At 60.6% G+C, this 57,671-nt stretch carries 37 protein-coding genes (1 of these 37 cut by a window edge); 30 read left to right on the top strand and 7 right to left on the bottom strand.

Annotated features, from left to right (window positions below; genetic code table 11):
* Positions 1–60 precede the first annotated feature (60 nt).
* From HDF16_RS07750 to HDF16_RS07680, 15 genes are all read left to right on the top strand, one after another.
* Positions 61–255, top strand: coding sequence for a hypothetical protein (locus HDF16_RS07750; protein WP_184215194.1), 195 nt, complete (start codon positions 61–63; stop codon positions 253–255).
* Positions 256–533: 278 nt separating this feature from the next.
* Positions 534–1,793, top strand: a complete 1,260-nt coding sequence (locus tag HDF16_RS07745; protein ID WP_184215191.1) for an efflux RND transporter periplasmic adaptor subunit — start codon at positions 534–536, stop codon at positions 1,791–1,793.
* Positions 1,794–1,814: 21 nt separating this feature from the next.
* The gene (locus HDF16_RS07740; protein ID WP_221312592.1) at positions 1,815–2,081 is read left to right on the top strand and encodes a hypothetical protein; all 267 of its coding nucleotides are present in this window, start codon (positions 1,815–1,817) and stop codon (positions 2,079–2,081) included.
* Between the two features lie 63 nt (positions 2,082–2,144).
* Entirely contained in the window at positions 2,145–2,897 is a 753-nt protein-coding gene (locus HDF16_RS07735) for an ABC transporter ATP-binding protein (RefSeq protein ID WP_184215185.1), read from the top strand.
* A 165-nt stretch (positions 2,898–3,062) separates the two neighbouring features.
* Positions 3,063–5,522, top strand: a complete 2,460-nt coding sequence (locus HDF16_RS07730) for an ABC transporter permease (protein ID WP_184215182.1) — start codon at positions 3,063–3,065, stop codon at positions 5,520–5,522.
* Positions 5,523–5,607: 85 nt separating this feature from the next.
* Positions 5,608–8,157 carry an ABC transporter permease gene (locus tag HDF16_RS07725; RefSeq protein WP_184215179.1) on the top strand — a complete coding sequence of 850 codons (2,550 nt, stop codon included), beginning with the start codon at positions 5,608–5,610 and terminating at the stop codon, positions 8,155–8,157.
* Between the two features lie 174 nt (positions 8,158–8,331).
* Positions 8,332–10,761: an ABC transporter permease gene (locus HDF16_RS07720; protein ID WP_246408853.1), complete on the top strand. Its 2,430-nt coding sequence runs from the start codon at positions 8,332–8,334 to the stop codon at positions 10,759–10,761.
* Positions 10,762–10,771: 10 nt separating this feature from the next.
* Positions 10,772–13,255 (top strand): ABC transporter permease, encoded by a 2,484-nt coding sequence (locus tag HDF16_RS07715; protein ID WP_184215176.1) that lies wholly within the window; start codon positions 10,772–10,774, stop codon positions 13,253–13,255.
* 87 nt (positions 13,256–13,342) lie between these two features.
* Positions 13,343–15,874 (top strand): ABC transporter permease, encoded by a 2,532-nt coding sequence (locus tag HDF16_RS07710; protein WP_184215173.1) that lies wholly within the window; start codon positions 13,343–13,345, stop codon positions 15,872–15,874.
* Between the two features lie 71 nt (positions 15,875–15,945).
* Positions 15,946–18,432, top strand: a complete 2,487-nt coding sequence (locus HDF16_RS07705) for an ABC transporter permease (protein ID WP_184215170.1) — start codon at positions 15,946–15,948, stop codon at positions 18,430–18,432.
* A gap of 88 nt (positions 18,433–18,520) precedes the next feature.
* Positions 18,521–20,962, top strand: coding sequence for an ABC transporter permease (locus tag HDF16_RS07700; RefSeq protein ID WP_184215167.1), 2,442 nt, complete (start codon positions 18,521–18,523; stop codon positions 20,960–20,962).
* A 133-nt stretch (positions 20,963–21,095) separates the two neighbouring features.
* Positions 21,096–21,785, top strand: a complete 690-nt coding sequence (locus tag HDF16_RS07695) for an ABC transporter ATP-binding protein (RefSeq protein WP_184215164.1) — start codon at positions 21,096–21,098, stop codon at positions 21,783–21,785.
* A 14-nt stretch (positions 21,786–21,799) separates the two neighbouring features.
* A complete protein-coding gene (locus tag HDF16_RS07690) occupies positions 21,800–23,797 on the top strand; it encodes a TolC family protein (protein WP_246408851.1) in 1,998 nt (665 codons plus the stop codon).
* A 174-nt stretch (positions 23,798–23,971) separates the two neighbouring features.
* Positions 23,972–25,354, top strand: coding sequence for a sigma-54-dependent transcriptional regulator (locus HDF16_RS07685; RefSeq protein ID WP_184215160.1), 1,383 nt, complete (start codon positions 23,972–23,974; stop codon positions 25,352–25,354).
* Between the two features lie 220 nt (positions 25,355–25,574).
* Positions 25,575–26,963, top strand: a complete 1,389-nt coding sequence (locus HDF16_RS07680; protein WP_246408849.1) for a sensor histidine kinase — start codon at positions 25,575–25,577, stop codon at positions 26,961–26,963.
* A gap of 168 nt (positions 26,964–27,131) precedes the next feature.
* On the opposite strand, the gene HDF16_RS07675 is transcribed toward HDF16_RS07680, so the two are convergent.
* The 3 genes from HDF16_RS07675 to HDF16_RS07665 all read right to left on the bottom strand — a co-directional run bounded on the left by HDF16_RS07675 (position 27,132) and on the right by HDF16_RS07665 (position 30,211).
* Entirely contained in the window at positions 27,132–27,443 is a 312-nt protein-coding gene (locus HDF16_RS07675; RefSeq protein ID WP_184215157.1) for a hypothetical protein, read from the bottom strand.
* A 112-nt stretch (positions 27,444–27,555) separates the two neighbouring features.
* Entirely contained in the window at positions 27,556–28,983 is a 1,428-nt protein-coding gene (locus HDF16_RS07670; RefSeq protein WP_184215154.1) for a sodium:solute symporter family protein, read from the bottom strand.
* Between the two features lie 181 nt (positions 28,984–29,164).
* Positions 29,165–30,211, bottom strand: a complete 1,047-nt coding sequence (locus HDF16_RS07665; protein ID WP_184215151.1) for a YihY/virulence factor BrkB family protein — start codon at positions 30,209–30,211, stop codon at positions 29,165–29,167.
* A 128-nt stretch (positions 30,212–30,339) separates the two neighbouring features.
* Here HDF16_RS07665 and HDF16_RS07660 point away from each other — a divergent pair, with 128 nt between their 5' ends.
* Positions 30,340–31,335 carry an MBL fold metallo-hydrolase gene (locus HDF16_RS07660; RefSeq protein ID WP_348641269.1) on the top strand — a complete coding sequence of 332 codons (996 nt, stop codon included), beginning with the start codon at positions 30,340–30,342 and terminating at the stop codon, positions 31,333–31,335.
* Complete coding sequence (locus tag HDF16_RS07655) at positions 31,328–32,209, top strand: aldo/keto reductase (protein ID WP_184215146.1); 882 nt, start codon at positions 31,328–31,330, stop codon at positions 32,207–32,209. Before HDF16_RS07660 ends, HDF16_RS07655 begins: the two co-directional genes overlap by 8 nt.
* 294 nt (positions 32,210–32,503) lie before the next feature.
* On the opposite strand, the gene HDF16_RS07650 is transcribed toward HDF16_RS07655, so the two are convergent.
* Genes HDF16_RS07650 through HDF16_RS07640 form a run of 3 tightly spaced genes read right to left on the bottom strand, consistent with a single transcriptional unit; the run spans position 32,504 to position 35,919 of the window.
* Complete coding sequence (locus HDF16_RS07650) at positions 32,504–34,453, bottom strand: fibronectin type III domain-containing protein (RefSeq protein ID WP_184215144.1); 1,950 nt, start codon at positions 34,451–34,453, stop codon at positions 32,504–32,506.
* 51 nt (positions 34,454–34,504) lie between these two features.
* On the bottom strand, positions 34,505–35,170 hold the full coding sequence (locus HDF16_RS07645) for a helix-turn-helix domain-containing protein (RefSeq protein WP_184215142.1): 666 nt from the start codon (positions 35,168–35,170) through the stop codon (positions 34,505–34,507).
* Between the two features lie 47 nt (positions 35,171–35,217).
* Positions 35,218–35,919: a YggS family pyridoxal phosphate-dependent enzyme gene (locus HDF16_RS07640; protein ID WP_184215140.1), complete on the bottom strand. Its 702-nt coding sequence runs from the start codon at positions 35,917–35,919 to the stop codon at positions 35,218–35,220.
* Between the two features lie 234 nt (positions 35,920–36,153).
* Here HDF16_RS07640 and HDF16_RS07635 point away from each other — a divergent pair, with 234 nt between their 5' ends.
* Entirely contained in the window at positions 36,154–36,786 is a 633-nt protein-coding gene (locus HDF16_RS07635; RefSeq protein WP_184215138.1) for a peroxiredoxin, read from the top strand.
* A gap of 74 nt (positions 36,787–36,860) precedes the next feature.
* On the opposite strand, the gene HDF16_RS07630 is transcribed toward HDF16_RS07635, so the two are convergent.
* Positions 36,861–37,910 carry an aldo/keto reductase gene (locus tag HDF16_RS07630; RefSeq protein WP_184215136.1) on the bottom strand — a complete coding sequence of 350 codons (1,050 nt, stop codon included), beginning with the start codon at positions 37,908–37,910 and terminating at the stop codon, positions 36,861–36,863.
* A gap of 567 nt (positions 37,911–38,477) precedes the next feature.
* Here HDF16_RS07630 and HDF16_RS07625 point away from each other — a divergent pair.
* The 12 genes from HDF16_RS07625 to hutU all read left to right on the top strand — a co-directional run.
* Positions 38,478–42,122 carry a TonB-dependent receptor gene (locus tag HDF16_RS07625; RefSeq protein WP_221312591.1) on the top strand — a complete coding sequence of 1,215 codons (3,645 nt, stop codon included), beginning with the start codon at positions 38,478–38,480 and terminating at the stop codon, positions 42,120–42,122.
* A gap of 273 nt (positions 42,123–42,395) precedes the next feature.
* Positions 42,396–43,283, top strand: a complete 888-nt coding sequence (locus HDF16_RS07620) for a creatininase family protein (RefSeq protein WP_184215131.1) — start codon at positions 42,396–42,398, stop codon at positions 43,281–43,283.
* Positions 43,284–43,315: 32 nt separating this feature from the next.
* The gene (locus tag HDF16_RS07615; protein ID WP_184215128.1) at positions 43,316–45,784 is read left to right on the top strand and encodes a DUF1592 domain-containing protein; all 2,469 of its coding nucleotides are present in this window, start codon (positions 43,316–43,318) and stop codon (positions 45,782–45,784) included.
* A gap of 23 nt (positions 45,785–45,807) precedes the next feature.
* Positions 45,808–47,175 (top strand): DUF1552 domain-containing protein, encoded by a 1,368-nt coding sequence (locus HDF16_RS07610; RefSeq protein WP_184215125.1) that lies wholly within the window; start codon positions 45,808–45,810, stop codon positions 47,173–47,175.
* Between the two features lie 54 nt (positions 47,176–47,229).
* Positions 47,230–49,095 carry an ankyrin repeat domain-containing protein gene (locus HDF16_RS07605; protein ID WP_184215122.1) on the top strand — a complete coding sequence of 622 codons (1,866 nt, stop codon included), beginning with the start codon at positions 47,230–47,232 and terminating at the stop codon, positions 49,093–49,095.
* A 63-nt stretch (positions 49,096–49,158) separates the two neighbouring features.
* The gene (gene hutI / locus HDF16_RS07600; protein ID WP_184215119.1) at positions 49,159–50,439 is read left to right on the top strand and encodes an imidazolonepropionase; all 1,281 of its coding nucleotides are present in this window, start codon (positions 49,159–49,161) and stop codon (positions 50,437–50,439) included.
* A 2-nt stretch (positions 50,440–50,441) separates the two neighbouring features.
* Positions 50,442–51,575 carry an acetylornithine deacetylase gene (gene argE, locus HDF16_RS07595; protein ID WP_184215116.1) on the top strand — a complete coding sequence of 378 codons (1,134 nt, stop codon included), beginning with the start codon at positions 50,442–50,444 and terminating at the stop codon, positions 51,573–51,575.
* A gap of 45 nt (positions 51,576–51,620) precedes the next feature.
* A complete protein-coding gene (locus tag HDF16_RS07590) occupies positions 51,621–53,009 on the top strand; it encodes a formimidoylglutamate deiminase (protein WP_184215114.1) in 1,389 nt (462 codons plus the stop codon).
* 134 nt (positions 53,010–53,143) lie between these two features.
* Positions 53,144–54,661, top strand: a complete 1,518-nt coding sequence (hutH, locus tag HDF16_RS07585) for a histidine ammonia-lyase (RefSeq protein WP_184215111.1) — start codon at positions 53,144–53,146, stop codon at positions 54,659–54,661.
* Between the two features lie 132 nt (positions 54,662–54,793).
* Entirely contained in the window at positions 54,794–55,696 is a 903-nt protein-coding gene (locus HDF16_RS07580; protein WP_184215108.1) for a sulfite exporter TauE/SafE family protein, read from the top strand.
* Between the two features lie 43 nt (positions 55,697–55,739).
* Positions 55,740–56,873, top strand: a complete 1,134-nt coding sequence (hisC, locus tag HDF16_RS07575; RefSeq protein ID WP_221312590.1) for a histidinol-phosphate transaminase — start codon at positions 55,740–55,742, stop codon at positions 56,871–56,873.
* A gap of 57 nt (positions 56,874–56,930) precedes the next feature.
* Positions 56,931–57,671, top strand: partial view of a urocanate hydratase gene (gene hutU, locus HDF16_RS07570; RefSeq protein ID WP_184215105.1) — the 5' end (the start) only. 999 nt of this gene lie beyond the right edge of the window; 741 of the gene's 1,740 nt are visible here — the first part of the coding sequence; it begins with the start codon at positions 56,931–56,933; its stop codon lies beyond the right edge, outside the window.

The following is a 57,671-nucleotide window of genomic DNA, read 5'->3' as shown; positions in this document are numbered from 1 at the left end:
GGATTTGACAAGCAAAAGGCAGTAAACGGTATCAGAAGATACAAACTTGGAGCTATATCGATGCGTACGTATTTTGATGCCCCCTTTCAACGGATTGTGAGCGCTCCCACCTGGCGGGCGCGGTTCTTCGAAGCTGCCGCGAAGGCTTCTGGGTCGCTCGTAGACTATTCCCTTCGCCACCGAGACACGGTAAACGCCGCAGTGTGGATGGATCGCCTCCGGTTCTTCCGTGAGAAGGCCCGTCTCTGCAGCTAGCTGATCCCATCTCATTCGAAACAAATTAGTCAAAAGCGTCAGCGAACGCTTATCTAACCTATTCTCCGGATACTGGAACCCTGCGATTGCAATATGATCGCGGGGTTTGTTGCGTCTGGGGGGTCGGTGTGCCGGGAGACCCCCAGAGCGCACTGTCCGATTGTGGACACTGATTCCCAAAACCGGACAGGGACGAGTCCTAAAGCTAACCTAAGTCCTTTATTTGCATGTGCGTGGGCGGCTTTTGGACGGCTAGGCAGTTGCTTCTATCTCTGGCGATGGATATCTCTAGGCCAGACTTGAAAGTTCGGAGGCAACGTCGTACCTGGGCGTTTGCCGCAGTGGCGCTAGTCGCGGTGGCGGCAGTTGCGTTTTTCGTAGTGCGGTTGAAGCCGGCGGTTCCTTCCGTCGAGCGGAGCGCGATCTGGACGGACGTGGTCAAGCGCGGGCCGTTGGTGCGGCAGGTCCGGGGACCCGGTTCCCTCGTCCCGCGCGAGGACCGGCTGCGGCTGATCCCGGCGGAGACCGAGGCGACGGTGGTGCGTATCCGCGTGCTTCCCGGCACCAAGGTGACGTCTGACACGGTGTTGATGGACCTTGTCGATCCGACGCTGACGCAGCAGCTGCTGGACGCGCAGTTGCAGCTGAAGGCGGCGCTCGCGGACCTCGAAAATACACGCGCGAAGGTGAACAGCGACCTGATGACGCAGCGGGCGGGAGCGGCCACGGTGGGCGCGGACCAACAGCAGGCGGCGCTGCAGGCACAGACGGACAAGAGCCTGTACGACCTGGGCGTGATCAGCGGCCTGACCTATAGCGCTTCGAAGGGTAAGAGCGACGAACTGAAGCAGCGCGACGATCTGGAAAAGCAGCGGTTGACGCTGAACCAGGCGTCGATTTCTACGCAGCTTGCGGTCTCGCAGACGAAGGTGGATCAGGCCAAGGCGATTCTCTCGCTGAAGCAGCGACAGCTTGATGCGTTGAGCGTGAAGGCTGGGATCGACGGCGTTCTGGTCGACCTGCCACACCAAGTAGGTGAGCATGTTGCTCCGGGGATCACTCTCGCCAAAGTCGTGCAGCCGGACCAGTTGAAGGCGTCGCTCAAGATTGCGGAGACGCAGGCCCGTGACATCCAGATCGGCCAGCCGGCAGAGATAGACACGCATAACGGCGTGATCCCGGGCAAGGTGACAAGAATTGATGGCGCCGTACAGAACGGAACGGTCACGGTTGACGTAGAGCTAGCAGGAGCGTTGCCGCAGGGCGCGCGTCCTGATCTCTCAGTTGATGGAACGATCGACCTGGACCGGATGGCAGACGTGGTTTACGTTGGCCGGCCGGCTTTGGGCAATGAGAACAGCACGATCAGTCTGTTCCGCGTTTCGGCGGACGGAACGACGGCGGTGAAGGTGCCGGTGAAGGTTGGGCGGGCTTCGGTAAACAGCATCCAGGTGCTGGAAGGCCTGCAGCCGGGAGACACAGTGGTGCTGTCGGATATGTCGAGGTGGGATACGAATGACCGGTTGCGGATTGAGTAAAGAACGATGGCGGGAGGAAATATGACGGGATCTTTCCCTTTCGCTTCACTCAGGGTCGGGATGACGGATCTTGCGATGTTTGTGGTGACGGCGGTTGAGATGTTTAGGATGACGGATGTTTTGTTTGAGGAGGTCGGGTCCACGGCAGAGTTACTGGCTGACGAGGTGGCATCGATAGCGGATTTCCTGTTTGAGGAGGCCGTGTCTTTGACAGAGTTTCTGGATGAAACGACCGGGTCGATGGCGGAATTTTTGTTCAAGGCGACGGCGGCGGTTACTGAGTTTTAGCGGGTTTGACGGGCTTCTGGCTAGGTTGCACGCGGGACTTATTTGAAACGAGGAGAGGAAGCTATGGCGGATAATCTGATCGAGATTGAAAAGCTGACCAAGGTCTTTTACACGGACGAGATCGAGACACATGCGCTCTCGGGGGTCCATCTGAACATTGGGCGTGGGGAGTATGTGGCGATGTCGGGGCCTTCGGGCTGCGGGAAGTCGACGCTGCTGTCGATCATTGGCCTACTGGATACGCCGAGCGATGGCCGCTACACGCTGAACTCGAAGGAGGTCGCGAACCTGAAGTTCGGCGACCGGTCGCGGATTCGCAACCAGGAGATTGGGTTCATCTTCCAGAGCTTCAACCTGATTGGCGACCTGACCGTGTATGAGAACGTCGAGCTGCCGCTGACCTATCGCGCGGGGATGCCGGCTTCCGAGCGTAAAGATCGCGTACAGAATGCTCTGGAGCGCGTGAACATGGCGCACCGGATGCGGCACTATCCGGCACAGCTCTCAGGCGGTCAGCAGCAGCGTGTCGCCGTGGCCAGAGCGCTGGCGGGGACGCCTTCGATCCTGCTGGCGGACGAGCCGACGGGTAATCTCGACTCGAAGAACGGCGAGGCGGTGATGCATCTGCTGGCCGATCTGCACGCTGAGGGCGCGACGATCTGCATGGTGACCCACGATCCTCGGTTTGCGGCGCATGCGCAGCGGCAGGTACACCTGTTCGACGGCAAAGTGGTGGCTGAGGGTGAGCTGCAGCAGTTGCTGTCTGATCCGGAGCGCAACGCTTCGACTACGAGTGCCTCGGCTGCTTCGGCGTAACGAGGAGATTCGGAAGGTTTACGTCTCATTCCTCGCGTGAGGCAAGAGCGCGATGAATGGGGCACAGAGATGGATCTCCACCCCTATGGCGGTGGCAGGATACCTACATCTCAAAATCAAGATGTGGGGCGCCCATACCCGTATCCGAAGTAAAGGAGGCTGCTTATGTTCGCTACAGTTCGCCATGCACTTCGGAGCCTTCGCCGGTCGCCTGCGTTTACGTTGACGGTGATTGCGACGCTGGGGATTGGGATCGGGTTGAACGCGGCGATCTTCGCGGTGGTGGACTGCGTGTTGCTGCGGCCGCTGGGGTATCACGATGCGGACCGGATCGTGGCGTTGCGGACGCACTTTATCAACGAGAACAGATCGTTTGGTGGGCTAGGCGGGGGTGACTATGTCGATATCTCGAAGCAGGTACATGGTCTGGAGTCAACGGCTTTCTATCAAGAATGGCCCGATGGCCTGCTGCTGAATGGCAAGAGTATTTATATCTGGATGGCGGTAGTAAGCCCGCGCTTCGCTGAGGTGATGGGTGTTCAGCCGGTGGCGGGCAGGCTTTTCAATCCCGACGAGAAAGACGGCCGCGAGATCCTGGTCGGTGAAGGATTTGCGCGGGAGCACTTCGGATCGTCGCAGTCCGCGCTGGGGAAGTCGGCTTCCTATGGCACTCAGATTTACACCATCGTTGGGGTTCTGCCGGAGGGGTTCTCATTCCCCGACAAGACGCGTGTGTGGATCGAGCAGAAGCAGGCGCCGGAGAACCTGAACCGGACTGCGTACAACCAGAATGCGGTTGGCAAACGGAGAGCGGATGTATCGCCGGAACAGCTTGCGGCGGAGTTCGCTACCTTCTCGGCGCACCTGCAGAAGGCCTACGTGGAGGATGCGCATAAGGCCCTCGAGTCGGTTCCGTTACAAGAGCAGCTGGTGGGGTGGATGCGGTCGAGGCTGCGGTTGCTGATGGGATCTGTGGGGGTAATCCTGCTGATCATTTGCGCGAACATCACGCACCTGCAGCTGGTGCGCGCCACGCGGGAGCTTCGGGCTGTGACGATACGGACCGCGCTTGGAGCTTCGCGTTCGACACTGGCTGGGCGTGCCTTGCTGGAGGCGGCGGTCCTGTCGCTCGGGGGATCTTTGGCTGCGGTTCTGGTGGCGGCCCCTGCTTTGAAACTTCTGGTCCGCCTGGCACCGACGTCTATGCCTCGACTGGAAGAGATCCATTTGAATGCGGACGTGTTCGTGTTTTCCTTCCTGATATCGTTCGCGGTGATGGCCATTACGGCGTTGCTGCCTGTGTGGCGGTCGTGGCATATCGACCCATCGACGGCGATGCGGGCAGACGCTGCGCGAGGCACGGAGACACACGGGTCGCTCCGGTTGCGCGACGGTCTGATCGTTGCCGAGGTCGCGCTGACGCTGACGCTTTCGGTGGCTGCGATTCTGCTGGCGCAGAAGCTCATTGTGGATTCGAAGCAGGACCTTGGGTTCAATGCCCAATCGCTGGTGACGCTGGACATGCACGTTGTCGGTTCGCCGTTGCTGCCTGAGGCTGCGAAGAACAAGTCGCCGGCTGCGCTTGCGGAGTTTCAGGAGACGCGGCTTGCCGTGACACATGAGCGGATGAACCGGCTCGACGATGTCTTGCGGGTTATCTCTGGTACGCCGGGAGTGACCTCCGCCTCGGCGATGGACGGCGCTCCGATGCGCGGCGTCGGCAATGTGAGCTATGCGATCAAAGGGCGGCAGGTGTTCGCGCCGGGGGTGGAGAATCTGCCGGTAGCGAACCTAAGCCCTGTCACGCCGGCTACCTTCACGACGTTGGGGGTGCCGCTGCTGCGCGGACGATGGTTGAACGCAGAGGATCGGATTGAAGCGCCGAAGGTGCTGTTGATCGATAGCACGCTGGCGCAGGCGGTCTTTCACGACCAGGACCCGATTGGACAGCAGATCATGTGCGGGTATGACTCCGAAGGCGAGTGGTGGACGATCGTGGGCGTGGTCGGCGCGATTCGCAGCTCTGCGCCGGGTGTCCCGCCGATGCCGACGTTTTACGTTCCGGTCGCCCAGCATCCGTCGATCGCAACCGATATGCAGCTGGTGGTGCGGACGGTGCTCGATCCCGCTGCGATGGGGCGCACGTTGCAGGGAAAGCTCACGACCGCGCATCCGGAGCTTGCGATCAAGGTGAGCACGATGCAGGACGACCTCGGCGGGAGCCAGCAGGGAGAGAGGTTCGAGAGCCTTCTGTTTGGGAGCTTCGCGGGTGTGAGTGTGCTGCTGGCGGCGGTGGGGATGTACGGGGTGACGGCGTACACGGTTGCTCAAAGGAAGTTTGAGTTTGGTCTGCGGGTGGCTCTGGGAGCAGACCGCCCGCAGCTTTTTGCCATGGTGTTACGCAAGGCGCTGGTCTTTGCGGTGGCTGGAGTTGTGTTGGGCATAGGCCTGTCTCTGGGCCTGACGAGCGTGTTAGCGAGCGTGATTGGCAGGCTGCCCAGGTTTGATCCGGTGGCTTACGGGCTGGCTTCGGCAGGGGTGCTGGGGATCGCGGTGCTGGCGATGTTTCTGCCGGCGAGAGCGGCGGCGAATGTGGATCCGATGTCGGTATTGCGGAGTGAGTGACGCCGGGAGAAGCAGGTCCTCCGACTTCGTCGAAGGATGACAGGTTTGAGTTGGGTTTGAGTTTTGGCGGCGAGAGGAGAGCGATATGAATTCGATCTTGCAGGATGTCAGCTACGCGCTGAGGCAGTTGCGGAAGGCGCCGGGGTTCGCGATCACGGCGGTGTTGACGCTGGCGCTGGGCATAGGAGCGAATACGGCGATCTTCACGCTGGTGCATGCGGTGCTGCTGCGGAACCTGCCGGTGGCTGACCCAGCGACGCTGGTGCGCGTGGGCGACCGCGACGATTGCTGCGTGAATGGCGGGCTGCCGCGCGATGACGCCTATTCCATCTTCTCGTGGGAGCTGTATAAGCATCTGCAGGCGAGTACGCCAGAGTTCGAGCAGTTGGCTGCAATGCAGTCGTATCCGTGGCAGATGACGGTGCTGAGCAACAAGCCTGGATCACTGGCGAAGGGGGTTCCAGCGAGCTTTGTGTCGGGCAACTACTTTCAGACGTTCGGACTGCAACCGTTTGCGGGGCGGTTGCTGACTCCGGCGGATGATATGCCGGGAGCGACGCCGGTGGCGGTGATCAGCTACCAGGCCTGGCAGCGCGACTTCGGAGGGGACAATTCGATCATCGGGAGCACGTTTTTGTTCAAGACGTATCCAGCGACGATTGTGGGGGTTGCTCCCGCGGGCTTCTATGGCGAGCGGATGATCGATTCGCCGGCGAACTTCTACCTGCCGTTCGCGCTGGAGCCGATCATGTCGCAGTCTCCACTACTGCATGCGAAGCCGGCGAACTGGGTCTACGTGCTGGGGCGAGTGAAGCCGGGGACGGCGTTGGGGCCACTGCAGGACAAGGTCTCGGCGAACCTGCGGAACTGGCTGGGCGAGAACCTCGATCTCTACAAGAGAGCGGATGTGAAGAAGCACCTGGATGCGTCGCACGTGAAGTTGACGCCGGGCGGGGCGGGAATCGAAAACATGCAGCAGGAGTACAAGAGCGGACTGTATCTTCTGCTCACCATCTCCGGGCTGGTGCTGCTGATTGCTTGCGCGAACCTTGCGAACCTGGTGCTGGTGCGGGCCACCGGACGGTCTGCCGAGACGTCACTGCGAATGGCGCTGGGAGCGCAGCGGGCGCGAATACTTCGGCAGATGTTGACGGAGAGCCTGGTGCTATCGGCGATTGGCGGACTCGCGGGGCTGGGCGTGGCGTATGCGGGGACGAAGATGCTGCTGTCGCTGGCATTTCCGGCGTCTCCGAATTTGCCGATCCATGCGACACCGTCTCTGCCAGTGTTTGGATTTGCGTTCGCGTTGACGATGCTTACAGGGCTGGTCTTCGGGCTGGCACCGGCGTGGCTTACGGCGAAGGCGCAGCCGGCCGAAGCACTGCGGGGATCGGGTAAGGGAAACAGCGGCGCACGCGGCAATGCCTCTCTGCTGCAGCGGGGACTGGTGGTGCTGCAGGCTTCTCTGTCGCTGATCCTGCTGATTGCGGCGGGGTTGCTCTCAAAGAGCTTGAACAAGCTGGAGCACCAGGACTTCGGATTCAAGACCGAGGACCGGGTGGTGATCCATATGGACCCGGAGAACGCCGGGTACAAGCCGGAGCAGTTGTCGGGCCTGTATGACGAGATCGAGCAGAAGTTCCATGCGATACCGGGAGTGGAGCAGGTGGCTCTGGCGGGTTACTCGCCGCTCGAGGGCGATAGCTGGGGCGAGGGCGTGTTTCTGAACGGGAAGCCTGAGCCGGGGCCGGACCAGGACATCGGATCTCGCTGGCTGCGGGTGGGCCCGGAGATGCTGGACCTGGTGGGGGAGAACGTGGTGCTGGGTCGTGGTTTGTCGGCGCAGGACACGGCGGCTGCTCCGGGCGTGGCGGTGGTGAACCAGACGTTTGTGAAGAAGTTCTTTCACAACGGAGAAAACCCTATCGGCGCACGGTTTGGGACGAACGGCATGACGAGCACGAACGACTTCATGATTGTGGGTGTGGTGAAGGACGCGAAGTGGGCTCAGCCCCGCGAAGACGATCAGCCGCGTTACTTCCGGCCGCTGCTGCAACTGGCGGCGAGCGACCCCAAGGGCGAGGGCCGGTCGCTGCATACGAACACGATCATGCTGCATACGCATGGCGATGTTGCGGGGTTGGAAGCGCAGTCGCGAAGGATCCTGGCGAGCATCAATCCAAATCTGCCGGTGATGTACTACTCAACGTTTGCGGACCAGATCTCGCTGCAGTTCACGCAGGAGAGGCTGATCTCGCGGCTGACGCTGCTGTTCAGCGGGCTGGCGCTGCTGCTGGCGGCGATTGGGCTGTATGGCGTGACTGCGTATATGGTGGCTCGGCGGACTTCGGAGATTGGGATACGCATGGCTCTGGGAGCGAACCGGGGCAGCGTGGTCGCGATGGTGCTGCGGCAGGCGTTGGTGCAGGCGTTGGTGGGACTGGTGATCGGGTTGCCGGTGGCGCTGGCTTGCGTGCGGTTTATGAAGTCGCAGCTTTATCAGGTGGAAGGGGCCGATGCGGCGGTGCTGGGGTTTGCCGTCGTGGCACTGGTGGTGTCGGCCTGTGTGGCGGGAATTATTCCGGCGAGCAGGGCTGCGGGGATTGATCCGATGGTTGCTTTGAGGAACGAGTGAGGGTGTACTTCCCACTCATGCGATGAAGCCGCATGAACGGGGCACTAGGGGTTTTGTGGCGGGCAGTTGAAGAGCGCGACGGGAGTGCGCTACTGAGAAGCAGGTCCTCCGACTTCGTCGAAGGATGACAAGGGTTTTGGGCGTTGCTTGCGGGTGCCGTATGAGGAGAGCACGATGATGACGATACTTCGGAACCTGATGCAGGACGTTCGCTATGCGGTGCGACAGTTGCAGCGGGCGCCGGTGTTCGCGGCGACGGCAATTCTTACGCTGGGGCTGGCGATTGGGGTGTCGACGTCGGTGTTCAGCGTGCTGGATGCGACGATTGTGCGGCCGCTGCCGTATCACGACCCGGATGGGATCGTTTCGCTGCGGACGACTTCGGACGGCTATGGGCAGCCGGCTTCGTGGATGCAGTATCTCGATTGGCGGCGCAATAATGCGACGCTAAGCGCGCTGGCAGGGTGGGAAGTCGCTTCCGCAAATCTGGAGACAGCTGGCGGCGCGGACCCGGTGCATGCGGTGTATACGACGGACAACTTCTTCGACGTGTTCCAGGTGAAGCCGCTATTGGGGAGGACATTTGAGACCGGCGAAGAACAGGCTGGGCGCAATGATGTTGTGGTCCTGAGTTACGAGATATGGAAGCAGAGATTTGAAGGCAGGCAGGACGCGATCGGAAAGACGATTCGCGTCGATGGCAAGGTGAATACGATCGTCGGGGTGATGCCCGCGGGGTTCCGCTATCCGCTGCAGACAGTGAATGCGATCTACCGGCCGTTTCACTTGCCGACGACGCGGACTTCGGGACGCGGTGAGCATTTTCTGCCGACGGTTGGAAGATTGAAACGGGGAGTGAGTCTCGAGCAGGCGCAGGCAGATATGACGCGCGTGTTCAAGGACCTTGGCCGACAGTACCCGGATGAGTCTGCGAATACCGTGCAGGTGCGTTCTCTGGCGGAGGCGACGCTGGGCAAGACGGCGGCCCCGCTGCGGGTGTTGACGCTGGCGGTGCTGGGCGTGCTGCTGATTGGATGTGTGAACCTTGCGGGGCTGCTGCTGGCGCGCGGCGTGCGGCGGCAACGCGAGTTTGGCCTGAGGGCTGCGGTGGGTGCGGGGCGTGCGCGGCTGGCGCGGCAGTTGTTGACGGAGTCGGCCATTCTATCGCTGATCGGCGCGGGTGCCGGAGTGCTGGTGGCGGCGGCACTGCTGCAGGCGATGCGGCAGTTGCTGATCGTGTCGCTAGCGCGGGGCGCGGATGTTCAACTGAACCTGCCGGTGCTGGCGGCGACGATTGCGATTGCGCTGGTGACGGGGATTGCTGCGGGCGTGCTTCCGGCGCTGCGGTCATCGCGGGTTGCGCCGAGTCTTGCGCTGCGCTCGGGCGGAAGCGCAGGGACGAGCCGCGGACAGAATCGGCTGCGCAGCGGCATGATCACGTTGCAGGTCGCGGTGGCGCTGGGGCTGCTGGTGTGCTCGGGGTTGCTGCTGCGGAATCTGCAGGCTCTGCGGAGTGCGGAGCTGGGGTTCGATCCGGCGAAGCTCATGTCGGAGGAGCTTTTCGTCACGACCGCGAACTATCAGGGGCGGAACCTGCTGACGAGCTTTTACCAGCCCTTACTCGACAAGGTTCGCCAGATTCCAGGCGTCACGTCGGCAGGCCTGATCAACATACTTCCTATCCTTGAATCGGGTAACAACAGCGACATCACGATCGTGGGACATCCACCACCACCGCCGCACCAGGAGTTGCTGGCGGAGAACCGGATCGTGATGCCGGGCGCGCTGGCGGCGATTGGAGCGCACCTGGTGAAAGGGCGCTGGCTGGACACTTCGACCGATCGTCAGGGCGGAGCCCTGGCGGCAAACGTGAACGAGGCGTTTTTGCGGAAGTTCTTTGCTCCGGGAGAGGAGGCGGTGGGACGTCAGATCCAATGGGGGCCGATGAAGGTCAACATCGTAGGCGTGGCCAGCGACCTGCGCCAGAACCTGAGCGAGCCTCCGCTGGCGGAGATGGATATCCTGGCCGCTCAGGTGCCGCCCGAGTATGTGGAGCAGACGCTGGCGGACATGCAGCTGGTGATCCGGACATCGCTCGCTCCGGAGGCAATTGCCGGGCCGCTGCGCGACGCGCTGCGCTCGGTCGATGCTACGGTGCCGTTCCGCGAACCGCAGACGATGCACGAGGTGATCGCGGAGACACTGACGTTCGAGCGCCTGGAGAGCTGGCTGTTCGGCATCTTTGCGGCGCTGGCGCTGGTGCTTTCGCTGGTGGGCATCTATGGCATGGTGCATCACGAGGTGGAGGTGCGGACGCGGGAGATCGGCGTGCGGATGGCGCTGGGGTCTTCGCGAGGGCGAGTGGTGCGCAATATTCTTACGCGGGTTGCCGTGCTGATGTCTGCCGGTGTGGCTGTGGGCTGGGTGTTGACGCTGGCGCTGCGTGGCGTGATCGCTTCGGTGGTGGAGTTGAATGCGGCGCATGATGCGTTCCTGCTGGGAGCGCTGACATTGGGGCTGGTAGCGATTGGGATGCTTGCGTCTGTGGTGCCCGCGAGGAATGCGGCGAGCATCGATCCGATGGAAGCTCTGCGGAACGAATAGGAGGATGGCGATGCTGAACCAAGCTATGCACGACATGCGCTACGCTCTGCGGCAACTGCGGCGTAGCCCGGGGTTTACGGCCACCGCAGTGCTGACGCTCGGGCTAGGCATTGGAGTCACTACGGCGATGTACTCGATTGTGCGTGGCACGCTGCTGGCCCCGCTGCCCTATCCTCATGCGGAGGAACTTGTAGGGGTGGGTTGGCGGCATGCGGGAGAGCCGCCGAGCGCAGAGCAGACGGGTGAGACCGGCGACCTGCTGCTGGCGAATGCGAAGAGCTTTGCGAGTATCGGGCTGGCTGACGATGGGCCGCTGGGGCAGAACTTCTCAGATGGCAGGGGAAGCGCGACGACGATTCGGTCGATCCATGTGACCTCGGGTTACCTGCCGACGCTTGGCTTCGCTCCCTTGTTGGGCAGAACATTTACGCGTGAAGAGGACACCCCCGGAGCCGCGCCTACGGTGGTGTTGAGCGAGAAGCTGTGGCGCACGATGCTGAACGCGGACCACGGAATCGTTGGGCGGGTCATTCATATCAACGGCGATCCTTACACGGTGATTGGCGTGATGCCATCGGCGCTTGCCACAGTGGATACGCCTGATGCATGGCAGCCGATGCAACTCTCGGCGAAGACGGCCGGGTATGAAGGTGACAACTTTCAGATGATCGCGCGGTTGAGGCCAGAGGTCTCCATGGCCCAGGCTTCGGGCGAGCTTGCAGGTCTGACGAAGGCGATCTATCAGCAGTATCCGGGCTATGCGAAGCGTGGCGGGGCGGGCGCGGCTCCGCTTAGCGAGAGGGTATGGCCGCTGCGCGACGTTGTGGTGAGCGATGCGCGGCCGAGTTTGATCGCCTTATCGTTGGCGGTGCTGGCCGTGCTGTTGATGGCCTGCCTGAATCTTGCGGGTCTGATCACGGCGCGAGCGTCGAGCCGGAGGGCAGAGATTGCCCTGCGAACCGCGCTGGGTGCGGGACGGATTGCTGTGATGCGGCTGCTGCTTCTGGAGAGTCTTCTCCTCGCGCTTTGTGGATCGGTGCTGGGGATAGGGTTGGCGTACATGGTCGTGCCGATGCTGCTGGCTTCGTCGCCCATCGATCTGCCGCAGATGAACCGCGTAGTGATGGATCTGCCGGTGTCGGCGTTCGCGATCTTCGTTGGCATCGCTACGACGCTGATCTTCGGGTTGGTACCCGCGCTCGGAGTGTTCCGGCAATCTACTGAGACGCAGCTTGGAGCGTCCCGCACTGCCGGTGCGGGCGTATCGCAGCAGCGGATGGGCAGGGTTTTGATTGTGGCGCAGGTCGCGCTGGCGACGGTGTTGTTGTCGGTGGGGGCTCTGCTGACGAACGCGTTCCTGCGTATGCGGGCGATTCCGCCGGGTGTTGTGCCGGAACATCTGTACACGTTGCAGGTGAATCTGAAGGGAGCGCGCTATACGTCGAGCGCCCGGTCGCAGCAGTTTGTGCAGTCGGTGGAAGAGAAGCTGCGAGGGATTCCGGGTGTGGCAAAGGTGGCGACGGTGAATGGCCTGCCGCTGGACAGCGGTCTCAACGACGTGGGTTATCCGGCAGGGCACAAGGAGCTTGAGGGCACGGTTGAAGCGCGCTTCGTGACGCCGGGGTACTTTCAGGCAGTGGGGACGACCCTGCTGCAAGGGCGCGATCTTTCGAGCTCCGATACAGAGACCAGCCCAAGGGTGGTCCTGATCAATCAGCGTGCCGCGTCGCTTTGGTGGCCTGGACGATCGGCTATCGGCGAGTACGTCTTCGATCTCGATACGAACACACCGTCGCGGGTGGTTGGAGTGGTTGCAGACACGCATGTCCGCAGCATCGCCGACAAGGTGAACCCTGCGTCCTACCACGCTTACGCGCAGGTTCCCGACGATGTGATGAAGCCGATCAACGGGTGGTTCGCCACAACCTTCGTCATGCGGACGTTCGAGAGCGCGGGCAATCTGCCGATCGCCGAAGCGGCGGAGGCGTCGATTGCCGAGGTCGATGCGGAGGTGCCTACCGCGAAGTTCGCGGCCATGCAGAGCTACATCGACAAGGGCGTTGCCGCGCCACGATTTTTCACATGGCTGGCGGGAGGGTTTGCCGGATTCTCGCTGCTGCTGACGGTGGTTGGTCTCTTCGGTCTGCTGAGCTATCAAGTCGGCTCACGAACGCGCGAGCTTGGCGTGCGTATAGCGCTTGGGGCACAACGAGGGCAGGTACTTGGACTGGTGTTAGGGAGCGGGCTTGCGTTGACGGCGATTGGATTGGCTGCCGGAGCGATGGGAGGATTTGCGGTGCGGGGAGTGGTCGCTTCGCTGCTGTCGAGCACGATTTATGTCAATGCTTCGGAAGCAGCTTCGCTGCTGGGCAACGAGGGGTTGGCGATTGCGATTGCCGCCTTTGCGATGCTCGTGTCGGCGATGGCCGCGAGCCTGATTCCGGCGCGGCGTGCTGCGAGTATCGAACCAATGGAAGCGCTAAGGAACGAGTGAGATTTTACGTCCCACCCATGGCCAAATGCGAGCCATAGATGGGCACCCAGATAAGCAGGGGAGAAGGGCCGAGGGAGAAGCATGATCATGCAGAATCTGCGACAGGATTTGACGTATGCGCTGCGGCAGTTGCGGCGGAGCCCGGGGTTTGCGGCGGTGGCAGTGATGACACTGGCGCTGGGCATTGGGGCGAACACGGCGATCTTCTCGCTGCTGGATCAGGCTCTGCTGCGGGCTTTGCCGGTGGAGCATCCGGAGCAACTGGTGGTGCTTGAAGGGACAGGGAAGGCGTGGGAGGGGCACTCGAGCAGCCACGGCGGCGATACTGAGGCTTACTTCTCTTACCCGATGTATCGCGACCTCGCGGCCCAGGTGAGCCCGAAGGTGATGGCTGGATTGATTGGGACCTCGCCCTCGGACTTCGATGTCACGTTCAAGAATGCGTCGCAGATCGCGAGCGGCGAGGTTGTTTCGGGGAACTACTTCACACTGCTGGGCGCGCGTGCTTTCAAGGGAAGGCTGCTGGTCGCCTCTGACGATACTGCCCCGGGAGCGAACCCGGTTGCGGTGGTCTCTTACAACTTCTGGCAGGCGCACCTGGGCGGGGACTCATCGCTGGTGGGACAGACGATTACTCTGAACGGCCATCCGTTCCAGGTCGTCGGGATTGCCGCGCCGGAGTTTCACTCCGCGGTGTGGGGAGAGCTGCCGGCGCTGTTTGTGCCTATGTCAATGCTCGACCAGGCAATTCCCGGGAGGGGCGCTCGGCTTACGAACCACAAGGATCGGTGGATGAATATCCTGGGGCGGATGGCTCCGGGGGTGACGACGGAGGCTGCGCAGAACTCGCTTGCGCCTCTGTGGCACGCGCTTCGTGCTGAAGAGTTGAAGGCGCTGGGGAAGCGGTCGCAGCGGTTTACGGATGGATTTTTGACCAACAGCAGGTTGTTGGTGCTGCCGGGTGCGCAGGGATTTTCGTATCAGCGTGGAGGGCTGCGGACTCCTCTGCTGGTGGTGATGGCGATGGCGCTGCTGGTGCTGGTGATCGCGTCGGTGAACGTGGGCAGCCTGCTGCTGGTGCGGGCTGCGGGGCGGGTGCGCGAGTTCTCGCTTCGGTCGGCGCTGGGAGCGAACCAGGGACGGATTCTTGGGCAGTTGCTGCTGGAGGGACTGTTGATTGGGACCTTTGGTGGCGGGGTGGGGCTGCTGCTGGCACCGATTGCGCTGCGGGCGCTGGTGCGTCAACTTGCGGGCGGCGATGACGTGTCGATGTTCTCGTCGTCGCTGGATGCTCGCGTGTTGGCCTTCAACTTCGCCGCTGCGGTGGGGGTGAGCCTGATCTTTTCGATGGCCCCGGCGCTACAGTTGCGGAAGCCGAATTTGACCATCGCGTTGCGCGGGTCGAATGCGAGTGCTTCGGGCGGGATGCTGAGTCTGCGGCGAGTTATTGTTTGCCTGCAGATTGGATTGAGCGTGCTGTTGTTGATTGCTTCAGGACTGTTTGTCCGGACGATGCAGAAGCTGCGCGCGGTAGATCCTGGCTTCGACGCGACGCGCCTGGTGGGGTTCACCATTGCGCCCCAGCTTGCGGGGTATACGCCAGACCGCGTGGCCGCGCTGGCGAAGCACGTTGAGGAGACGGTGGGTGCGTTGCCTGGAGTGCGGAGCGTGGCGGTGGATGACTCGTCGATCCTGCAGGGGAGTTCATCAGGCGGCAACATTACGCTGGAGGGATATACGCCGGCGCCTGAAGAAGAGGTGGATGCGGAGAAGAGCATGATCAACCCCGGCTTCTTTGCGGCGATGCGGATTCCACTACTGGCGGGGCGGAGCTTCAGCGAGGCCGACAGTGCGACGACGCCGCTGGTGGCCATTGTGAACGAGGCGTTGGCGAAGCGGTACTATGGCTCGGCCCGGAACGCGGTGGGGAAGCGGCTTGCGGATGGGGGCTCGAACAAGCCGGTCTACGACACGGAGATTGTGGGTGTGGTCCCGGACTTCAAGCAGACGGACCTTCGCAGCGCTGTTGATCCGAGTCTGTTTCTGCCGCTGGAGCAGATCCCCGCCATGCGTGCGCCGGCGCGGCTCTACTTTCACGTGCGGACGGCGCTGCCGACAGCGGAGACGATCTCTGCGCTACGTCGCGCGATGCAGCAGCTTGACCCAGCGCTGGCGCTCGACAATTTGAGGACGATGGACGAGCAGATCGATCAGAGCCTGGCGAACGATCGGTTGACGGAACTGCTGGCGATCAGCTTCGGGCTGCTGGCGACGCTGCTGGCGGGGATCGGGCTGTACGGCGTGCTGGCATATGTGACGGCGCAGCGGACGCGGGAGATTGGCGTGAGGATCGCGCTGGGGTCGAGCCGGGCGGCGATCTCGGGCATGGTGCTGTCGGATGTGTTGAAGCTGGCGGGGATCAGCATTGCGATCGCGATACCGGCGGCGCTCGGGCTGGCACGACTTTTGAAGAGCCAGTTGTTTGGAGTCTCGGCGGCCGACCCGGTGACGTTTGCAGTTGTAACTATTCTGGTTGCATTTGTTGCGATCGTGTCGGCGCTGCTGCCGGCGCGGCGTGCGGCGAATGTGGATCCGATTGAAGCACTTCGGACGGAGTAGTGCCGAGGCCCACTCATCGCGTGAGACAACGGCGCGATGAATGGGGCACAGGGATGGAGGGAGGGCCACTGATGATGCGAGCTTTGCTGCAGGACCTGAGATACGCGCTTCGGCAGATGCGGCACGCGCCGGGATTCTCGGTCAGCGTGATCGTCGTGCTGGCGCTGGGGATTGGTGCGAATGCGGCGATGTTCACGGTGCTCGAAGGGACTTTGTTTCGGCCGCTGGCATATAGGGATTCGGGGAAGCTAGTGCAGCTTAATGCGATCACCGCCCGTGGGGAGCCAACGATCCCGACCCTGGCAGACGTCACGGTGTGGCGCGAGCGTACGAGAACCCTGGAAGACTCCGCGTATTGGAACAGTGGAGAAGCATACGTTCTGGCGCAGAATGCAGAGCAGAAGATCGTTCATGTTCAAGCCAGTGACAATCTCTTGCAGACTCTGGGAGCGAAGCCTGCGCTGGGCAGAATGTTCTCCAAGGAAGAGATGGTGGCGGGGCGAAGTAACGTCGCGCTGCTGAGCGATAGCGTATGGGCGAACCAGTTTCATCGGGACGCAAAGATACTGGGCCAGGTAATTCGGATTGATGATGACGATTTTTATGTCATAGGAGTGATGCCGCAGGGATTTGCGTTTCCCGCCGACGGATCGCGGGCGCAGATCTGGACGCCGGGAACGATCGGGAAGAACGCTTTTAGCAGGAACTTCGACGCGAACGGCTACTTCGTGATTGCCCGGATGAAGCGTGGCGTAGATACCGGTGAGGTAAGTACGGAACTGAGCTCGATCCAGAACGTGCTGATTCCTCTTTATGAGCCTCCTTACTCGACGCTGATGGCTACGAATCGGCTGCAGGCGGTGAGCTATCGAGATAGCTTGAACAGCGGCGACCGGAAGACGGCGCTGCTGGCGCTCCTGGGAGCGGTAGCAGCGCTGTGGCTGATAGCGTGCGCGAACGTCGCGTGCCTGATGATGGCGCGAACGACGTCCCGCCGCAGAGAGCTGGCGGTGCGAGCGGCGCTGGGTGCTGGCCGGGCGCGGTTGGCACAGCAGACCATGGTGGAGAGCTTGCTGCTGAGCCTATGCGGAGGAGTAGCAGGGTTGGGGATTGCGCAAGCAACCTTGAGGTTTTTCCGGCATGGGTTGCTCACGAGTGTTGACGAGACCCTGAACCTGAGCCCGGATGGGAGGGTGCTGTGGGCCCTGCTGGTGTTGAGTCTGATCACGGGAGTTCTGTTTGCGATAGTGCCGGCTCGACTGGCGGCCAAGACGAACATTGAAGCAACGCTTCGCGGAGACGGAGTGCAGTCGGGTACAGGGCGGGGACAGCCTAGACTGCAGAGGATGCTGGTTGTTGGCCAGCTGGCGTTGACGCTGATGTTGGTGGTGGGGTGCGGGATGCTGCTGCGGACGGTATTCGCTTTGCGTCATGTGCCGCTGGGCTTCAGAACCGAGCATGTCTTTGTCATCGATCCAAAGCTGCCGCGATACAAGTACGGCCAGGACAAAGTTGACCCGAATATGACCGTGTACCGCCCGCTGCTTGCCCGGTTGAAGGAGTTGCCTGGGGTTGGGTCTGCAGCGATCACAACGATCGCGCCGCTTGAGAACAAGTTCAACATGGTGCTAACGCTTGGGATAAGCAAAGGTAAGCCAGACCTGAAGGCGAAGCTGCTAAAGGCCACTATGCGAGCGACTGGTCCGGAACTGCAGCAGGTGTTGGGATTCAGAATGGCGCGCGGGCGTTACTTCGATGCGCGGGACACCCCTGGCTCGCAGTTGGTTGCGGTGGTGAACAGGGCGTTTGCAAAGCAGTATGAGATTGGTAATGGAGATGTCAGCAACTTCAAGTTGGACTTCTCGAGTCCGGGCAGAGAGACGCCTAGAACCTTCAAGATCGTGGGAGTCGTTGATGACGTACATCAGATAGGCATCGCGCAATCGGCGATGCCTGAGATCGATGTGAATGCGGCGCAGATGAATCCAACGGATGCCTTCTATCAGCCGACGCTGCAGGGATATGCGGAGATTGCGCTGCGGTCTGACCGCGACGCGGAGAGCCTGGTGCCGGAGATCAATCGCGTAATACGTGAGATGAATCCCGATCTTGCGGACGCGGAGATTCGGACTATGGATCAGATTGTTGAGGATGCGATGGGATCGCAGATACTGGCGGCACATCTACTGGAGGCACTGGGTGGACTGGCGCTGGTTGTCGCGCTGGCGGGCCTATACAGCCTGCTTGCCTACCTGGTGACGTTGCGGACGCGGGAGCTTGGATTGCGGCTGGCGCTGGGGGCGCAGCGGGAAGACATCTTGTCGCTGGTGCTTCGCGGGGCGGGGAGGCTGTTGATCGCGGGTACGGTGGTTGGTGTTGGGATCAGCCTTGTGGCCGCGAGACTGTTGCATAGCTTTCTGTTTGGGGTGAAGGAGTATGACCTCGTGTCATTGATTGGAGCGCCGGTGTTGCTGCTGGCGGTTGGGACGTTTGCGGCGTGGCTGCCGGCGAGAAGAGCGTCGAGACTGGAGCCGATGGAGGCCTTGAGGACGGAGTGAAGGTTTACATCCCACCCATCGCAAAAGCGCGATGGATGGGGCACCCGGAGTTTATTGGTTGAGAGATTTGGCACTTTTGGAGTTACAAATGTTTACAGTGATGCAGGATGTTCGATTCGCCTTCCGGCAGCTTCGCAAGAGCCTCGGGTTTACGTTGATGGCCACTTTGACGCTGGCACTTGGGATAGGGGCGGCTACGGCTGTGTTCTCGCTGGTGGATGCAGTGCTGCTGCGACCGCTGAACTTCCCTCGGCCGGAGCGGATCGTGGCGTTGGACTCGCTGCGGCAGACCAGTGGTGAAGGCGCGGTGATGCCGAACGATGTATCGTATCCAAACTTCTTCGACTGGCGCGATAAGGCGAAGAGCTTTAGGTCGATGGCATCCTGGCAGGGGCAGAGCTTCACGCTCAGCTCCAGCAATGGGCAGGCACAGCGTATCGATGGGATGGCGGTGTCGGCGGAGTTCTTTCGCGTGTTGGGCGTGGGGCCGGCGCTGGGGCGCGAGTTCGCGCGGGATGAGGAACGGGCGGGGAACCGGTCGGTGATCGTGAGCCACGGGCTCTGGCAGAGCGCGCTGAATGGCGATGCGGGAGCGATCGGAAAGACGATCCAGTTGAGCGATGAGACATATACGGTCGTTGGGGTGATGCCGTCGTCGTTTGAGTTCCCGAACGCTCCGGATGCGAAGGTGTGGGTTACGCCATCGCAGGCGATGGAGGGGAAGAATGCTTCCGGGACGCAGCGCGGATGGAACCAGTTGAGCGCCATTGGGCGGCTGGCGGATGGCGTGTCGATCGCGCAGGCGCGTGCGGAGATGCAGACGATCCAGCTGGCGCTTGCCGCGCAGTATCCGGACGATAACAAGCTGGAGACTGCGGTGAGCGTGAAGCCGCAGCTCGAGGAGTTGGTGGGGGATGTGCATCGGCCGCTGGGGATTTTGTTTGGCGCAGTGTGCTTCCTGCTATTGATTGCGTGCGCGAATGTCGCTGGGCTTCTGTTGACGCGGACAGCGGCGCGGAAGTCGGAGCTGGCACTGAGGTCGGCGCTGGGAGCGACGCGACTGGAGATTGTGCGGCAGCTGCTGGTGGAGTCGTTGGCTGTAAGCTTCCTCGGCGGCGCAGCCGGGCTGGCGCTGGCTTCGGCAGCGCTGCGGGTTGCGTCGCAATTTTTACCGAATGATCTGCCGAGGCTGAACGAGCTTGCGTTGAATGCAAGGGTGTTTGGCTTCTCGCTGGCGGCTTCGCTGGTGACGGGAATTCTATTTGGGGTGTTGCCGGCGTGGAGGTCGTCGCGGCTTGATCCGGCGCTGGCGCTGAATGACAGCACGAGATCGAGCACTGCGAGCCGGGGGCAGAACCGGCTGCACAGCCTGCTGGTGATTGGCGAGACGGCACTAGGGTTGATGCTGCTGATTGGGGCGGGATTGTTGATTCGCAGCTTTGACCGGCTGATGTCTGTTGATCCCGGATTCAACAAGGATCACTTGATTGCGTTTCGCGTGGGGATGCCGCCGAAGAGATTTCAGGACGATCGTCTGCTTCAGTTGACGCAGCGTTTGCAGGAGCGGTTCGCGAAGGTGCCCGGAGTGGCGAGTTCAACGTATGGCTTTCCGCTGCCCCTGGCGGGAGGCGACATGAGCATCAGTTTCACGATCGATGGAAGACCGAACGCGCAGGGCGAGGACCCGACAGCGCGTGCGAGCGTGGTGGCGGCGAACTTCTTTCAGTCGCTACAGATGCCGTTGAGACGGGGACGGCTATTCTCGGAGCTCGATGCGCGGAAGGGAAGCGCACCGACGATGATTGTGAACCAGGCGTTTGCGAACAGGTTTTTCCCTGGAGAGGATGCGCTGGGTAAGCGGATTGCCTCAGGGTTGTCGTCGGACGATAAATCGCAGTCGCGGGAGGTTGTTGGCGTGGTGGGGAACGTGGTGCGGACGAGTCTTGCAGAGGAGCCGAAGCCGGAGTACTTCATCCCGTTTGAGCAGGTGCCGCTGGGGCCGCCGGTGTTTGCGCTGCGAGTGACGGGCGATCCAGTAAAGTATGTCGACACGGTAAGAGCGGTGGTGGCGGAGATTGATCCGTCGCTGCCGGTGTTCGGCGTGAGGACGAACCTGCTTACGAGGAGTACAGCGCAGCAGAAGTTCCAGACGCTGCTGATCTCGGGGTTTGCGGTGATTGCGCTGGCGCTGTCTGCGATTGGGTTGTATGCGGTGCTGAGCTACATGGTGGAGCAGAGGACGATGGAGCTTGGGCTGCGGATTGCGCTGGGAGCGCAGCGCGGGAATGTGCTGACGCTGATCTTGAATCGCGGGATGGCGCTGGCGGTTGCCGGGCTGGTGGTCGGGCTTGGGGCTTCGTTTGCGCTGACTCGGTATATGGCTACGCTTCTGTTTGCGACGAAGGCGGTGGATGCGGGGACGTTTGCTGGGATGACGGCGTTGTTGTTTGGGGTGTCGGTGATTGCTTGTCTGGTGCCGGCGTATCGGGCTTCGAGGTTGGATCCGATGGAGACGCTACGGTCGCAGTAAAGATTTGAAGACCGTACCTCAGCGGCTAAAGCCGCGTGGCTACGGAGATATTAAGGGCACGGCCGAAGCCGTGCCCTTAAGCAAGAAAACATGGGTTTGCAGGGCGATTTGGCTTTGGAGAAAAGGGAAAGAGATGATTGAACTAAGCAGTTTGGAACGGAGCTACAAGACGGGTAGCACGGAGAACTTCATCCTGCGGCGGATCAACCTGACGATCAAGCAAGGTGAGTTCGTTACGGTGATGGGGCCTAGCGGCGCAGGTAAGTCTTCGCTGCTGAATATCCTGGCGATGTTGGATGACTCGTGGAAGGGGGAGTTCTTTTTCAAGGACCTCGCCGTCCATGCGATGAATCGCAAGCAGAGGGCAGACCTGGCGCGGAAGCAGATTGGGATGGTGTTTCAGAGCTATCACCTGCTGGATGATCTGACGGTGGCGGAGAACATCGACTTGCCGCTCTCTTACAAGGACATCTCGCGTTCGGACCGGCAGTCGTTGGTGGCGGATACCTTGGACAAGTTTCAGATCGTGGGCAAGAAGGATTTGTTCCCTTCGCAGCTATCGGGCGGGCAGCAGCAGCTTGTTGGGATCGCGCGGGCGGTGATTCATAAGCCTGCGTTGCTGCTGGCGGATGAGCCTACGGGAAATCTGCACTCGGCGCAGGCGGCGGAGATTATGGAATTGTTTCGCGGACTCAACAACGAGGGCACGACGATTGTGCAGGTGACTCACTCGGACTTGAATGCGACTTATGGGACAAGGACGATCGAGCTGCGGGATGGCTGGTTGACGATGGACACGGGCAACAAGGAAGTGAAGGGCTAGAGATGGTTGAGACGATGAGAGAGTTTGAAATGGGCGGGCAGTTGGGGCCGGATACAGCGAGTGTTGTGGACGCTTCGAGCGGAATGCGGGGATTCTTCGCTGCGCTCAGAATGACGACGGTTCTGGGTGTCGCGGGGGCACTTGTTGCCGTGCCGGTGAAGAGCTATGCGCAGGTCAATGCTCCGGTCACTACACAGGCGAATGCGCCGCATCGGACGCTGAGGCTGGATGTGCCGCATTCTTACAATCCGATCGATGCGTATCGGCCGGCGAGCGTGCCGCTGCCAGATCTAGCGAACTCCGCGCGCATCGATACGATGGTGCATGACGGCGTGCTGGAGCTCTCGCTGACGGATGCGATTGCGCTGGCGCTCGAGAACAATCTTGATCTTGCGATTGCGCGGTACAACATACCGATCGCGCAGGCTGACGTGCTCCGTACCAAGGCCGGCGGCGTGTTTCGCGGCGTCAATACCGGCGTGGTGCAGAATACGCCGGGCGGTGGTGTCGGAGGCTTTGGATCAGGCGGATCGGGCGCGGGCGCTGGCGGCACGTCGGGCGGCGCGGGCGGTGCGGGTGCGGGAGCTTCGGGACTGGTGCAGTCGACGCTGGGTACTGGTTCGGCGGTGTCTTCGTACGATCCAGCGATCACGGGAAACATCAACTACAGCGATGTGGCGCAGCCGCTTTCGAACACGACCGTGTATGGAGTGCAGGCGCTGAAGTCGATCACGTTTACCGGGAACTTCGGATACTACGAGGCGTTTCCAACCGGGACGTCGTTTCAGGCGCAGTTCTCCAACCAGCGGAATGTGAACAACAGTCCGTTTACCTATCTGAAGCCGGAGCTGGATTCGTCGTACACGTTGACGTTTCAGCAGCAGTTGCTGGCGGGGTTTGGCCTGGGGCCGAATCTGCGGTATCTGCGGATTGCGCGGAACAACCAGAAGATCTCCGACGAATCCTTCAAGCTGCAGGTGATCACGACGGTCACGCAGATCGCGGATATGTACTGGGATCTGGTGGCGGCCTATGAGGATGAACAGGTGAAGTCGCAGTCGCTGGACTTTGCTAACGAGACGCTGACGAAGGGGCGCAAGCAGCTTGAGTTGCAGGCGATTCCGGCGATGGATGTGATGAAGGATGAGGCCGAGGTGGCCAATCGCGAACAGGATGTGAGCATCGCGAAGAGCACGTTGAAGTTCCAGGAGTTGCTGATCAAGAATGCGCTGACGAAGAATCTCGACGACCCGATTCTTGAGGCGATGCCGGTGAAGCCGGTGAATATTTCGACGGATGATGGGACAACGGCACCGGGAGGCGCTGCCACGGAGGACATTGTGGGGCAGGCGCTGGCGCATCGCGTGGAGGTGGCGATCTCGGGTATCGACTTGCAGAATCGCGACATCAGCAAGAAGGCGGCGAACAATAACCTGCTGCCGTCACTGGCGCTGGTGGGGCAGTATGGCGGGGCTGGATTGGCGGGCATCGGGAACCCAAGCGCTGGTGTGGCCTCGAATGCTCCGGTGGGGTTTGGGGGAGCGCTGAGCAATGCGTTTAATAACTCTTCGCCGGACTACTATGTTGGGTTCCAGATGAACATTCCGATTCGCAACAGGATTGCTAAGTCGGACCAGTACCGTTCGGAGCTGGAGTCGCGGCAGGCGGATCTGCGTGAGCAGCAATTGAAGAAGCAGATACGCATTGAAGTGCGCAACGCGCAGTATGCGCTGGACCAGAGCGTGGCTCGAGTGGTGGCGGCGAACAAGGCTCGGGAGCTGGCGCAGAAAACGTTTGAGATTACGTCGAAGGAACAGCAGCTTGGTGCGGGGTCGGCGTTTCAGACGTTGACGAGCCGGAAGGATCTGGCGACGGCGGAGTCGGCGCTGCTGGCGGCGAGGACGGCTTATCAGAAGGCGAAGATCGAGCTGTCGCGGTCGGTGGGGACGACGCTTGAGGAGAATTCTATTTCGGTAGAATCGGCTAGGACCGGGAGTTCGCAAGGGCGCTAAAGGCCCGCTGCGCGCGGGGCGGTCACTTCGTGACATGTATTGGGCTTCGCTTGGCCCGACCGTTGGTCGGGATTTGAATTCTGTTGGCGAGCCACGCGAAGCGGTATACAAGTCACGAAGTGCCCGCTGCCCGCGCAGGGCGCCCGTCTGGCAGAACATCTTTAGAAAGGTCTTATGACCGGAGTTTCGATAAGTAAATGCCGCCTATTGGTGGCCGATGACCAGCCACAGATTCTTGACGCGCTGGGCTTGTTGCTGGAGCCTGAGGGCTTCGAGCTGCTGACCGCGCATAGTCCGGCGGCGGTGCTGGAGCTGTTGTCGCATGAGCAGGTTGATGGCGTGCTGATCGATCTGAACTATACGCGGGATACGACGTCGGGGCGCGAAGGACTCGACCTGATTGCGGCGATCCAGGAGCGTGACTCGCAGCTGCCGATCATCGTGATGACGGCGTGGGCGAACATCGACCTGGCGGTGGAGGCGATGCGGCGTGGCGCAAGGGATTTCATCCAGAAGCCCTGGGATAACGCGCGCGTGTTGACTGTGGTTCGGACGCAGCTTGAGCTGTATGCGGCGCAGAAGCGGTCACAGTGGCTCGAGGCGGAGAACCGTATCCTGCGCGCAGAGAGCAGGGCGGAAGGCGCGCCGGAGTTTATTGCGACAGCGGCGGCGATGCGGCCGGTGGTGGAGCTGCTGGCGCGGATTGGGCCTTCGGGCGCGAACGTGCTAGTGACGGGCGAGCATGGCACGGGCAAAGAAGTGGTGGCGCAAACGCTGCATCGGCTGTCGCCGCGAGCACACCGGCAGCTGGTAGCGGTGAACACCGGAGCATTGCCCGAGGGGACGTTTGAGAGCGAGATCTTCGGGCATGTGAAGGGCGCGTTTACGGATGCACGGACGGACCGCATTGGGCGGTTCGAGCTGGCGAACGGGTCGACGCTGTTTCTGGATGAGATCGCGAACATTCCGCTGCGTCAGCAGGCGAAGCTGCTGCGGGTGCTGGAGACGGGCGAGCTGGAGCGGGTGGGGTCTTCGACTACACGAAAGGTGGATGTACGGATGATCTCCGCTACGAATGCGGACCTGCGTGCGGAGTCTGAAGCGGGAACGTTTCGCAGCGACCTTTATTTTCGATTGAATACGGTTGAGATTCATGTGCCTCCGCTGCGCGAGCGGCGCGAGGACATACCGGCGCTTGCGGCGCATTTTCTTTCGCGTTATGCGGCGCGGTATCGTCGGGCGGTGGAGGGGTTCGAGCCGGCGGCGCTGCAGATGGTGATGAGCTATGGATGGCCGGGCAACGTGCGTGAGCTGGATCATACGATGGAGCGCGCGGTGCTGATGGCTCGGAGCAGCCGGATAGAGCTGGCGGACCTTGGGCTGCAGACGGTCAAGGTAGCGTCGCAGGGGCTGGATGAGATGTCGCTGGAGCAGGTGGAGGCGGTGCTGATTCGCAAGGCGCTTGCGCGGAGCCAGGGCAATGTGAGCCATGCGGCAGATGCTCTGGGGTTGAGTCGAGGGGCGTTGTATCGGCGGATTGAGAAGTATGGGATCTGAGCGACGCCGCGCCTGAGCTTGGTTGGGAGAAAGGTTCGAGCGGTTGTGGCTGTACGGACGGAACCGGAGTCCTTCGACTTCGGCACTCGCGATAAAGCTGCAAGTGCCTTCGCTCAGGATGACGGGCTTCATCGGAGGAATCTCCGCTCAGGCTGGAGGGATTTACTCTTGAACGAACTCTAAGCTGAGGAAGCGAAGTAGCGGGCGCGCCATCTCTGACATGATTCCCAATTCGAAGCCGCTACGGAGGGTGCCGCTTGGCAAGACCGGCAAGCGGCTGAGCTTCGAGCGGCGGCTGTTTCTGTGGATGACGGCGCTGGCGCTGCCTGCGGTGGTTCTCGGCGGCTGGCTGATGGAGGTGAGTGGGGCCTCTGCGTTTGCTATGGTCTCGGCGGCAGTGGTGTTTGCGCTGGTGTGGATGTTGGTATCGAGCTCGTTTGTGGAGCTGATTACTCGGCCGATGCAGACGCTTGCGAACGTGGTGGCGGCGTTGCGAGAGGATGACTTTTCGTTTCGCGCGCGAGGGGCGCGGCGGGGAGATGCATTGGGCGATCTCGCGCTTGAGATCAATGCGCTGGCGGGGACGTTGCAGTCGCAGCGGTCTTCGGCGCTGGAGGCGCTGACGCTGGTGGAACGCGTAATGAGCTCGATGCAGTCGCCAGTGTTGGCGTTCGATGCGCAGAGCCGGTTGCGGCTGCACAACGTCGCGGCTGATCGTGCGTTTGGCCTGACGAGGCCCTCGTCCGATGGCAGGAGTGCGGAGGAACTGGGGCTGGGGGTGCTGCTCGATGTGCGGGACGAGGGGCAGTACTCGGGGGCGAAGTCGAATGATGCTGCGCGATATGTGGTGCGGCGGGCGACGTTCCGGCTGCGTGGGGCTCCGCATGTGCTGCTGGTGTTGTCCGATGTGGGAGCGGCATTGCGCGAGGAGGAGCGGCTGGCGTGGCGGCGGCTGATTCGGGTGCTGGGCCATGAGATCAACAACTCGTTGACGCCGATCAAGTCGATCGCCGGAAGTCTGCGGGGACGGCTGCCGGAGAGCGTTGAGGCCGCGCCAAATCTCAATCGCGATCTGCAGCGTGGGTTGGCGATCATTGAAGACAGGGCTGCTTCGCTGAACAGGTTTCTGCAGGCTTATCAGCAGTTGTCGAGCCTGCCTGCGCCGCGGCTGGAGTGGGTTTCGTTGCGGCTGGTGATGGAGCGGGTTGCGTTGCTGGAGCAGAGGATCGCGGTGCGGATTGAGACCGGGCCCGAGGTGGAGCTGCGGGTTGACTCCGACCAGATACAGCAGGCGTTCATCAATCTTCTGCAGAACGCTGTCGACGCGGCGCTGGAAGCGGCAGAGCAGGAGGGTGGCGCAGCGGAGGTGGCTGTGATGTGGGAGGTCGATGCGAACCAGGCGACGGTGCGCATTACGGACAATGGGTTGGGGCTATTGAATCCTGTGAATCTGTTTGTGCCGTTTTATACGACGAAGCCGAAGGGCACGGGGATCGGGCTGGCGCTGGCGCAGCAGATTCTGATCGTGCACAAGGGGAGTGTGAGTTTGACGAACCGGGGGGATGGGAGAGGGTGTGTGGCCGAGGTGCGGATACCGCTGGTGGGGTAGGGAGTTGCGAAATGCGGTGGTCTCTCCACTCCCATTCGATAAGCTCAGGGTTCGGTTAAGATGACGCATCTTTACGGTGGGAGGATAGCGCTTCTGGGTAGGGCGGACTCCCACATCTCAAAGTCGAGATGTGGGGCACCCGGCATCTTTACGAAGGAAGACTAAAGGCTATTCCTCGTCTTCATCCTCTTCTTCTTCGTCCTCGTCGTCATCGTCGTACTCGAGTTCGCCTTCATCCTCGTCCTCGTCGTCATCCTCTTCTTCGTCTTCGTCGAAGTCGTCCTCTTCGTCTAGGTCTTCGTCGTCATCCTCATCCTCATCTTCGTCGTCTTCCTCCTCCTCATCCACGGAGGCTGCGAAGAGAGTGTCGAGTGATGGCTCGAAGAGGAAGGGCGTGGCGCTGGCTTCGAGGTTTAGCGATGCCGGGTTGAGGAAGAGAACTTCCGCGCCGAGGGTGAGGTTTTCCGTAACTTGTGTCATCTATCGTCTCCTGATCTTGCTTCGGGTGGATGCGCCTTCCTGCCTGGCGGTTGTCGTTTGAGGAATCGCGGTCAGAAGTGTGATTGTAAATATCCTGTGTGAAGTTTCAACCCTATGCAAAGGGAGCGAGCTGGCTCGCCGAGGGCGGGGGAGTTATGAGACTGACGAGGACGAGCGAAAAAAGTGAGGTGAGGAGTGCGGGAAAGATGGCGTCGCGGTCGGTGAGGATGGCGGGGAGATGGGTGTGGATGAAGGCGGAGTCCCAGGTGATGGTGACCAGCGTTCCGAGAGCGATGGAGATTACCGCCGCTGTCGCTGTGGTCCGCTTCCAGAAGAAGGCGGCGAGGATGACAGGCGTTAATGCGGCGGAGTAGATGGTGTAGGCGTAGAGAGATTTTTTGAGGACGGACTCAGTGTGAAGCGACTGGTAGAGCGCCCAGAGGCCCAATAGGACGACCATGAGGCGGCTGACGATGAGGATGCGTTTGTTGGAAGCGTCGCGGGCGATGTAGCGGACGAAGACGTCGTTGACGAGGTTGGTGGCGGGGGAGAAGAGGTAGTTGTTCGCGGTGGAGATAATCTTGGCAAAGATGGCTCCGACGAGGAAGATGCCGAGCCACTTCGGCAGAGCGTTCATGCCGGTGTACGCGAGGATCTCGCGGGGGTGGGCATGGACTTCGCCGGTGGGGAAGAGGGCGGAGCCGGTGACGGCGATGGCGGCGATGGCGACCTCAAGGATGACGGCGCCGATGAACCAGCCGATGACGGAACGGCTTGCGTCCTTCTCGGATCTGGCTGAGAAGAACTTCTGATACATGGACTGGTTGCCGAGCATGAGCAGGCAGGTGGGGAGGAAGAGTTCTAGACCTTGCGCCAGTGTTAGGTCGCCCAGGACCTGAAAGTGGGTGGCGGGAAGCGCGTTGTGGATGCCGCTGAGGCCGCCTGCCAGATGGATGAGGACGGGCAGCGAGCCGAGCAGGGCGGCGGTGGCGAGCAGGCCGATGACGACGTCCATGTAGGCAACCGAGGACATGCCGGCGATGGCGGTGAAGACGATGACGAAGGCGGCGATGATGTACTTGCCGAGGTCGGCGGTGATGAGCTCGGGAAAGACGAGGTGGAGGATGTCGCCGCCGCCGATGAACTGGTAGCTGGTGATGGCGGTGTAGGTGAAGAGGATGGCGATGACGCCGAGGACGCGGGCGGTCTGGTTGTAGCGGGCTTCGAGGAGGTCGGGGATGGTGAATTGGGCGAACTTGCGGGCTCGGGGAGCGATGAAGTAGATGAGGATGAGTCCGGCCCAGCCCCCGGCGGACTGCCAGAGGGCGGCGAAGCCGTGTTTGTAGGCGTTCTCCGCGCCCCCTAGGAGCGAGCCGGAGCCGATCCAGGAGGAGAGCAGGGTGAAGATGAGGACGAACGCGGGCAAGCTGCGGCCGGCGACGAGGTAGTCGGCCTTGGTTTTTGTTTTGTTGACGCGGCTTAGCGAGACGGCGAGAAGAGTGATGCTGATGACGGCCAGGACTGCGGCGTATGGATTCATGTTGGTTGGGGGTTAGTTTACGTGATGGTGCGGTGGCGGCCCACTCACCGCGGTGAGACTGCGATGAATGGGGCACGGACATGTGGCGATGTGAGCGAAATGCGGTGGCTCACTTCCCCTTCGACAGGTTCAGAGTCCGGTCGAGATGACGATTCTCTGCGGGGGGTCCGAAGGGGCGGGATCAGGCGGCGGTGGGGGCGGTCTGGGGTGTGCCGCCGCAGAGGCGGCGTTCGGTGACGGCGGCTTCGATCTCGCTGTTGACCTCGGCTCCGAGCAGGAGCACTACGCCGGTGATGTAGAACCACGTGAGCAGGATGATGACCGCGCCGAGTGAGCCGTAGGTGACGGAGTAGTTGTTGAAGAAGTGGAGATAGAGGCGGAGGGCGAAGGAGGCGAGTAGCCAGGCGACGATGCCGATGGCGGCTCCGGGTGAGAGCCAGTGCCAGCGGCTCTTCTTCACGTCCGGCGCGAAGAAGTAGATGACGGCGAAGATGATCGCGAGGAGAGCGGTGGCTACGATCCATCCTACGAGACGGCTGAGGATGGCGGCGGCGATGGCCAGAGGGTGGTGGTAGATCATCTTGTGGGCGAACGCGGCGAGCATGTCTCCGCCGAGCATGGATGCGAGGAGTCCGGTGACCAGGACAGAGAGAGCCGTCGTGACGCCGATGGCGGAGAGGCGTGCCTTCCAGTAAGGGCGGGTTTCGGGGACCTTGTAGACGAGGTTCAGGGTGTCCTGGATGGCGGAGAATCCAACCGAAGCGGACCAAATGGCGGCGACGAGACCGAAGGTGACTTTTCCGGTTGAGGATGCCGCCGTGGTCTGGTTGAAGGTCTCGAGGACGATTCCCATCGCGGAGGGTGGGATGACGACCGATAGGTAAGCGAGGAGGGTGCTGTAGATGTGTGAAGCGGAGCGCGCCGCAAGGCCAAGCAGGGAGCTGGCGCTGACCAATGTGGGAAAGAGCGCGAAGAGGAAGTAAAAGCCGAGTTCAGCAGCGCGGCCGAGGAGGTTATCGGCGAGGAAGGACTTTGCGGTGCGCTTGACGACGGTGAACAGGGGCGTGCCTTGCAGGTCCCAGAGCGATCCGATGGGCGAGGCGGAGACGATGGCCCATACGGTTCGCTGGCGGGCTGCGGCGAGTCGGGCGGGGTCGATGATTTGCGGCGAGGCGGGTTGGGCGCGCGGGGCGTCCTGTTTCGGATCGGGGGGATCGATGTGCGGCATCTGTGCGGTACCTTTCGCCCAGAGATAGATGCGCCGTTAACGGAATCAGAGGGCCGATGGGCTAAGGTTAGGAAGTTGAGTGATCGAAGTGGGCGTGTCCGCATCCAATGTCCAGGGAGAACAGGCCGGTGAAAAGAGTCTCTGTGCGCCGCAGGCGTCCGTTCAAGATACAGAAGCTGGAGCAGCTTGTCCGGCTGGTGCGTGAGAGCCATGAGCAGCCGATTACCGGCGAGCCGCGGCTGCCCGAGATCGCTGAGGCCGGAGAGACGGGGATCACGTTTCTGGGGCACTCTTCCTTTCTGCTGCAGGTGGGTGGGAAGAATATCCTGGTAGATCCGGTCTTTTCTACACGGCTGGTTGTGTTGCGGCGGCAACGCGCGCCGGGGGTGATGGTGCGGGATTTGCCGCCGATCGATCTGGTGCTGTTGACGCATGCGCACATGGACCATCTGGATAAGGCGTCTCTGCGGCGGGTGATCCGGGCTACGCGGCGGCTGCGGGGAACGACACCGGAAGTCGTGGTGCCGAATGGCGTGGAGGATCTCGTGCAGTGGATGGGCTTCGAGAAGCTGCACGTGATGAGTTGGTGGAACGAGATTGAGACGCTGGGACTGAAGATCGTGATGACTCCTTGCAAGCACTGGGGAGCGAGGATGTTCCGCGATATGCACCGGGAGTACGGCGGGTACTTCATCGCGCCGACGGATGGTGGGCAGACGGTGTATCACTCCGGTGACACAGCTTATTTCGAGGGGTTTAGCCAGGTGGGTGAGCGGCTGCGGCCGGATGTGGCGTTGTTGCCGATTGGGGCGTATTTTCCTGACACGTACAGGACGGTGCATACGTCGCCTGAAGAGGCGGTGCGCGGGTTCATGGAGTGTGGTGCGAAGTGGATGATTCCGATGCACTTCGGGACATTCCGGCTGGGACGTGAACCCATGGAAGAGCCGGTCGAACGATTGAATGCGGATGCTTCACGGCTGGGAATTACGGACAAGGTCCGGGTGCTGACCGAGGGTGAGACGATGCTCTTATCGCGAGAGGGTTCAGTGATGGCCGCTCGTCCGGCGATCAATGAGAGGGAATCCTCCTCATCTTTGGCTGCATCGTATGGGCATGGCTAATTCGGCGGTTTTGAACAACGTAAATGCAGCGGCGAGTGGAACGTTTTCGCTGGGTGGAGACCTTCCGGTACACCGGTTGGGTTTCGGCGCGATGCGCATCACGGGCGAAGGCGTGTGGGGCGAGCCCAAGGACATTGAGGGCGCGAAGAAGGTTCTGAAGCGCGCTGTGGAGCTGGGCGTGAACTTTATCGACACGTCGGATGCCTATGGGCCGGACGTGAGTGAGCGGCTAATCGGCGAGGCGTTGGCACCGTATGCGAACGGCGTAGTGATTGCGACCAAGGGCGGCCTGACGCGGCAGGGGCCGAACAAGTGGCTGCCGGTTGGGCGTCCTGAGTATCTTCAGCAGCAGGTGGAGATGAGCCTGCGGCGTCTGAAGCTGGAGCGGATCGAGCTTTGGCAGCTGCACAGGATCGACCCGAAGGTTCCGGTTGAGGAGTCGCTCGGCATCATCAAGAAATTGCAGACGGCTGGGAAGATTCGCCATGTGGGCTTGTCTGAAGTGAAGCCGCATGAGATCGAGCAGGCGCGGAAGGTGATCGATATCGTCAGCGTGCAGAACCAGTACAACATTGGTGATCGGAAGCACGACGATACGCTGGAGTACTGCACGAAGAACAACATCGCGTTCATTCCCTGGTATCCGGTGGCGGCGGGTAAGCTGGCTCAGCCGGGCGGCAAGCTGGATACGGCGGCGAAGCAGCATGGAGCGACGGTGTCGCAACTCTCGCTGGCGTGGCTGTTACAGAAATCGCCGGTGATCCTGCCGATTCCGGGGACTACTTCGGTGGCGCATTTGGAGGAGAATATTGGTGCGGGGCAGGTGGAGTTGAGCGCGGCTGAGTGGAAAGAGATTGAGGATTCGGCGAAGTAAGAGTTTTTGAAAATGATGTGAGTGGCCCGGGGTCTCGGTTTGAGACTCCGGGCCGTTTCTGTTTGTGGTGGCTGAAAGGTTTGAGCTGTTTTGGCGAGGGAATGGCGATGCAGGTCCTTCGACTTCGGCGCGTGCGATGAAACTGCACGCGCCTCCGCTCAGGATGACGGGGATTGGTGGAGGGAGGAAAGCGGTTCATGCTTCGCACGAATGTCCCACTCATGCGATGAAGCCGCATGAATGGGGCACCCGGCTAGAAGTGAAGGTGTTGAGCTTTGGGCACGTGAACAGACCTTAGTGCATGCGGCCTTTGGCGGTGGGATTCTCGATTCTTACTGGGATGGGTTTTGAGGGTGGGCCTTCGCCGTGGGAGTTGCTGGAGGTGACGGTGTAGTAGCTCATGCCGATTGGGGCCTGGATGCCGGAGTAGATGGCCGTGGTCAGACCTGTGGCGATGGTGTGGAAGGAGCCGTCGGCCTTGTCGGAAGCGGCGACGGTATAGGTGACTGCGTCGGAAACTGCGGGCCAGGTCAGGGTTACGCTGCCGCCTTTGATCTCTGGGGAGATGTTGGTGGGTGCAGCAGGAGATTGGCTGTCCGGCAAAAGGCCGTAGATGCAGAGGCCGCCGGTGCCGATGTTCTCCTTGCCGAAGCTGGCGAGGAAGACCTTGCCGTTGGCGACGGTGGGCGGGGCCATCTTGGAGTAGCCGTCGCAGTCATCGCGACCGCGGTTCTGCCAGGAGTTCCAGAGCTCGTGGTTGATGTCGTCGGCGTCGTAGGCGTGGAGGATGCCGGGGCGGGTCTCGTGCCAGGAGTCGCCGCTGGCGTGGATGGCGGCCCAGAGAATGCCATCGTGACCACCGTTAGCCGAGAGCGAGAGCATCGCCCCGGGATGACCTTCGTTCGACTCGGGTCGAGTGATGATGGGAGTTTCGCCTACCTTGCCGTTGGTGATCTTGTAGACGCGTTCCTTGTCGCGCTGGCCCCAGATGTAGAGCAGGTCGCCGTTTTTGGCGCTCTGCCAGAAGACAACGCTGTGCAGGTGCGAGCCGGTGGCCTGGAAGTGCTGGATGGCGTGCTGGTCGCCAAGATGGCCGAGCTTGCGCGTGTCTAGAGTGTAGAGCACGCCTTCTTTGCCGCCGCCCACGACCAGATTAGTACCGGGGATGAGGGTTGCGCCGGAGGAGTCTAGGTCGTTGTCCTTCGCGTCGAGTTCGCGGTGGTTGGTGGGGGTGAACCAGTCGAGGAGCTTGAGCGAGGGGCTGAGCTTCATGAAGCTTTCGCTGAAGTCGGTCACGCCGTTCCAGGTTCCGTTGCCGGTGACGATGTAGATGTTGCCGGCGGCATCGACGGCGGGCGCCTGGCCGGACTGCCAGATGCTGGCCTGGCCGCCCTTGGGCGAGGTGTTGAGGACGGCGGTCTGGCGGAGGGTGCGGGCGTCGTAGCCGAGCAGGAAGCCGTGGTACGGCTCCTTGTCGCAGTGCGAGGCGTAGCCGACGTAGACGGTGTGGTTGGTGAGCAGCAGCGCCGGGCGCTGATTCTGGAGCAGGGGATCGAAGGCGGGGGCGGTGATGGTGACCGGGCTGTTTGCGAGGTCTGCGCCGCTGGCCAGGTCAAGCGCATGGAGGCGCTGGGTGAACTTGTCACCGACTCTTGTGAGGGCGACTACGTAGAGGGCGTTGTGCGGCTTGTCGATGACCGGGGTGCCGATGATGCCCATGCTGCCGTTGAGGTCGAGGCAGCCCAAGTCGGCGTCGTAGAGGTTGGCGGGAGCGCCGAAGTTGACGTGCCAGATGGGCTTTGTCGCTTTAGGATCGTTGGCGTCGAAGGCGTAGACGCTGTTGTTGACGGTGGTGATGAAGACGAGGTCGTGGGTGCCGGTGCCGAAGCTCGAGTCTTTGAGCTTGATGTCGGTGACGACGAGGGGCTGGGAGTAGACCTGGTCGTCTACCGGGAACTTTGTCAGTAGGCCGAAGGTGGACGCGGTCACGTTGGCCGGGGTGAGGGCGGTCTCGTGGGTGTTTGCGCCGGTGCGGGCGAGGTCGTTGTGGTTGGTGGTGACGTCGACCTTTTGCTGGGCCGGGGCTGCTAGAGCTATCAAGGCAAAGACAACGGCAAAGGCGAGATGCGGGGGTCTCTGCACTGCGCGACGGACGATGGTGCCGTCCGCCGCTTCGGCTGAGATGACGATTTCTTTCTTAGAGGAACGAAGTTTTGGCGCGGCGAGAAGACGCTGGATCGGCATGGGGGGAGTCTACTAGAGGTCGGACCTCTTTGGCTCTCTCCAGAGCCTGGCCTACTTCGGGTGTTCGGTGACGATGAGGGCACGGGCGGTGCGGTCGCCGTTGCAAAGGTACTGACGCGTGGTGTTGGCGTCGATCCAGACGACGTCGCCTTTACAGAGCCAGTGGCGCTCGTTGGGGAGCGCGATTTCCAGTTCGCCGTCTAGGACGTAGACGAACTCGGTGCCGCGGAAGATTTTGGGGGTGAACTCGCACTCTTCGCCGTTGGGGAGGAACTCGGCGAGGCAGGGGACCATGTGGCGGTCGGGGATGAGGGCGCTCAGGCTTTGCGAGACGAAGCGGGAGTTCTGCTTTTGCTTTCTGGTGATGGGAATGCGATCGCTCTTTGAGAGGCGGCGGAAGGAGACTTTCTTGTCGACGGTGAAGAAACAGGAGAGGTCTCGTTGGAAGACGAGGGCTATGCGGGCGAGGTTGCGGATGGTGGGGACGACGCGACCGGTCTCGAGTTGCGAGAGGAAGCTGGCGGAGAGGCCGGAGAGGCGACCCAGTTCGACCAGGCCCATGGAGCGCTTCAAACGCATGGAACGGATACGTTCGCCGATGAGCTTTTCGTCGATCTGCTGCTCGACGCGGGTGGGATCGACGACGGAGAAGTCGTGGCTGACGGCTGCGTCCTCGTTCAGGGGGGAGTCGAGTTCGGCTTGCTTGATCTCTGGCATGTACCTCCTAGGATGATCCCGGAGGCCAAGCTGGAGGGGAACGACCTTCAGGCTTGTTGATCGGGTGAAATTCGGCGGCCAAAGATTGCGGTGCCGATGCGGACGCAGGTGCTGCCCTCCTCGATAGCGACGGCGAAGTCGTTGGACATGCCGGTGGAGAGCCGGGTAAGGGTGGGGTGGAGGCGCTGCTGGGCGTCGCGGAGTTCGCGGAGATGACGGAAGTAGGGGCGGGCGGTCTCGGCGTCCTCGCTCCAGGGCGGAACGGTCATCAGGCCGACGGCGGTGAGGTTTTCGAGGGGAGCGATGGCGTTGAGCAGGGCGGGGAGTTCCTCGGGGGAGATGCCGTGCTTGGAATCTTCGTGGGAGAGTTTGACCTCGATGTAGATGGGGAGTTTCTTGCCGAGCGTTGCGGCGGCGCTGTCGAGGCGCTGGGCGAGTTTGACCGAGTCGACGGTGTCGATAGAGTGGAATAATTCGGCTGCTTTGCTGGATTTGTTGGACTGCAAGGGGCCGATGAGGTGATATTCGCCTTCGGTGCAGGCGGAGAGCGAGGGGAACTTGCCGGCGAACTCCTGGACGCGGTTTTCTCCGAAGAGGCGCTGGCCGGCGGCGTAGGCTTCGAGGAGGGATTCGACGGGATGGACCTTGCTGACGGCCATCAGGGAGACCGAGGATTCGGGGCGGTTGGCGCGGCGGCAGGCGACGGTGACGTCTTCGCGGACGCGGGCGAGATTTGCTTCTATGGTCATGCTTGTTGCATCTTATCTCTATAGGGATTTGGAAGCAGCGATGAGCAGAATGCCGTTTTGCCCGATGAACGATTCCCGATGTTGTACGGATGCGTGTTGTTGCGCTTAGGCGCGGCGACAGGCACGACCCCTCCTGTGAATTTTTAGTTCCGGTTTCAGTCCCGAAACCCATGTCTCGAAGGCGAGGCGCCGGGGCACCACCTCTTTGTAATCCACCAGAAAAGGAAGACCGATATGTCACTGCAGCTTGGCGATATTGTGCCTGATTTCACGGCGCAGACTACCGAAGGCGAGATTCACTTCTACGACTACATTGATGGCAAGTGGGCGGTGCTGTTCTCGCACCCCAAGAACTTTACGCCTGTCTGCACGACGGAGCTGGGCTACACGGCGTACCTGAAGCCGCAGTTCGATAAGCGCGGCGTGAAGGTGATCGGCCTGAGCGTGGACAAGCTCGAGTCGCACGAGCCGTGGTCGAAGGACATTGAAGAGACGCAGGGAACGGCGCTGAACTTCCCGCTGATCGCCGACACCGACAAGACGATTGCGAACCTCTACGACATGATCCATCCGAATGCTTCGGACAGTGCGACGGTGCGGAGCGTGTTTGTGATTGGGCCGGACAAGAAGCTGAAGTTGTCGATGACCTACCCGGCTTCGACGGGGCGGAACTTCGACGAGATCGTGCGCGTGATCGATTCGCTGCAACTGACAGCGAAGCACCAGGTGGCGACTCCGGTGAACTGGAAGAACGGCGAGGATGTGATCATCGTTCCGGCGGTCTCGGATGAGCAGGCGAAGGAGAAGTTTCCTGCGGGATGGAAGACTTTGAAGCCGTATCTGCGGGTGGTTGCCCAGCCTCAGTAATTGCTCGCTCTAAGCGAAAGTGGCAGCAGGCCGATTGGCTTGCTGCCACTTTCTGTTTGCAGGTGCGCGATTGTTTACGACTGACTAGGTAGGACACGCTGCACCGGGCCGAGGCGGTCGCTGCCCTGGAACGGGATCATCCAGCCGGGGTACTCCGGTGGGAGAGCGCTGACTTCGTCTAAGGTCTTCATCTCATCGGCCGTGAGGATGACCGAGTCTGCGGCGAGGTTCTGGTGCAGCTGGTCGAGGCGCTTGGCTCCGATGATGACGGAGGTGACGAAGGGCTTCGCCAGGATCCATGCGAGGGCGATCGTCGCTATGGAGACGCTGTGGGCCTTGGCGATGGGCTCGATGGCGTCCAGGATCTTCCAGGTGCGCTCCTTGTCGACAAGAGGGAAGTCGAAGGCGGAGCGGCGGGAGTCCTCGGGCTTCTGGTTTTCGCGGCTGAATTTGCCGGAGAGCAGGCCGCCAGCGAGCGGGCTCCATACCAGGAGGCCGGTCTTCTGGTCTTCGAGGACGGGAACGATCTCGCGTTCGAGGTCTCGGCCCGCGATGGAGTAGTAGGCCTGGAGGGTGTCGAACTTTGCCAGGCCCTTGTGTTCGGAGATGCCGAGAGACTTCATGATGCGCCAGGCCTGCCAGTTGGAGCAGCCGATGTAGCGGACCTTGCCCTGCTGGACGAGCGTGTCTAAAGCACGCATGGTCTCTTCGACGGGCGTGACGACATCGGTCCCATGAATCTGGTAGAGGTCGATGTAGTCGGTCTGGAGGCGGCGGAGGCTGGCGTCGACGGCGTCCATGATGTGGCCGCGTGATGCGCCTACATCGTTGCGTCCCTGGCCGACGCGGCCGTAGGCCTTGGTGGCGAGCACGATGTCTTTGCGGGCGATGTTGAGATTCTTGAGGGAGCGGCCGAGGGTGAGCTCGGACTCGCCTTCGGAGTAGACGTCGGCGGTGTCGATGAAGTTGACACCGGCCTCGACGGAGGCGCTGATGAGGGAGTCCGCGGTGGCCTGGTCCTGTGAGCCGATCGCGGTCCAGAAGCCTTTGCCGGCGAAGGTCATGGTGCCGAGACAGATGTGTGAGACGAGGAGGCCGGTGTTGCCGAGGGTCTTGTATTGCATGCGAGGATACCTTTCCAGTGCTCCGTTGCGTTGGGTGCTGCTCGATCGTTAAGTGTGCCGCCTATCGTTTTAGATAGCGAAGATCGCGGAGCGGTTGACTAATGTTTGGCAAGAAGGCGTTTGCTTGATCCGCAGATGCCGGGCAGTGACTGAATCGCCATCGTTCCGAGGCTCTCCGCGGACCTGCGGTCAGAAGCGTTTCCACGGTAAATCGAAGCGATTGTGGCTCATATCGTGCTTCATCTTGCGGTTCGCGGGCGTGAATTTCCGTTGATCGAGGGTTAAGCCGCCTCGATACGCTCGATCGTGCATGGGACGAAACGGGATTTTCTTCGTACAATTATGGAGTACTCACACTCACTTCAAGCAGAGCTATAAGGTCATCCGAGCCTCCACGATGAGAGCCGGATCGACTTTACATCGGTATCCATTCCGCGCCCGCGGAATCAGCTCCAAAAACGTATTGATTCAATCGCACTAAGTGGCCTCCGCTTCCCCTTGCTGGGAGGACGGTCGAACTTACCTCTTTTCCAGCAACGCACATGCGGCGGATACAGGAGAACTCCATTGATTCAACGACTGTCTTGTTTTCTTATGTTCACTTTTTGTTTCGTAGCCGCCGCATTCGGCCAGGCAACGTCCGTAAGCGGCACTGTCTCTGACCCCACCGGCGCGGTCGTTGTGGACGCGGCTATTACGCTGACCAACATCGATACGGCTGCTGCGCGCACTGGAGCGACGAACAAGCAGGGCGTTTATCAGTTCTCTCAGGTTGCGCCCGGCAACTACAGCATTACCGCGGATTCCGCGGGTTTCGGTAAGGCGACGATCGCCAAGGTGCAGTTGCTGGTGAATACGCCCTCTACCTTCGATATCACTCTTCAAAGCGCCAGCAGTGAGGTGGTCGTTGACGTCACGAGCAGCGCGAGCCAGGTGAATACTTCTGACGCCTCCCTGGGAAACGTTATATCGACCAAGCCGATCGTTCAGCTTCCGCTTGAGGGCCGCAACGTCACTGGATTGCTCGCTCTCCAGCCCGGCGTCACGTTCATCAAGGAGCCGAATCCCGGGTCCAAGAACGACTATCGTAGTGGATCTGTAAACGGTGGCAAGTCTGACCAGGCCAACGTCCTGCTCGACGGTGTGGACGCGAACGACCAGCAGAATCGCACGTCCTTCACCAGTGTGCTTCGGGTTACGCCTGATTCGATTCAGGAGTTCCGCACCATCACGAGCAACCCCAGCGCGGACCTCGGCCACAGCTCCGGTGCTCAGGTCACGCTCGTGACCAAGGGTGGGACCAACACCTTCCATGGCAGCGCCTATGAGTACAACCGCAACACGGAGCTCGAAGCCAACCAGTTCCTGAATAAGCGCGCGACGCCTGTGCTTGCTCGTCCGGCACTCATCCGCAACGTCTTCGGCGCGGCGGTTGGTGGTCCCATCAAGAGAGATCGTGCCTTCCTCTTCATGAACTACGAAGGGCGTCGCGATGCCAGCGCGACCTCGCAGAACCGTACGGTTCCGACCGATGCCTTCCGCGCCGGTACCTTTACGTATGCCACGACAACAGGTGGCAACAATACTTTGACGCCCGCGCAAGTCCAGGCGCTCGACCCCCAGGGCATGGGCGAAAACCCCGCTGTTCTTGCAGACTTCCAGAAGTATCCGCATTCGAATATCGCTGGCGGCGACACCATCAATACCGGCGGCTACACCTTCAACGCCAAGACGCCGCTGACCTACAACACCTACATCGCCCGCGCTGACTACAACATTGACAGCGCGGGTAAGCACACCATCTTCTGGCGCGGCAACATGCAGACCGACAACTACGCCAACGGAGCTCCGCAGTTCCCCGGTGAGCCTTCGTCGAGTGTCTACGTGAACTTCAGCAAGGGCTACGCGTTCGGTTACAACTGGATTGTTTCGCCGAATGTAGTGAACTCGCTGCGCTTCGGCTATACCCGCCAAAGCGTCTCGACGACCGGTACTCAGAAGGCATCCACGGCATACTTCGATGCCATCACCCCACTGCACGCGATGGGCGCGGCAAGCTCGACGCAGGCCGGTGGATATGCGACCGCGCAGCAGCTTCCCGTGTATGACATTCGTGACGACCTCACATGGAGCAAGGGCCGCCACACCATTGGCTTCGGCGGAGAGATGTTCTTCCTCCACAACCACTACGCCACCAACTCTGCATCGTTCTCGAACGCCTTCATCGACGGCCTTTACCTCGTGAACGATGGCGGCGACTTTCTCGCTCCAGACGCCAAGAAGACGACTGCGTATGAACTCCAATTCACCAACCTGCTCGGGCTCGAGGCAAAGCTACAGCGTCGCAGCAACTATGACCTGAGCGGCAACACGCTGGCTGACGGCTCCACGGTCAAGCGCAACTTCGCCGAGAAGCACTTCGACCTCTACGTTCAGGATAGTTGGAAGGCTCGTCCGAATCTGACGCTTACCGCTGGCGTGCGCTACACCATGAGTCCGCCCCTCACTGAGACCCAGGGCTTCAACGTCAGCTCCACCCAGTCGCTTGGCGCGTACCTCACCAAGCGCGGTCAGCTTGCTGCCAGCGGCCAGTCGCAGGCGCTTGCAGGAAACGTAACCTACGACCTGTCGTCGAAGCTTGGGAAGTCGCTCTACAACTTCCAGAACGACTTTGCACCGCGCGTCTCGTTTGCGTGGTCGCCCAAGTTTGAGCATGGAATTGGTCGCGCTATCACCGGCGATCAGGACCAGTTTTCCATCCGCGGTGGCTTCGGTCTCTTCTACGACGCCTTCGGTCAGGGCCTGGAGCGCGACTATGCGAGCGCTGTCGGCTTCTCCACGCTCACACAGAACGGTCCCGGCCAGCAGGTCGCAAACGTACCGCGCTACACCGGCTTCTACGACGTTCCGTTCAATGCTTCCCTGTTCCCGAAGGCTGTAGCTGGCGGCTTCCCGCAGACACCTGCTGCTGGCGGTCTTGCGCAGGCCAGCACGGTCGACTCCTCCATCCGGTCGCCTTACAGCATGAGCGAGAACCTCAGCATCGCTCGTGAACTCAAGGGTGGTTATCTTGTTCAAGTATCGTGGGTCGGCCGCCAGTCTCGCCGTTCCCTCACGGGCGAGGACATCGCAGCTCCCTCTGACCTCTACGACACCGCGTCCAACACGGATTACTTCCAGGCTGCCAAGATTCTGAGCCAGGCTGCGCAAGCCGGCGCCGCAACGGTGCCGACCGTTGCCTACTGGGAGAACCTCTGGCCCGGTGCCGCGAGCTCCACCACCACCGCAACCCAGGCCATCTACCAGCAGTTCGTCGCCAACAAGAACGATTGGACCTCGGCCCTGCTCAACTTCGACGCCTTCTGTACTCCTTCGTGCAGCAAGCTGGGACAGAACACCATGTTCAACTCCCAGTTCGCTGCCCTCTACGCCTTCCGCTCCATTGGAACCGGAAGCTATAACGGCATGCAGGTGCTGGTTCGTAAATCGTTCTCGAAGGGGTATCAGTTCGACTTCAACTACTCTCTTTCGAAGTGCCTGGACCTCGGATCTTCGCCTGAGAGCACGGGTGCCACCACGTCAACCGGCTCTATCCTGAACACGTGGAGCCCGAACCAGATGCACGCTGTTTGCGACTACGATCTTCGCCACCAGATCACCGCTTTTGGGATCGCCGAACTTCCCTTCGGTAAGGGCAAGGCGTATGGCGCGGGAGCCAACAAGCTTACAAATGCACTCATCGGCGGATGGCAGCTTACCACGCTCTTCCGCACCACCAGCGGCTTCCCCGGCAGCGTATCGAACGGCGTCGGTTACCCCACCATCTGGGACTTCACCGGCTACGCAACCCAGACCGGAAAGCTCCCTGGTAAGGGGCCGAAGGGGCAGATGTTCTCAAGCTCGTCCGCAGCGTATGCTGCCTTCGCTCCAACGTTCGCCGGAGAGTCGGGTACACGCAACAGTCTCCGCGGCGATGGTCTTATCACGCTCGATGGCGGCCTCTCCAAGCGCTTCGACCTTTACAGCATCCACGACCAGCAGCACTCAATTCAGTTCCGCTTTGAAGGGTTCAACCTGACCAATACGGCCCGGTTCGATATCTCAACCGCGTCCCTCAACCTGAGCACGCCGGGAACCTTTGGCAAGTATCTCGGACCGCAACAGTTCATCGACCCGCGTGTCTTTCAGGCGGCTCTTCGGTACGAGTTCTAACCTCAACTTATCGCAGTCTCGTCCCGTCTATCGGTACTCGGGGCGAGACCGCAAAACCCTCGTAGAATCTGCATCATTGCGGCATCTGGCTCAGAATTCTTACGTATCTCGCCCAATCTGAAGAAAAAAGCTGGATTCAACGGCATAGAACAGCGCAAACCACGGGTCATCGGTTCCCATTTTGTCCCATAGTCTCTACTCTTTAACCAGTGGTCACCACCTCCGTTTTGTTTCGCGACAACTGCTCGTAGCAAGCACTTAAGTGAGGAAACGTTGCCAGCATTTCATCTCTCAAAGCACAGGGTCTGGATCGCCGGAGCCATTCTTGCAGCATCCGCAACCGGTGCCCTGGCTAAGGCCAAGCCAGCCCCGGCGAAGCTAGACCGCGTCGACCTGGAGTTGATGACGACCAACGAGGTCAAGGCCGCGATCGTTGGTGGCAAGACGACCGCTCTCATCTTCAACGGTGGTACCGAGACTCGCGGGCCGCAGGCTGTCAACGGCGGGCATACCTTTGTGGCGCACGCCAAGGTGGTCGCCATTGCGCACGAGCTTGGGAACGCTCTAGCGGCTCCTGTGCTGCCCTTCTCTCCGAACAATGCTTATCCTGAACTCCCCGGCACTATCGGCATTACGGCCGAGACCTTCAAGGAGGTCAACAAGGAAGTCGCCGAGCAGATGATTCGCAACGGCTTCAAGAATGTTGTGCTGATGGGCGACCATGGCGGCGGGCAGAAGGAGCTTGCCGCACTTGCGACCGAGCTTGATGCGAAGTATTCGTCTGAGGGCATTCACGTTGTTTACTGCGAGGACGCGTACAAGAAGTCGAACGATGATTACGACAAGTGGATCGCCTCGAAGGGACTTTCGCCAAGCGGCCACGCCTCGATCAACGACACTTCGGAGATGATGTATCTTGAGCCCGCGCCCGATGCCTGGGTGCGTCGCGATAAGTTGCCGGAAGCGATCGAACAGATTCCGGTCGGCGCTCCTCCCGCGCAGCCCGGGCACCTGAAGCATTCGACGAACGGGGTGAGCGGGGATGGACGCGCCTCGACGGCCGAGATCGGCAAATACGGGTACGACATTCATGTCAGCGAGTCGGTCGAGCAGATTCGCCAGCTTCTCGCTACTGCAGCAACGTCAACACCCGCGAAGTAGCACCGCAACGGTACAGGTTTGGAGATGGATTGATGCGCAATCGGATGATGATGGCCGTCTGCAGTCTGGGTCTGGTGACCGCCTATGGGCAGGCGCCGAAGGCCCACACGACGGCGACGCCGCACATGACGGTGGACCAGCAGAAGCAGCTTGTGGATCAGTACTGTTCGGACTGCCATAATCCGGACGAGAAGCGTGGCAGCATGACGCTGACCGATCTTGACCTGCAGCATCCGGAGAAGAACATCGATCTTGCGGAGAAGGTGATCCGCCGCGTGGGCGTGAACATGATGCCGCCTCCGGGCAAGGCGCGGCCTGATGCGGCGACGATGAAGCTCTTCGCCACGTCGTTGGCCAGCAACGTCGATACCTACGCGGCCACTCGGCCTGCGATTGGCAATCCTGCGCTGCATCGGTTGAACCGTTCCGAGTATTCGAACTCCGTGCATGAGTTGCTTGATGTGGATGTCGACGCGGAGAAGTTGCTTCCCAGCGATGCCATGAGCCATGGCTTCGACAACATGTCGGACGTGCTGACGCTTTCGCCTGCTTTGATGGAGGCGTACATCCGCGCCGCTGGGCAGATCAGCCGACAGTCCATTGGCGATCGCAGCGCAGCTCCTCTGAGTTCGACGTATAGCCTTCCTCGCGTCGTCTCGCAGGTGGGACATGTCGATGGAGCTCCTAGCGGGACTCGTGGCGGAATCTCGGTCGTCCATACGTTCCCTGCGGACGGCCTCTATACCTTCAAGGTCACCTTCTACTTTTCGCTTGAGGGACAGCTCTTCGGAGCGATGCAGGGGAATGGGCAGCAGATCGAGATCTCGGTCAATGGAGCTCGCGCGGCCGTCTTCACGCTGAATCCGACGATGACCAAGTTCGATGAGCTGCGCACCCCGGCCATCGCGGTCAAGGCTGGGCCGCAGCGAATCACTGCCGCCTTCGTCAACAACTACGATGGCCCGGTGGAAGATGCGGTGCAGCCGGTAGGCTTCTCGCTGCTCGATCTCAACCAGGCGGATCTCCCCGGTCTGACGACGCTGCCGCATGTGCATGAGTTCACCGTCACGGGGCCGACGAAGGTCGAAGGCATCTCTGAGACACCCAGCCGCAAGCTGATCTTCTCCTGCCACCCCGACACTGCCGTGCAAGAAGAGCCCTGTGCCCGGAGTATCGTGACGCGGCTTGCGGCGCAGGCATATCGGCGGCCGGTTACGACTGTTGAAGTTGCACGGCTGATGAAGCTCTACGAGCTTGGCCATGAGAATGGCGGTTTCGAAGGCGGCGTGGGCGTTTCGCTGCAGGCGATCCTTTCGAGCCCTTCGTTCATCTATCGCTTCGAGCGCAGTCGCCAGCAGGGTGTCCGTAAGAACGTGAAGGAGACTGTAGCGCCTTCGGGTTCGCTCTATCCGGTCAGCGATCTCGAGCTTGCATCGCGGCTCTCGTACTTCCTTTGGAGCGCCGCTCCCGACAAGACGCTGTTTGATTTTGCCGAGGCCAACAAGCTTCACAATCCCATCACACTTCGCGCGCAGGTAAAGCGCATGTTGGCCGATCCACGTTCGAAGTCGCTCTCGGCGAACTTCGCGGGGCAGTGGCTTCATCTTCAGAACCTGAAGGGCGTACAGCCGGATGGTTATCTGTATCCCGCTTATGACAAGACGCTTGGCGACTCGATGCGCAAGGAGACCGAGCTCTTCTTCGGCAGCGTGGTGCATGACGACGCCAGCGTGCTTACCCTGCTCGATGGGCACTACACTTACGTCAACGAGCAGCTTGCCGGGCTCTACGGAATTCCAAACGTCTCCGGCAATCGCTTCCGCCGCGTTGAGTTGACGGACCAGAACCGCTTCGGCCTTCTCGGCCAGGCAAGCATTCTTACGCTTACCTCGGCATCCAATCGTACCTCGCCGGTGATCCGCGGCAAGTACGTGATGGAGATCTTCTTCGGCACGCCTCCACCGCCTCCTCCGCCCAATATCCCGGCGCTGAAGGAGCATGGAGATGGCGGCTCGGTGGCGACCGTGCGCGAGCGTCTTGAAGAGCATCGCAAGAACCCCACCTGCGCGGCCTGCCACAAATTCATGGACCCCATCGGATTTGCGCTTGAGAACTACGATCCCATTGGCGCATGGCGCAGCTTCGACTCCGGCGCTCCAATCGATTCGGCGGGCGTCCTCTACGACGGCACCAAGCTCTCCAGTCCGGCCAGCCTGCGGAACGCGCTTATGGCGCACTCCGATGCGTTCCTCGGAACGTTCACCGAGAACCTCTTCGCTTACGGCATGGGGCGCGTGCTTACACCTTCGGATATGCCGGTGGTGCGGTCTATCGCAGCGTCTGCGGCGCGGCATGACAACACTTTCTCCTCGTTCGTCATGGGCATCGTCAACAGCGAGCCCTTCCGGATGCGGACTGCAGAGCCTGCTTTGCCCGCTCGGTTTACGGCTGCGATCGATCTCAACGAGGCGGCCACTGCAACCGATACGGCACATCACTAGCATTTAGCAATAAGGGAGCGTTCATGTATCTCACAAAACGGCATCTATCTCGCAGGACAATGTTGCGCAGCATGGGAGCGACGGTGTGTCTCCCCCTACTGGACGCAATGGTTCCCGCGCGCACGGCGCTTGCCGATACTGCCGCTCGCCCCACGTCGCGACTTACCTGCATCGAGATGGTGCACGGCGCCGCTGGCAGCACGATGGACGGCACCAACAAGCACTACTGGTCGCCTGCGGGCGAAGGCTCGAACTTCGAGATGTCCGACACATTGAGCCCGCTGGCAAACTATCGCGACTACATGACGATCGTGACTGGAACGGACCTACGTCCGGCGATGGCTTCGACACCTGAGGAAGAGGGCGCGGACCACATGCGCTCCTCCGCAGCGTACCTGACCGCCGCACACCCGAAGATGACCGAAGGCGCCGACATCTACAACGGCACCTCGATCGATCAGCTCTATGCGAAGCGCTTCGGGCAGGACACGCCATTGCCTTCGTTGCAGCTCTGCATCGAGAGCGCGGACGCATCAGGCGCGTGCGATTACGGCTATGCCTGCGTCTACTCGGACACGATCAGCTGGGCCAACCCCACGACTCCGCTGCCAATGACCATGGACCCGCGCATGGCCTTCGAGACGCTCTTCGGTGATGGCTCGACCCCCGGCGAACGCTTGCAGCGGCAGAAGGTCAACGCCAGTATTCTCGACTGGATCGGTAGCGATGTGCAGAGCCTGCAGAAGAACCTTGGCTCGGCCGACCGCAGCCGCATGAATGATTATCTCGAAAATGTTCGCGAGATTGAGCGCCGCATTCAGCACATCGAGAAGTACAACGCCAGTGGTGAGTCACGGTCGCTGCCCTCGGCTCCGCTTGGCGTTCCCGATAGCTATGCCGAGCATGTGAAGTTGATGTTCGATCTCCAGGTGCTTGCTTTCATGACGGACGTGACCCGCGTCAGCACGTTCAAGATGAGCCGCGACGTCTGCATGCGCGTCTTCGCGGAGAGTGGCGTCACCACGCCGTTCCATAGCTGTTCGCACCACGGTGAGACACCCGCGCATGTGGCTGAGTTCGCGAAGATCAACAAGTACCACGTCAGCCTGCTCAGCTATTACTTCGAGAAGTTGAAGAGCACTCCTGATGGAGATGGCAGTTTGCTGGACCATTCGCTTACCTTGTACGGCAGCCCGATGGGTGACTCAAACGTGCATAACCACAAGCGCCTGCCGCTCTTCCTGATGGGCAAGGGTGGAGGCGTTCGCGGCAACAATCACGTCAAGGTGGCCGACGAGACTCCGATGGCCAACGTGCTGCTGACGATGATGAACAAGCTTGGCATGAACCTGGACCACCTGGGCGACAGCACGGGCGTCATCAACATCTAGCCAGCAGTCTGAAGTGCGCATGGACAGCAAGCCGATGCGCGGAGGAGGTATCCGATGATTCAGCGGAGATTCAATCTTGCAACCCCGATGCTCGCGCTTCTGCTGGCCCCTGCTAGCCTTGCAGCGGACACCGCGGCGCAGCCGGATATCCGGTTGCCCGAGGCCGTCAAGAGTGGGGATGCACTTCAAGTGAAGAAGCTGCTGCGTGCGCATGTTGCCGTCGATAGCCCTGAAGGCGATGGCACGACCGCGCTGCACTGGGCTGTGACCACGGACAACCTAGCGCTTGCGGAGCTTCTGCTCGCGTCTCACGCGAACGTAGATGCTGAGACGCGGCTTGCCGGACTTACGCCGTTGCACCTCGCTGCGCAGAGTGGGAATGCTCCAATGGTTGAGTTGCTCGTCAAGCATGGAGTGCTGGTCAATAAGGCCAATGGACACGGCACGACTCCGCTGATGATGGCTGCGGCTTCGGGAAGCGCCGCTGCCGTTACCGCGTTGGTCGAGCATGGCGCGGACGTCAACCTGCGCGAGCATGTTCATGAGCAGACAGCGCTGATGTTTGCCGCGAATCTCGACCGCGCTGACGCGATCAAGGTGTTGATCGCACATGGAGCCGATCCGAACGCGTCCTCGAAGGTCGTCGAGATTCCGAAGATCAACTTCCGCGAAATGAAGGCGGAAGGGAAGAAGACGGACGGAAAGACCGAGAAGGCCAGCGATAGTGTCGCGAGCAAAGAGGAAGACACAGGCAAGGTCAGCAAGAAGGAAGCGACGGCCAGGGCAGAGGGTATCCGCGCCGATGCTACCAAGCCGGACTACAAAGAACCGCCGGTTGAAAAGTCTGCCGCCATAGCTAAATCTGACGGCGCCAAGCCTGGAGCAGCCAAGGCCGACGCGCCGAAGGAAGATGAATTGATCGCCGCCTACCGCAAGGCAGCAGCCGAACGTAATGCCAAGGTGATGGGTGGCATGACTCCGCTGCTCTACGCCGCGCGCGAAGGCAATCTTGCCGCAGCGACGGCGCTGCTCGATGGCGGAGCGAAGATCGATGAAGTGAGCGGCAGTGAGCACTCTACGCCGCTGGTGCTGGCGATCGCGAATGGACACTACGATTTTGCGAAGCTGATGATCGATCGCGGCGCGAATGTGAATCTTGCAAATGACATGGGTGTCGCTCCGCTGTATGCGACCATCGACGTTCGCTGGCCTCCGCACGAGTGGTCCGCAGAGCCGATTGTCGATCAGGAGAAGACCGATTACCTCACGCTGATGAAGCTGCTGCTGGCGAAGGGCGCAAATCCAAATGCGCAGATCAAGAAGCAGGTCTGGTCGCGCATTTTGAGCGAGAACCGCAACTGGATCGATCCCACTGGATCAACGCCCTTCTGGCGCGCAGCGCAGGCGGATGATGTGAAGGCGATGGAAGTTCTAAAGGCTGGCGGCGCTGACCCAAAGATGCCCTCGAAAATTGGCACGACGCCGTTGATGGTCGCGGCCGGGCTGGGCTGGTCTGCAAACTACAGTACGACTTCGCCCACGCGTCTTGCGGCGATCGAATACTGCATGAGTCAGGGTGCGGACGTGAATGCGAAGGACATTCTCGGCTACACGCCGTTGCATGGGGCGGCATTCGTTGGCGATCTGAAGAACATCCAGTATCTTGTCGATCATGGCGCGAAGATCGATGCGAAGACCAAGGCCGGTGACACCGTGGCCGACCTCGCCAATGGGCCGTTTGAGAAGTCGCTTCCCAACCCGGAAGCTGTCACTCTGCTGGTAAAACTCGGATCGGTCAATTCGAATAACTGCCGCTCCAGCGATTGCGTGCCTCCCGTGAAAGAAGATAAGAAGCCTGTCGTGGCCGAAGTAAAGGACCCTAAGAAGCCTGCGGCAGGCAAAGCTTCTTCGGACAGGTAAGATTCAAGTGCGCGCAGGAACCAGGTTCAGGCAGCAGTGCCGAGCCTGCCGCCCGGAGATTGTGTGAGCTTCAGCAAAGATTCATCGGCCCCGCAAGGTCCATCAACATCGATCGTCGTGAACTGCGGACAGCTCGTCACGGTCGCAGGCCCTTCACGAGCGCGAACCGGCGCTGAGTTGCTGGACCTCGGCATCCGCAACGATGCGGCGATGCTGATTGTGGACGGCCGCATCGCAGCTGTCGACAGCTACGCGGAGATCAGGGCGGTCGCTCCGGCTGATGCGGAGATCATCAACGCGCAAGGCCGCACCGTCATGCCGGGCTTCGTCGATGCGCATACGCATCTGCTCTTCGGCGGTAATCGTCTTGGCGACTTCGAACAACGTATCGCGGGCCGGACGTATCAGGAGATCGCAGCCGCGGGTGGGGGGATCGCGTCCACTCTCGGCAACACACGCAAGGCATCGGAAGAGGATCTCGTCGCAATAGGACAGCGCCACGCGGAGTGGTTTCTTCGCGGCGGCACTACGACCATCGAGGCGAAGTCTGGTTACGGGCTTTCCGTTGAATCGGAGTTGAAGATATTGCGTGCGCTGCGAACGTTGCAACAGCAGGTGCCGATGAAGATCGTGCCTACGCTGCTTGCCGCGCACACGATTCCACCGGAGTTCCGTGCTGATCGTGACGCGTATATTGCGCTGATCACGAAGCAGATCATACCCGCTGTGTGCGAAGAGAAGCTTGCACGCTACTGCGATATCTTCTGCGACGATCACGCCTTCACTGTCGCTGAGGCGCGCCCGCTCCTCGAACACGCGAAACGGAGCGGCCTTGAGCTTCGCATGCACGTAGAGCAGTTCCGCTCCGATGGCGGAGCGAAGCTTGCGGCTGAGCTTGGCGCGGCAACTGCTGACCATCTTGAGTGCATGGCTGTTGACGATATGCCCGCGCTGAAAGACGCCGGTGTACAGCCTGTTCTGCTGCCCGCGTCGGTCTTCGCGCTTGGCCGTACGGAGTATCCGAACGCTCGAGCGATGATCGAAGCGGGGCTTGCGCCGGTGATCGCAACGGACTTCAACCCTGGTTCATCGCCGACTGCTTCGATGCCCTTCATCATCTCGCTTGCCGCTCTTTATATGAAGATGCTCCCTGCGGAGTCGGTGGTCGCATCAACCATCAACGCTGCGGCAAGCCTGAATCTGGCGCATGAGATCGGCTCACTGGAAGTTGGCAAGAAGGCCGACTTCGTCATCCACGAGTTTGATGACTATCGCGAGCTTGCGTACTTTATCGCTACGCCTTCGAGACCTCGCGTCTTCGTCTCTGGACAGGAGGTTTGCTAGCTGTGCTCGCGACCTCTGAGATATTGCGCGCCTTGGTCGGCATTGAAAGCGTTTCTTCGCTTTCGAATGGCCCGTTACTTGATGCGATTCAATCGCTGCTCGAACCGCATGGGTGGTTTATTCAACGCTTCCCTTACATCGCTGCCGACGGTGTTGAGAAGGCTAACCTTCTCGCGGTTCCCAGCCAGTTCAAGGACTCGCTGCCTGATGTGGAGCTATTCTTTGTTTGCCACACCGACACCGTGCCTTTTCGTAGCGAATGGACGGATGCCACGGTTCTCACGGAGAAGGGCGGCTTCCTGCATGGAAATGGATCGTGCGATGTTAAAGGCTCGCTTGCCGCGTTAATCTCCGCTGCGCTTCAAGTCGATACAACGTCTATCAAGAGACCCGTGGCCTTTGCCTTTACCGCGGAAGAAGAGATCGGCTGCATCGGCGCTACAAAGCTCGCTGCAAGCGGAGCTATCCGGCCGCGCTATGTCATCGTCTGCGAGCCTACATCGCTACGTCCCGCGACGGCGGGCAAAGGCTATGCGCTTGCGGAAGTGAACGTGCGTGGACGTGAAGCGCACAGTGCCTTCCCGTATCGCGGAGCCTCCGCGATCAACGCAGCAGCAGGCCTCATCGTCAGGCTGGAGCAGATGCAGCGGCAGGCGAACGAGCAAGGCGACGACCGCTTCACGCCACCAGTGACGACGTTCAACGTTGGCGTCCTCAAAGGTGGAACGGCCAAGAATATCGTTGCCGGTGCTTGCAGCTTCCTTGTCGAATGGCGACCACTGCCTAGCGAAGATCCCCAGCTTGGTGGCAGCATACTGAACGACCTCGCTAGAGCCACCTCCTTCGACCATCCCAACTGCGAGATCGAAATAAACGTCCTGCGCGCCGACTCGGGTTTCTCGAATCCTGCTGGAGACCTGCTTGGAGCAAAGCTGTGCAGCCTGTTAAACCGCGCAGAGACCGGGATCTCCTTCGGCTCAGAAGCCACTCGCTTCGCTTCTCTCGCTGAGGAAACTGTCGTTGTTGGTCCAGGCGATATGGAGACGGCGCACAGCGAGCGCGAACGCGTGCCCATAGACGAACTTGAAGAGTGGACCAACATCATCAAACATCTGCTGCTGAACGGTCTTAGCTAATCGTCATCACGAATCACGCAAAACACCTTGAAAGCGAGCAATAAGATGCCAACACTTTATCTCCCAGAACTTCTCTACATGGAAGGCGCATTCCATGCAGGTATGGGGCTGCTCGTTGGAGGCGATGGTGTAATTCTGAACATCGGCGCGGACCTGGAGGCGAACGGTGCAAAAAACGTCAGGATGCCGGGCAAGGCGATGCTGCCGGGGCTTGTCAATGGTCACTCGCACACGTTTCAGCGGCTCATTCGTGGTGTTGCGGAACACTGCGGAGCCAACGGGGATGACTTCTGGGCGTGGCGCAATACGATGTATCGTGCTGCTTCGCAGCTTACTCCCGAAGAGCTTTATGATGTTGCGCGGATGGCATTCCTCGAGATGGCGCTTACAGGCATCACAGCAGTAGGCGAGTTCCACTATCTTCATCGCCAGCCTGATGGCACGGCTTACGACGATCCGAATCTTCTCTCGATGGCGGTGATTGAAGCAGCGCGTTCCGTTGGTCTTCGCATCTGTCTGCTGCGCGTCGCTTATTCGCGCGCAGGTTATCAACTGCCGCCGAACCCGGGGCAGGCGCGGTTTTACGAGACGAACGTCGAATACCTCAATAGCATGGAGCGGCTTGCCGCAGACCTCCAGGGCCTGGATCCGACCGTTACGTTTGGGGTAGCTCCACATAGCATTCGCGCCGTTACGCTCGATGAAGTGAGGAAGATCAGCGAGTGGGCGGAGATGCGCGGCTTGCCTATTCACATGCACATGGCCGAGCAGGCTGCGGAGTTGGCCGCGTGCGTGCGTGAGTATGGGTACACGCCGATCAAGCTGATGGTGGAGAACAATCTGCTCTCAAGCAACACCACGCTGGTCCATGCGATCCATGTGACGGTGGAAGAGATCGCGCATCTGGCGTGCGCGGGTGCGACCATATGTTCCTGTCCGACGACCGAACGTAATCTTGGCGACGGCATCATCGATGCGGATCAAGCATGTGGCGCGGGCGTACCGTTCTCTTTCGGTACGGATAGCCAGGCAAATATCAATCTGCTCGAAGATGCACGTGAGCTTGACTATCACCTTCGCTTGAAGCGGGAACGCCGCGTGTTGCTTGATGGAATCAACGGGGAGGAGATCTCGCAGCGCCTCTTCGGCTATGCGACGACCGGGGGCGCGAAGAGTCTTAGGATGAACACGGGTGAACTCAAGATCAGTAACCCTGCGGACTTTTTCACGCTTGATCTAAACGATGTTTCGATCGCTGGGGCGGCCCCGAAGGAGTTGCTCTCAACCATCGTGTTTGGTTCAGAGAGGACTGCTGTTAGCGATGTCGTGAGCAACGGGCGCGTTCTGGTTTCAAACAGGCAAAGCGCACTGACCGAAGAAATTGTGACACGTTACACCGCAGTTGCTCGTCGCCTGTCTTCGTTGCCAGCGTAAGTTCGGAGCTGATCGATTTTGGCAGGGGATCCGCCGGTTCAGAGCGGTTAAAAGCAGGCAATCAAGCCGTAGCAAGCAAAAGTGTCGTTGATTCCCCATTCACCGGGATAGCTATTTTTACGTAGGATGAAACTATGATCCAGTTAGATGGAATGAGCTTCAGCGTTGATGAAGTTGTTGCAATTGCCTATGGTCGCGACCAGGTTTCGATTGCGCCCTCCGCCCTTGAGCGCATGTCGATTTCGCGTCGCTTCGTGGAAGAAGCGATGCTGAGCACGCAGCCGGTGTATGCGTTGAACACAGGCGTTGGTCTGCTTGCGAACATTGCGCTGGGTCATGCAGAGATTGAAGAGATGCAGATCAACCTTGTGCGCTCGCACTGCTGCGGTGTGGGCGAGCCGCTGGCGCGCGAGGTGGTTCGCGGCCTGATGGCGATCAGAGCGAATGTGCTGGCCAAGGGCGTTTCGGGCATCCGGCCGGTCATCGCGGAGAGAATCTGCGACCTGCTGAACTGCGGCGTTACGCCGGTGATTCCATCGCGCGGGAGCGTTGGCGCGAGCGGCGACCTTGCGCCACTGGCGCACATGGCGTTGGCCCTGATCGGCGAAGGTGATGCCGAGTATGAAGGCAAGGTTCGTCCCGCATCGGAGTGCCTCGTGCTAGCGGGTCTCGAGCCATTGCAGCTTCAGGCAAAGGAAGGCATCTCGTTGCTGAACGGCACGCAGGCGATGCTTTCGATCGGCTGCCTGCAGTTGAAGGAGATTGAGACGCTGTTTGTTGCCGCGCAGACATCCGCCGCCATCACGATGGAGGCGCTGCGCGGAACTCCGGTCCCCTTCGATGCTCGCCTGCACAAGGTTCGACCGCATCCCGGTCAGTTGCACAGCGCGGAGCACATGCGGTCTCTGCTGGCCGATAGCCCCATTCCGCGCACGCAGGGTGTGAATCGCAAGATTCAGGACGCTTACTGTCTCCGCTGCATTCCCCAGGTACATGGGGCCGCGTGGGACACGTTGCGAGAGGCTCGCCGAGTCTTCGAGATTGAGTTGAACAGCGCTACCGACAATCCGCTCGTCTTCGAGGAAGACATCCTCTCCGGCGGCAACTTCCATGGCGCTCCGCTTGCGCTGAACCTCGACTACCTTGCGATCGCGATCTGCCAGATTGCTGGCATCTCCGAGCGCCGCACCGAGCGCCTGCTGAATCCGACGCTGAACGAAGGGCTTCCAGCATTCCTCGCATCGGCCCCGGGCATCGAGTCTGGGCTGATGATCGCGCAGGTTACTGCGGCTGGTCTCTACGCGGAGATGCGCGTGCTTGCTACTCCTGCGTCGACTGGGTCACTGCCCACCAGCGGCAACCAGGAAGACTTCGTCAGCATGGGCATGACCTCCGCGCTGAAGCTGGAGCAGTCGGTCAAGCTGGCTCGCATGATCGTCGCGATTGAGTTGATGGCGGCAACGCGCGCACTCGACTTCCGCGAAGAAAGCGAGACCACTCCTGTTCTGCAGGAGGCGATACGCCGGTTCCGTGAGTATGTCCCCGCGTGGTCCAAGGACTGCGTTCTTTCGACGCGCATGACTGGAGCGGAGAAGTTCATCGCCTCGGGATCATTGAACAATATCGAGGTACAGGCTTCGGTCGCTGCATGAAGCCGTTGAGGAATTGTTCCCGCAGGCGCTAGACTTGCAATAAGCCCACAGAAATCGCTCGGTCACGCTCCGTCAAGGAGACCGCGTCGGGTCACCGCAATCTTTTTCGAAAGAAACGAGGCTTTGGCGATCATGACGATCAAGCAACTGCTCTTTATCGCTCTTGCCCTCTGTACCGTGGTGTTCTGTGTTCTTTGGTATCAAGAGGCGCGACGGAAGCAGTCGCTCCGTTGGCCGGGACTGCGCGAATGCGGCATTGGTCTGTTCACGCTCTTTCTCGACACGCTTGGTATTGGAGCCTTTGCGACTACGACTGCACTGTATCGTGTGTGGAACCTCGTCGCGGATGAGGACCTGCCCGGCACGCTGAATATTGGCATTACGATCCCGGCCGTCGCGCAGGGATACATCTACATGTCGGTGGTCGATGTTGACCCGAAGACATTGACCTTGATGATCATTGCAGCCGCTGCCGGTGCGTGGTTTGGAGCGGGAATTGTTTCCCGCTGGCCGCGCCGCAAGATCCAGATCGGCATGGGCACAACGCTGTTTGTCACGGCTGGCTTTTTGCTCTGCAGGCAGTTTGACCTGTTGCCACTGGGCGGGGAACTGCTCGGACTCGACGGGCCGCGCCTGTTGATCGCCGTCGCTGCGAACCTGCTGCTTGGCGCGCTGATGACGCTGGGTATTGGATTCTTCGCGCCGTGCATGATGGTCGTGTACATGCTGGGCATGAGCCCGCGCGCGGCGTTTCCCATCATGATGGGCTCGTGCGCTTTTCTTGGCACGGTGGGTAGCATTCGCTTCATTCGCCAGAGCCGCTACAACTGGCGCGCGGCCATTGGCATGACGATCGGTGGTCTGCCCGGCGTATTGCTTGCCGCGTACTTCGTCCGTTCGCTACCGCTCTACGGTCTACGTTGGCTGGTCTTCTGCGTGATGATCTATACCGGCTTCAACATGCTTCGCGCCGCCAGCAGGGAACGTGCGCAAACGCTCAATAAGGAAGTGCAGCCAAGCGTCGCAGAGGCGTAGTGATTGCCTGTCGACCGATGCGTAATTTATTCAGGAGAAGCCTGTGACCACGGGAACGCTGAACGAACTGAAGCCCTTTCTGGGCGCGACTCGCGCGGCGATTCGTGAGCTGCCGCTTTATAACTCGGGCCTCTCCATCGACTACGTTCGCAAGCACTACGGCGTTGAGAAGATCGCCAAGCTTGGCAGCAACGAGAACCCTTATGGGCCCAGCCCGAAGGTGATCGCTGCAGTCGCTAGTGCAGCGGCTGAGATTGGTCTTTATCCTGACGCCTCCTGTGACTCGCTGCGTGCTGTGCTCGCCGGCTATCTACAGGTTGCGCCGGAGCAGCTGATCTTTGGCAATGGCTCTGAGGACCTTATCTCCGTCGCGGTCCACACGTTTCTATCTCCCGGAGATCAGGTCGTTACGTTCGCTCCTTCGTTTGGATTGCATGTGATCTGGCCGCAGTCTGTCGGGGCAGACGTTGCGACCGTATCGATCGGTGTAGATTACAAAATGGACGTGGACGAGGTGATGGCGGCGCTTACGCCCGGCGTCCGCATGCTGCTCTTCGGCAATCCATCGAACCCGGCTGGCACGTCGATTAGTGCCGAAGATTTGCGCAGCATTTTGAATCACCTTACGCCGGAGACGCTTGTGTTGTTCGATGAAGCCTATCTCGAATATGCGATGGCCGATCCGTCCTATCCTGACTTTCACTCGATTCTCGCTGAGTTCAATATTCCGTGGCTGATGCTTCGGACCTTCTCTAAGGCGTATGGTCTCGCGGGGCTTCGCATCGGATACGCGATCGCCTCGGACCCTGAGATTATCCAGTTGATGGACCGAGTTCGCGCGCCCTTCAATGTGAATCGGCTGGCGCAGATCGGTGCGATTGCAGCGCTTGAAGATCGAGGCTACGTGGACAGCGTTGTGACACGCACGGTTGCAGAGCGTGAGCGTATGCGCGCCGAGCTCGAGTTGATGGGCGATACCGCCGCGCCTTCGCTCACGAACTTTCTTTTTCTCGATGCTCGCACCAATGCCTCCGAGATAGCGCGGCGTTTGTTGCCTGGCGGGGTCATCGTAAAGCCGTGGATGGAACCTGCATTCAACACGCACATCCGTGTCAGTGTTGGATCGCGTGAGGCGAATGATCAGTTTCTTGCAGCATGGAAGGCGCTTGCGCGTTGAGCTTGTTCGCTGTCCCGGCCATTACTTATTTATTCAGAAGTACGTGAGGATTTAGCCATGTCATCTACCGTCATCGAGACTCCAGCCGAGCAGGCCATCACTAACCGCTTCGATCCTTCGCGCCAGATCCGCGCACCGCGTGGCGCCGAGATTACCTGCAAGAACTGGCTGAGTGAGGCCGCCTATCGCATGATTCAGAACAATCTGGACAGCGAGGTGGCGGAGGCTCCGGAGAGCCTTGTGGTGTACGGCGGCATTGGCCGCGCTGCGCGTAACTGGGAGTGCTTCGACGAGATCCTCAATTGCCTGCGGAAGCTTGAGGCCAATGAGACGCTGCTGGTGCAATCAGGCAAGCCTGTCGGCGTCTTCGAGACGCATCCCAACGCGCCACGCGTGTTGATCGCGAACTCGAACCTTGTGCCAGCGTGGGCGACGTGGGCGAAGTTCCACGAGCTCGATCGCAAGGGTCTGATGATGTACGGCCAGATGACTGCGGGAAGCTGGATCTACATTGGCTCGCAGGGCATAGTACAGGGGACTTACGAGACGTTTGCAGAGGCAGGACGGCAGCACTACGGTGGCGATCTGCGCGGGCGCTGGATTCTTACTGCTGGGCTTGGAGGCATGGGCGGAGCTCAGCCTCTTGCTGCGACGTTTGCCCATGCGTGTTCGTTGAACATCGAATGCCAGCAGTCACGCATCGACTTCCGTCTACGCTCGCGTTATCTCGACAAGCAGGCTCGGGACCTCGATCATGCGCTTGAGCTGATTCAGTACCACTGCGAGCGCAAAGAGGCC

The sequence above is a fragment of the Granulicella aggregans genome, assembly GCF_014203275.1.
In the GTDB taxonomy this organism is placed as follows: Bacteria; Acidobacteriota; Terriglobia; order Terriglobales; family Acidobacteriaceae; genus Edaphobacter.
Note: the sequence above shows the minus strand (reverse complement) of the source record. Positions and strands in the feature narration are given on the sequence as shown.

What these genes read in the sequence shown, in the direction of transcription:
- HDF16_RS07720 (WP_246408853.1), top strand. Translation starts at nt 8,332, where the DNA reads ATGATGACGATACTTCGGAACCTGATGCAGGACGTTCGCTATGCGGTG.
- HDF16_RS07610 (WP_184215125.1), top strand. Translation starts at nt 45,808, where the DNA reads ATGTATCTCACAAAACGGCATCTATCTCGCAGGACAATGTTGCGCAGC.
- HDF16_RS07675 (WP_184215157.1), bottom strand. Translation starts at nt 27,443, where the DNA reads ATGACACAAGTTACGGAAAACCTCACCCTCGGCGCGGAAGTTCTCTTC.
- HDF16_RS07700 (WP_184215167.1), top strand. Translation starts at nt 18,521, where the DNA reads ATGTTTACAGTGATGCAGGATGTTCGATTCGCCTTCCGGCAGCTTCGC.
- HDF16_RS07750 (WP_184215194.1), top strand. Translation starts at nt 61, where the DNA reads ATGCGTACGTATTTTGATGCCCCCTTTCAACGGATTGTGAGCGCTCCC.
- HDF16_RS07630 (WP_184215136.1), bottom strand. Translation starts at nt 37,910, where the DNA reads ATGCAATACAAGACCCTCGGCAACACCGGCCTCCTCGTCTCACACATC.
- HDF16_RS07740 (WP_221312592.1), top strand. Translation starts at nt 1,815, where the DNA reads ATGACGGGATCTTTCCCTTTCGCTTCACTCAGGGTCGGGATGACGGAT.
- HDF16_RS07730 (WP_184215182.1), top strand. Translation starts at nt 3,063, where the DNA reads ATGTTCGCTACAGTTCGCCATGCACTTCGGAGCCTTCGCCGGTCGCCT.
- HDF16_RS07735 (WP_184215185.1), top strand. Translation starts at nt 2,145, where the DNA reads ATGGCGGATAATCTGATCGAGATTGAAAAGCTGACCAAGGTCTTTTAC.
- HDF16_RS07725 (WP_184215179.1), top strand. Translation starts at nt 5,608, where the DNA reads ATGAATTCGATCTTGCAGGATGTCAGCTACGCGCTGAGGCAGTTGCGG.
- HDF16_RS07635 (WP_184215138.1), top strand. Translation starts at nt 36,154, where the DNA reads ATGTCACTGCAGCTTGGCGATATTGTGCCTGATTTCACGGCGCAGACT.
- HDF16_RS07650 (WP_184215144.1), bottom strand. Translation starts at nt 34,453, where the DNA reads ATGCCGATCCAGCGTCTTCTCGCCGCGCCAAAACTTCGTTCCTCTAAG.
- HDF16_RS07670 (WP_184215154.1), bottom strand. Translation starts at nt 28,983, where the DNA reads ATGAATCCATACGCCGCAGTCCTGGCCGTCATCAGCATCACTCTTCTC.
- HDF16_RS07685 (WP_184215160.1), top strand. Translation starts at nt 23,972, where the DNA reads ATGACCGGAGTTTCGATAAGTAAATGCCGCCTATTGGTGGCCGATGAC.
- HDF16_RS07680 (WP_246408849.1), top strand. Translation starts at nt 25,575, where the DNA reads ATGATTCCCAATTCGAAGCCGCTACGGAGGGTGCCGCTTGGCAAGACC.
- HDF16_RS07655 (WP_184215146.1), top strand. Translation starts at nt 31,328, where the DNA reads ATGGCTAATTCGGCGGTTTTGAACAACGTAAATGCAGCGGCGAGTGGA.
- HDF16_RS07615 (WP_184215128.1), top strand. Translation starts at nt 43,316, where the DNA reads ATGCGCAATCGGATGATGATGGCCGTCTGCAGTCTGGGTCTGGTGACC.
- HDF16_RS07710 (WP_184215173.1), top strand. Translation starts at nt 13,343, where the DNA reads ATGCAGAATCTGCGACAGGATTTGACGTATGCGCTGCGGCAGTTGCGG.
- HDF16_RS07690 (WP_246408851.1), top strand. Translation starts at nt 21,800, where the DNA reads ATGAGAGAGTTTGAAATGGGCGGGCAGTTGGGGCCGGATACAGCGAGT.
- HDF16_RS07640 (WP_184215140.1), bottom strand. Translation starts at nt 35,919, where the DNA reads ATGACCATAGAAGCAAATCTCGCCCGCGTCCGCGAAGACGTCACCGTC.
- HDF16_RS07645 (WP_184215142.1), bottom strand. Translation starts at nt 35,170, where the DNA reads ATGCCAGAGATCAAGCAAGCCGAACTCGACTCCCCCCTGAACGAGGAC.
- HDF16_RS07695 (WP_184215164.1), top strand. Translation starts at nt 21,096, where the DNA reads ATGATTGAACTAAGCAGTTTGGAACGGAGCTACAAGACGGGTAGCACG.
- HDF16_RS07605 (WP_184215122.1), top strand. Translation starts at nt 47,230, where the DNA reads ATGATTCAGCGGAGATTCAATCTTGCAACCCCGATGCTCGCGCTTCTG.
- HDF16_RS07665 (WP_184215151.1), bottom strand. Translation starts at nt 30,211, where the DNA reads ATGCCGCACATCGATCCCCCCGATCCGAAACAGGACGCCCCGCGCGCC.
- HDF16_RS07705 (WP_184215170.1), top strand. Translation starts at nt 15,946, where the DNA reads ATGATGCGAGCTTTGCTGCAGGACCTGAGATACGCGCTTCGGCAGATG.
- HDF16_RS07745 (WP_184215191.1), top strand. Translation starts at nt 534, where the DNA reads ATGGATATCTCTAGGCCAGACTTGAAAGTTCGGAGGCAACGTCGTACC.
- HDF16_RS07715 (WP_184215176.1), top strand. Translation starts at nt 10,772, where the DNA reads ATGCTGAACCAAGCTATGCACGACATGCGCTACGCTCTGCGGCAACTG.
- HDF16_RS07580 (WP_184215108.1), top strand. Translation starts at nt 54,794, where the DNA reads ATGACGATCAAGCAACTGCTCTTTATCGCTCTTGCCCTCTGTACCGTG.
- hutH (WP_184215111.1), top strand. Translation starts at nt 53,144, where the DNA reads ATGATCCAGTTAGATGGAATGAGCTTCAGCGTTGATGAAGTTGTTGCA.
- HDF16_RS07590 (WP_184215114.1), top strand. Translation starts at nt 51,621, where the DNA reads ATGCCAACACTTTATCTCCCAGAACTTCTCTACATGGAAGGCGCATTC.